This window comes from Vescimonas fastidiosa, from assembly GCF_018326305.1.
In the GTDB taxonomy this organism is placed as follows: domain Bacteria; phylum Bacillota; class Clostridia; order Oscillospirales; family Oscillospiraceae; genus Vescimonas; species Vescimonas fastidiosa.
The window spans coordinates 1,436,285-1,493,698 of record NZ_AP023415.1; the positions used below are offsets into that span (position 1 = coordinate 1,436,285).

Here is a 57,414-nt window from a genome sequence, read left to right on the forward strand (position 1 = left end):
GAAGGTGAAGGCCTTTGTGATGCTGAAGCCCGGCGTGGAGAAGAACCAGGCCACCAAGGACGCACTTATGAGCTACTGCCGTAAGCACATCGCCAAGTACGCCATGCCCTACGACATTGAGTTCCGGGATGAGCTGCCCAAGACTCTGGTGGGTAAGGTCGCTTACCGGGTACTGGAGGAGGAAGAGCTTCAGCACATCCAAGCCACGCAGGCTCCCGCCGCTGACGATGCCCACGCCGCCGACGAGACACAAGAAAAACAGGGCGAGTAAAGCATTGCAGCAGAGCAGGAGGAAAAATTTTTATGGACAAAGAAATTCGGCGGCATTACACACTTTTAGTTGACTTTTTGGGACACATTCTGGGCCCGGATTATGAGGTGGCCCTTCACGAGCTGACGGAGGACTCCAACCAGATCATCGCCATCTCCAACGGCGAGCTGACGGGGCGGCATCTGGGGTCCCCCCTGAGCAACAAAATGCTGGAGTTCCTCTCGGGTCGGCTGTATGAGACCCAGGACTATGTGCTATCCTTTGAAAGCACCTCCGTCACGGGAAAGAAGATGCACTCCAACAGTATGTTCATCAAGGACCGCACCGGAAGCGTGGTGGGTCTGCTGTGCATCAACTTTGACAGCAGCCGCTACGAGGCCCTGTCGAAGCAGGTGATGGACCTGTGCAGCGTGGTGCTTACCCCCAGCGTGCCCAGCGGCACCAGCCTCATCGTGGATCAGAACGACCCCTCGGAATCCGCCCGGGAGCAGGGCTTCCCCACCTCCATCGCCGGAGCCACTGCCAGCATCGTGTCCTCGGTGGTGGCCAACTATCCGGTGGATGTGGACCGGCTCAACCAGGACGAAAAAATGGAGATCATGGAGATTTTGGACCGCAAGGGCGTGTTTTTACTGAAGGGCTCCGTGAGCTTCGTGGCCAAGGAGCTGCACAGCTCGGAGGCCAGCATTTACCGCTATCTGGGAAAACTGAACAGCCGCAGCGGGAAGTGACGGGGTTACCCTTTACAACAAATAATTCGGCGCAGCGGGCGGGGTTAAACCTGGCCCGCTGTGCTTTTTTGAGCCAGTACGGATTGCCATAGCCGGTGACTTCGGTCACCGGCTTCGCAATGACAGATTTTTGCAAGAGGTGCGGTGCAAGGCTGGGCGGGTCGTCCGGGACGCCGACCCCTACAACGCCATTCACCGATAGAACTTCGTAGGGGGCGATGCCCACATCGCCCCGCATCCGTTATAAGAGGTGTGGCAGATGCCCGGCAGCGGGGTGCGGTGCAAGCAGGGCGTGGGCAATAGCGGTTTTTTCGTGGCAAATTTTGGGTTTTTGTTGCATTTATCACTGCGGATTCTGTATTTTCTTATATAATACGGGGTAGGATAGAGAAACTAAAGGAGGCATTTGCGATGACGATTGTACACGCAAAGGATGATACTTTTGACGCGGCGGTGCTGCAAAGCGAAAAGCCGGTTTTGGTTGACTTTTGGGCTACCTGGTGCGGTCCCTGCCGGGCTTTAGGCCCCACGCTGGAGGAGATGGCCGCCAAATACGACGACTTCCAGATCGTGAAGGTGAATGTGGACGAGTGCCGGGATCTGGCGCTGCGGTACGGCATCGAGGTGATCCCCACGCTGCTGGTATTTAAGGGCGGGCAGGTGGTAAATCGCGCCGCCGGGCTCATGGGCGAGCCGGAGATTTTGGCGCTGGTGCGCGGGTAAAGCTATGTAGAGGCGGGCCGTAGGGTCCGCCTCTTTTTTGCGCGGGGAGGGCTTTTCCGGTTGACATTTGGAACGGTTTTGAGTAGAATTGGGACGATCCATTTTAACCTACGGGGGAGGTTTTACTATGAACATTGGACTTTTGGGCTGCGGCGTTGTGGGCGGCGGCATTTTAGATTTTTGCGCAGGTCGGGAGGATCTGACTGTGACCAAGGTTTTGGTGCGGCGGCCTCGGCCTGACCTGGGGGCACTGGCGGTGACGGACATCGCCGACATTGTAAACGACGAGGCTATCGGCATCGTGGCAGAGGTCATGGGCGGGCTGCACCCGGCTTACGAGTACATCTGCGCTGCGATGAAGGCGGGCAAGCATGTGGTGACGGCCAACAAGGCGGTCATCAGCGCCTACTACCCGGAGCTGACGGGTCTGGCCCGGGAATGCGGCGTTTCCCTGCGCTGCACCGCTGCCGTAGGCGGAGGCATTCCGTGGCTGACCAACCTGGAACGGTGCAAGCGACTGGACAGCATCTGCGAGCTGGGCGGCATTATGAACGGTACCACCAACTTCATTATGGACGCCATGCACGCCTCCCCGGTGTCGTTCCCGGAAATTTTGAAGCAGGCCCAGGAGCTGGGCTATGCCGAGGCGGACCCCTCCGCCGACATCGACGGCGACGATGTGCGCCGGAAGCTGACCATCTCCGCCAACATCGCCTTTGACGCGCTGGTGCAGGAGGAGGACATCCCCATGTTCGGTATCCGCACCGTCACAGACGGGGACATCCGCGCCTTTAAGGCCCACGGATTTGTCTGCAAGCTTTTGGCCACGGCCAAGGCGGCGGAGGGCGGCGTGTGCGCCTTCATCGAGCCGACCCTGGTGGACAGCCATGACCTGGAGGCCGCCGTGCCTAAGAACTTCAACCTCATCACCTATTGCGGTGAAAAGGTGGGCCGGCACAGCTTCTTCGGTCAGGGGGCCGGGCGGTATCCCACGGCCTTCAACGCCGTGGAGGACTGCCTGGACATTGTGGCCGGAAAGCCGGGGTTCTACACCCAGGCCATGAAGCCCGCCCCTGTACTCTGCGGAGGGGAGGCACACCCGTACTATGTGCGCACCGCCTGCCCGGACGCGTTTTTGCAGTCGGTGACCGTGGAGCACTGGGGGGACGGCGTGGTGACCGCCTGTGTCAGCGTGGAGGAAATGCTCCGCTGGGGCCGGGCACAGCTGGACAAGGACCCCGGGTGCTTCCTGGCCGGGATACGGTAAAATTGAATTTTGGCGTTGAGGACCGCCGGGGCGTTTGCCCCGGCGGTTGAGACTGTCGAAAAACCCTCCGGGTTTTTCCGACAAAAGGCTTGCGGTCTGCTGCGCGCATAATTTGTCCGTCTGTGACGGACAAATTCCACACTGGCAGCCCGAGTTGTATTTTCTCTCACGCACATGTCGCGAGAGAAAATGATTTTATTTCTTTGCCGCCTGCGGGCGGCAAACTCTGCGAGGCTTTTTTGACACGCTGGACCGCCGGGGCGTTTGCCCCGGCGGGTTTTTATATGGGGGAACGATGGGTGGGGCGGGCGTCCGCGAGGGTCGCCCGCCCCACCAGGAGAACGGATTGCCACAACCGGTGACATCGGTCACTGGTTTCGCAATGACAGTTTTTTTGCAAGGGGTGCGGTGTAAGGCCGACGGCGGGGTGAAGGCAAAATTTTTCACAGTTTACATAAATTATTCACACATCTTTGCTTTATTTATGGTATACTCTGAATAATAGGACTGTTCGGCGTAGGATTCCGGACAGGAGGAGGATAGATTTTTTATGATGGTCGAGAAAATCAACCAGTTATCCCTGCACAACATACACCTGCCGGGCAGCACGCCCCAAAAGGAAACGGAATTGGCCCAGGGCATGGTTCGGGTGAATCATCTATACCGCAGCGCACTGAAAATAGCCGTGGCGCAAATGGAAATCCTGGACGAGGAATTTGCCACCCTCAACGACCGCTCCCCCATCCACCACATCGAGTACCGCATCAAGACCCTGGACTCCATTGTGGAGAAGCTCCAGCGCCGGGGCCATGAGGTCACCATTGACAACATCTACGCCTATGTGCAGGATGTGGCGGGCATACGCATTATCTGCAACTACTTAGACGACATTTACTATCTGCGCAGTCTGCTGACCCGAAACGAGTCCTTCCGGGTGATTCAGGAGGTGGACTACATCAAGACCCCGAAGCCCTCCGGCTACCGCAGCCTGCACCTGATCGTGGAGGTGCCCATCGTCATCTCCGAGGGAACCCTGCACCTGCCGGTGGAGATTCAGCTCCGGACCATCGCCATGGATATGTGGGCCAGCCTGGAGCACGAGCTGCGCTACAAGTCCAGCCGGGCCTTTTCCGATGCCGATGCCAAGCGGCTGCGGCTATGCTCCGAGGCGGTTTTTGAGGTGGACCGGGAGATGCAGAACATTTACAAGGGCAAGCAGGCGGAATACGAGGAGCAGGAGCCTGCGGGAGAAGATGCGAAAGAATAAGATAATCGAATAGAAAAAATCGTCCCCGGTGGGGACGATTTTTTTGTGAGGAGGGCGGAAGGGGTCTGCTGGTCCCCTTCCGCCATGGAAAAGACGGGTTCTCCGCCTCGGCTTGCTTTTTTAATCCCGGGCAAAAGAAAAATGCCCCGGCCGACACCTCTTACACACCATAGTCGGACAAAGCACCAAAAGGCCCCCTGGGGGCTTGCTTCAGACGAATAAGTCTCCCGGCTATGCTTCTTCGCTCCGCCTGCCTTCTCATGCCGCCCGGCACAATGGCGCTTATAGGCTTCGCTCCGCAATACGGTAAAGCTGTGACACTTCACAGCGATGTGCACTCGCTGCGGGACCCTATCCCCGCAGCTCTTCTGGTGTGCGTTCCTCTGGATTCTCTGAGGTCGTCATTTACTTGTGGAAAATATAGTATCATTTTTCAGGGCGTCTGTCAACCGCCCGGAGGGATTCTAGGATAAAAAAGCACGCATCCGGAGGGGAGCCGGATGCGTGCCCGCGTAGGAAAATGCTGCGGGCCCCTGCGGCGTATGCGCTGAAGTGCGCCCCGGGAGCCCCTGTCCTCAGGCCCGGCCCCGCCGCAGCTTCAGCTGCAGCCGGTCGGCAATCATGGCGATAAACTCGGAATTGGTGGGCTTGCCCTTGGCGGAATTCACGGTATAGCCGAAATACTTCTGCAGGGTCTCCAGGTCACCCCGGTCCCAGGCCACCTCGATGGCATGACGGATGGCTCGCTCCACCCGGGACGGCGTGGTGGAAAACCGGGCGGCTACCTCCGGGTACAGGACCTTGGTAACGGCATTGATCACATCCATATCCTGCACGGCAATAAGAATCGCCTCCCGCAGGTACTGATAGCCCTTGATATGGGCGGGGACGCCGATCTCATGGATGATGGCCGTGACCTGGCCCTCCAGAGCTGGAGAAAATTCCCCCACCTCCTGCTGAGAATACGCCGCCTGGCGCATCAGCTCCAGCAGCGACTCCTCGCTGCAGGGCTTGGGCAGAAAATACCACACCCCCAGCTGCACCGCCTGGTTCACCGTGCGCTGCATGCAAAAGGCCGAGACCACAATGACCTTGGGGGCCCGGTCGCCCAGACTCTGCAGCTGCCGCAGCAGACCGAAGCCGTCCAGCTCCGGCAAAACCAGATCCAACAGCAGCAGCTGCGGATGCTTCTGCTGCACCAGGCGCAGCGCCTCCACGCCGGACCCGGTGCTGCCTACCACTTGAAACTCGCCTGTGCCTTCTATGGCACGACTCAGTACCGCTCGGTACTCCTCGCTTGCGTCCGCTAAAATAACGCTTCCTCTGTTCTCCATACTCTCCCTCGTCCTTATACTTCAAGATTTCAGCGCAGAGAATTTTCGCTTCCTCAACAGCACTCCCCTGCCTTGCATATAATTTACCATATTTCAGTGTCGTTTTCAAGATTATTTTAGCGATTATTTACGATTTTATGTTCGCAATTTTTGACAAAATTCGACAACATTTTTTTACATTTTTCACGAGATTGCATCGGCCCGGGGGGCAAAAAGGCAAGGCAAAGAGGCTCCGGGGGAGTCATTTTCTCTGTTTTCATAAAAAAGTCTCATTATACATACTTTTTTTATTGATTTTTATAGTATTTTGACAACAAATTAACAACTTCGACACTTTTTAGGGATTTGACATTTTTTGTTTTTTGTGTCATTCTTTTGGTACGGAAAACACAAGGAAGAGAATGCAAGAAGGAGATGATTCGGTATGAGCAGATTGGATATCAAGTCGCCCAGCCGGGCTGAAACTGTGGTAGAAAATCTTTACCGTGATATGGAGCGGCGCATTGCCGCCAGCCCCCCGGGCCTGTGCCCTGTGGATATGGCGCTGAGCTTCCTGCGCCTGTGCCATGCCCAGAGCTGCGGCAAGTGCGTGCCCTGCCGCATTGGCTTGGGACAGCTTTCCCTGCTCCTGGAGCAGGTGCTTTCCGGCACCGCCACCATGAGCACCCTGGTTACCATTGAAAAAACGGCGCGCACCATCGTAAACACCGCCGACTGCGCCATCGGACGGGACGCTGCCCGGCTGGTGGTAGACGGCTTGGAGGGCTTCCGGGACGACTACGAGGAGCACATTCTGCACCAGCGGTGCCTGGCGGGGCTGAAATACCCGGTGCCCTGCGTGGCCCTGTGCCCGGCAGGGGTGGATATTCCCGGCTACATGGCCCTGGTGGGCGAGGGCCGCTGCGCCGACGCGGTGCGGCTGATCCGCAAGGACAACCCCTTCCCCACCGCCTGCGCCTACATCTGCGAGCATCCCTGCGAGGCTCGGTGCCGCCGGAACATGATCGACGACGCCATCAACATCCGGGGTCTCAAGCGCTACGCCGTAGACCACGCTGGGGAGGTGCCCCAGCCGGAGTGCGCCCCGGCCACCGGCAAGAAGGTCGCCATTGTGGGCGGCGGCCCCAGCGGCCTCAGCTGCGCCTACTACCTGACCCTTATGGGCCACAAGGTCACCGTGTATGAGGAGGCCAAGCAGCTGGGCGGTATGCTCCGCTACGGCATCCCCAACTACCGTTTCCCCCGACATCTGCTGAACGCAGAGATCGAGTCCATCCTGTCTCTGGGCATCGAGGTGCATACCGGCGTCACCGTGGGCAAGGACATCTGGATCGAGGACCTGCAAAAAGAATATGACTGCCTGTACATCGCCATCGGCGCCCACCAGGACAAAAAAACCGGCATTCCCGGCGAGGACAGCATAAATGTTATGTCCGCCGTGGAGATGCTCCGGGACATCGGTGACGACATCATGCCCGACTTCTCCGGCAAGAAGGTAGTGGTCATCGGCGGCGGCAATGTGGCCATGGATGTGACCCGCAGTTCCATTCGCCTGGGGGCGGAGAAGGTCACCTGCGTGTATCGACGCCGGGTTGAGGACATGACAGCCCTGCCCGACGAGGTCACCGGAGCTATGGCCGAGGGCGCCGAAATCATGACCCTGGCTGCGCCGGTGCGCATCGAGGCGGACGAGGAGGGCGTGGCCAAGGCCCTGTGGGTCCAGCCTCAGATCATCGGCGAGGTGGACAAGGCGGGCCGTCCCCGGCCCGGCAACGCCGACCTGCCGGAGGTGCGCCTGGAGGCGGACATCATCGTGGTGGCCATCGGCCAGGGCATTGAGATCAGCGGCTTTGACGCGGCAGGCGTGCCCATTAAGCGGGGCACCTTTGTGGCCGGGCTCTCCGGCCAGGTGGGCGACATGGACAATGTGTTCGCCGGAGGCGACTGCGTCACCGGCCCCGCCACGGCCATTCGGGCCATTGCCGCCGGAAAGGTGGCTGCCGCCAATATCGACGAGCATCTGGGCTACCGCCACGAGATCACCGTGGATGTGGAGATTCCCAGTCCCAAACTCAATAACCGCGCCCCCCACGGACGCATCAACACCACCGAGCGGGAGGCCGGCCAGCGCAGGTGCGACTTTGAGGATATTGAGTGCGGCCTGACCCAGGAGGGCGCCGTCACCGAGGCCTCCCGCTGCCTGCGGTGCGACCACTTCGGCTACGGTATTTTCAAAGGAGGGCGTGTGGAAAAATGGTAAATCTTACAATCGATAAAAAGCCGGTCTCCGTGCCGGAGGGCACCACCATTCTGGAGGCTGCCCGCTCTGTGAACATCGCCATCCCCACCCTGTGCTATCTCAAGGGGATCAACGAGATCGCCGCCTGCCGGCTGTGCATGGTGGAGATCGAGGGCTTCCCCCGGCTGATCCCCTCCTGCGACAATGTGGTGGCCGAGGGCATGGTCATCCACACCAATTCCCCCCGGGCCCGGGAAGCCCGGCGGGTGAACCTGCGGCTGCTCTTGAGCCAGCACGACATTCGCTGCACCAAGTGTACCCGCAGCGGTAACTGCAAGCTGCAGACCCTCACCAACGACTACAACCTCCTGGGTGAGCACTACATCAAGGATCTGAAGCAGACCCAGGACGATTTTTCCAACCCCGTGGTACGCATTGAAAACCGCTGCGTGCGGTGTATGCGCTGCGTGCAGGTGTGCGACAAGGTACAGAGCATGAACATCTGGGATCTCATGGGCACCGGCTCCCGCACCACCATCGGCGTGGCCAATGTCCGATCCTTGGGCGACTCCGACTGCACCTTCTGCGGCCAGTGCGTGACCCACTGCCCTGTGGGCGCCCTGCAGGAGCGGGACGACACGGGCAAGGTCTTTGACGCCCTGGCCGACCCCAAGAAGATCACCGTGGTGCAGATCGCCCCGGCTGTCCGGGCCGCCTGGGCGGAATACTACCACTTAGACCCCAAGTTCGCTACGGCACAGCGGATGGTCACGGCCCTGAAGCAGATCGGCTTTGACTATGTGTTTGACACGGACTTTGCCGCCGACCTGACCATTATGGAGGAGGGCAGCGAGTTCATCCACCGCTTCACCCACCGGGACCGCTATACCTGGCCCATGTTCACCTCCTGCTGCCCGGGATGGGTGCGGTTTGTAAAGAGCCAGTTCCCCCGGTTCGTGGGCAACCTCTCCACCGCCAAGAGCCCCCAGCAGATGTTTGGCGCAGTGGCCAAGAGCTATTTTGCCGAAAAGATCGGGGTAGATCCCCACGATATTTTCGTGGTGTCGGTGATGCCCTGCATCGCCAAAAAGAGTGAGTGCGCCCAGCCCACCATGACCGACGCCTGCGGCGATGCGGATGTGGATGTGGTGCTGACCACCCGGGAGATGGTGCGTATGTTCCGGGGCGAGCAGATCCTGCCCGCCACCCTGACGGAGACGCCTTTTGACAGTCCCCTGGGTACCGGCACCGGCGCAGCGGTGATTTTCGGCTCCACCGGCGGCGTGATGGACGCGGCGCTGCGCACAGCCTACCACATGATCACCGGCAGCAACCCCGACCCGGATGCCTTCAGCGCTGTTCGGGGTATGGACGGCTGGAAGGAGGCCCGGTTTACCATTCCCGGGGCCGGCACGGTGCGCATTGCGGTGGTCAGCGGTCTGGCCAACACCCGCCACCTCATGCGGGCCCTGGAAAAGGGCGAGGTGTCCTACGACTTCGTGGAGGTGATGGCCTGTCCTGGCGGCTGCGCAGGCGGCGGCGGACAGCCCATCCACGACAACATGGAGCTGGCGGAGAGCCGGGGCAATGTGCTGTGGGCCCTGGACAAGGCGGAGCCTGTGCGCTTCTCCCACGAGAATCCGGATGTGGCGGCCCTGTATCGGGATTACCTGGGCTCACCCATGAGCCCCCGGGCCCACCACCTGCTGCACACGGATCACAACGGGTGGAAGATGCCGTCAGAAAAGTAATAGAAAAACCTCTCTTTGTCATTCCGAGGGAGCGCAGCAAGCGTGGGAATCCGTTCTTTTATCTCTAAAGTCCAAGAGGAGAACCGGATTGCAAAGCCCGGGCGCGGGCTTCAAAATGACAGGCACAATAACTGCCAAAGCCCGGCAGACTTTCAAAAAAGTCTGCCGGGCTTTATACGCTCGTGGGCAGAATGAAAAAAACCAGGTCCTTGGACCTGGTTTTTTGGAGCTTGTGGCCGGACTCGAACCGGCGACCTGCTCATTACGAGTGAGCTGCTCTACCAACTGAGCCACACAAGCATCGCTTTTCAAGCAGGGATTATTATAGCATCTTTTTCTTCCCGCGTCAACTCTCATTTTTCCGGGGACGGCGGGAAATACAGTCTGTATTCCCGGGCTTCCTTTTGATGCATTTCCCGGGCCCGTATGGTTTTACTCTTTTTTTCTCGACGGTTTTCGTCAAAATCACGGGGCTGAAAGCCCCCGTTTACCTCTGTTTTTCGCCGGAAAAGGGGCTTCGTTCTTTTTTCGGTCGATTTACATAATACCTTTGCAATTCATATTCTACGATTTGTTATCCACATTATCCACATAGTTTTCCACATACATGATTCCTTATATTTCAGCATCTTTTTCGCTATCTTCCCCTTTTAAGCACCGGAGCAGCTTTCATTTTTGGCATAATTTGAATTTACATAATTCTTTTTTCTTCCAAGAACTGACAGGGCCTTATTTTTCTATCATTTTCCCCTTGACAGAAAAAAGGAGAAGCCGGATATCGGCTTCTCCCTTTGCTGATTTTTGTGGGCATTTATTTTCCCAAACCGGGGCAGACGGCGTCCCGGCTTCCCTTTTTCACAGGGAGGCGAAGATGGCGCAGCCCTTTTTTCTCACCCAAATATACAGCAGCACGGCGGCAGCCAGCGTCAGGGCAAGGAAGGCCGCCATGTATGCCGCAAAGCCCATGTGCCGGCCCACCAGAAAATACAGGGCCGCCATCGCCGCCGCATAGGCCCAGCCGCCCAGCAGGGCGATGGCCACCGCCCCGCCCTGCTTGATGGGGGTGATCTCGCTGGTCCAGTGGAGATTGGGCATTTTCAGGCCCAAAAACAGGTTCAGCAGGGCGGAGAACACCAGGAACACCGCCGCCAGGGCCAGCACCGCTGCCATTTGCGCCGCCGGAAAATCGCACACGGCCACCAGGCACACCCCCAGCACCGCCCCGGGCACCGCCGTAAGTAGCAGGTGCATGCGGAGCTTGGCCCGGAGGACCTGCCAGGCCGTCACCGGCAGAGACTGGGCCAGCCACAGGCTTTTGCCCTCCAGAGACACGGAGGGGGCGGCCATATCGTTCATGCTGATGAGGGCGCACACCGCCGCGCACAGCAGCACCGACACCGTCTCCGTGTCCACGGGAAGCACCAGGGACACAGCTCCCAGGAAGTCCCGGCCCTTCCATATAAGGGCCACAGCGGCTACGACCATGCCCAGGATGCCCATGCCGCAGTTGAGCATATAGTTGGCGCTGGCGGTAAACCGGCGCAGCTCCCGGCTCAGCAGGGCCCGGTCGGGGCTATGCAGGCCCACGGCTCTTTCCCGGTACACCACCTTGGCCACGGCCCCGGTGGAGGTGGCCAGGCGCAGAAAGCTTCGGGCTATAAGATACCACACCAGGGCAAATAGGCCCAGGGTCGCCGCCGCCACTATGGCTATGGCCCCGGCGTCGCCCACAGCCACCCGGCCCACCAGGTACAGGGGGTATGCCCCGCTGCGGATGGTGTCGCCATAGAGGGCGGCGTTGGCCAGCAGCTCCCGGAGCAGATCCCCGGCCTTGGCATAGAAGAAGTAGTACGCGCCGATGAACGCCAAAGACACCAGCATGGTGATGAAGCTCTTATTTTTCAGCTTCTGACTGATCTTCGCCACCACCCAGCCCAGGACACAGGAGAGGGTCAGCACGAAAACGGACAGCAGAAGCAGCTGGATAAGGCACCCCACCACCACAGGAGCCGTGATGCCCGCCACCACCCAGTACACGATGATAGCCGGGAGCAGCACCACCCCGGAATACATAAGGCCCATGAGGTAGACGCTCACCAGCCGGGCGGCCATGACGGTGCGCACGGGGATGGGCATGGAGAGAAGCAGATCGTTATCCTTGGCCATGTAGAGGGTGGAGTAGGTGTTGAACACGCTGCCGAAGATGCCCAAAAAGGCCGCCAGCAGGGTCATGATGGTAAAGTAGAACCAGGCAAGGCCCGCATCGGCCAGGGGGGCACACAGCTGCAGGGATAAGACGGTGAACAGGCCGCCCAGCATACCCACCATGATCACCGCAAAAAACACGAAAAAGCCCACGGTGGCGGCCTTAGACCGGGCCCGGTTCTTCTTGGCGTCGTAGGTATAGCTGCGGAAGATCTCCCCCAGCTGCTTTTTTACCAAAATCTTCAGCATGTTTCCTCCTCCAGCTCCAGGAAAACCTCCTCCAGGGAATCGTCTCCCTTTACCTCCTCCATGGTGCCGGAGCGGATGAGCCTGCCGCCCTTGATGATGGCCACCTTGTCGCAGAGCTTTTCCGCTACCTCCAGCACATGGGTGGAGAAGAAGATGGCGCCGCCGCTCTCACACAGCTCCCGCATCATGCCCTTGAGAATGTGGGCGGCCTTGGGGTCCAGGCCCACGAAGGGCTCATCCATGAGAATGAGCCGGGGCTGGTGGATCCAGGCGGCGATGATGGCCAGCTTCTGCTTCATGCCGTGGGAATAGGCGGCGATGGCCTGGCCCAGGTCGTCCGTCAGGGCGAAGAGGTCTGCATACTTATGAATGCGCTCTCGGCGGGTCTGGGCATCCACGCCGTAGATGTCGGCGATGAAATGCAGGTACTTAATGCCCGTCATGTACTCGTACAGGTCGGGATTATCGGGGATGTAGGCCATCTCCCTTTTGCAGGCCAAGGGCTCTTGGCGGATGGACTTGCCGTCCACGAAAATATCCCCCCGGTCAAACTCCAGGATGCCCACCGCCGCCTTCAGCGTGGTGGTCTTGCCCGCACCGTTGTGGCCGATGAAGCCGTAGATCTCCCCGGCCCGGATGTGCAGGCTCAGGTCATCCACGGCCTTTTTCTCGCCGTAGAGCTTGGTAAGATGCTCAATTTTCAGCATAGCTTTCTCCTCCGTCTCTTAAAATTCCATGGTAAGGCCCACCTGCAGCGGGTGCAGGCGCCGGCCCAGGGTACGGGCCAGGAGCTCATAGGCCTCCGGGCCGGTGCAGTGACCGGTGCAGATATAGGCTACACCGGTGGCCTCCAGCTTTTGGGCCAGGGTCTTGACCTCCGCCTCCGACTTATTATACAGGTGGAAGCCGCCGATCATGGCCCGGACGGTTTTGCCCGGGAAGGCCGCCGCCACCTCGTTTATGATGTTGTCCGCTCCGGCGTGGGAGCAGCTATTGAAAATAACCAGACCCTCCTCCGTCTCCAGCACCAGGCTCTGCTCGTGGGAAAAATCGTCCGGCTGCCACCGGCCTCCCACACGCCGGAACATATGCTCCCGCCGGCCCGCCTGCTGAAGGCCCGGGGTGGAGTGGGGCAGGAGGGTGACTCCGGGAAAAATCTCCGTTTTTTCCCGGACATAGCGGATGCGCCGGGAATAGTCCGACAGCACCGTGGGCGGGATGCCGATATAGCGGCGGAAGAGCCAGCGCCCTGCGTAGCAGTTGGCGGCGCAGGTAGGTCCCACATAGAAGGGGGCGTGGTCGTTGCGGCGGAAGAAGGCCTCCATGCCGTTTCCGTGGTCGTAATGGGCATGGGACAGCACCGCCGCATCCACGGCGGATAGGTCCAGGCCCAGCTTCTCTGCGTTCTCCGCGAACAGCTCCGAGGCCCCGGTGTCCAGAAGGAGCTTTCGCTCCCCATATTCAATGTAAATGCACAGGCCCCACTCCCCCGGCAGGGCATCGCTCTTTCGGTTGTCTACCACCACAGTCGCACGCATGGTACTCCTCCTTTACGCCGCTTCAGGAACAATTTCAGGTGCAATGCGCTTGTAAAATTGTTTTTTCGGTTTTATTATACACTATTCTACCCGGCTGCTGTCAATATGCACTTTCCTATCTTTTCCCCTTGCGGATATAAAACGGCGCCGCCTGTCTGGGCGGCGCCGCAACGCTCATTCCTGCTCATTCAGATCCATCGTGGCATAGGCATTCAGGGAAAGGCCCCCCCGGCGGCCGGCCAGATACTCGTAGTAGCCCTGGGCGCCGATCATGGCACCGTTATCGCCGCAAAGGGCCAAAGGCGGCACGAACAGCGTGCAGCCCGCCTCCTCGCAGGCGGCCTGCAGATCGGCCCGGATGACGGAGTTGGCGGCCACACCTCCGGCGGCCACGATGGTCCTGCGTCCGCTGCGGCGGGCGGCCTCCATGGTCCGGGGCACCAGCTCGTCGCTGACGGCCCGGGCAAAGTCTCGGGCCAAGGCCGCCCGGTCCAGGGTCTCGCCCTTTTGCTGGGCGTTGTGGGCCAGGTTCACCACGGCGGTTTTGAGGCCGGAAAAGCTCATGTCCAGGTCCGCCCCGTCCACATGAGCCCGGGGCAGGTGGTAAACGCCTCCCGGAGACTGCTGTGCCAGCTCGTCCATGGGCTTGCCGCCGGGATAGGGCAGGCCCAGGACCCGGGCCGCCTTGTCGAAGCACTCACCGGCGGCGTCGTCCCGGGTGGCCCCGAGAATTTCCATATCCGTGTAGTCCTTCACATCCACGATAAGGGTGTTGCCCCCGGAGATGGCCAGGGCCAAAAAGGGCGGCTTCAGCTCCGGAAAGGCCAGGTAATTGGCGGCGATATGGCCCCGGATATGGTGTACCGGGATCAGGGGCACGCCCAGGCTGTAAGCCACGCTCTTGGCAAAGCTCACCGCCACCAGCACCGCGCCGATAAGGCCCGGGGCGTAGGTCACGGCCACCGCGTCAATGTCCTTTTTCGTCAGGCCCGCGTCGGAGAGGGCCCGATCCGTCAGGCCGGAAATGGCCTCCACATGCTTGCGGGAGGCAATCTCCGGCACCACACCGCCATAGAGGGCGTGCATATCCGCCTGGGAGAGGATGGCATCGGAGAGCACTGTGCGCCCATCCCGTACCACCGCCACGGCGGTCTCGTCGCAGGAGGATTCAAAGGCCAGGATATTCATGCTTCCGCCTCCCCGTAGGTTTTTGTAAGGATCAGCGCGTCCTCCTTGGGCAAATCATAGTAGTTCTTCCGCCGGCCCGCCTGCCGGAAGCCGAAGCTCTCATAGAGGGCAATGGCCGCGGTGTTGGAGGGGCGCACCTCCAGGGTGAGGAAGGCCAGTCGATTGCCCCGGGCGAAGTTTTCAAAAACGGACAGAAGCTGCGCCGCCACACCCCGGCGGCGATACTCCGGGAACACCGCCACATTGGTGATATAGCCCTCGTCGGCCACCACCAAAAGCCCCGCATAGCCCACCACCTTGCCGGTGTCTCCGTCCTGGGCAACCAAAAAAGCGGCGCACTGATTTTCCAGCTCCTCCGCCAGCATTTTGCGGCTCCAGGGCCGGGAAAAACAGAGCCTCTCCAGCTTTTCCAGCTCCTCCAAATGGTCTGCATGCATGGGTACGATCTTTATGTTCATCTCTTTATCCTTTCGCTTCCAGCCAGGTTTTGCCGCTGTGTGCCTGGGCGGGCAGGGGCACGGACAGGTGCACCACGCCGCTCATTTCCTCCTCCAGCAGCCGCTCCACGGCCTCCTTTTCTCCCTCCGGGCACTCCACGATCAGCTCATCGTGGACCTGCATGATGAGCTTCGCCGCCAGGCCCTCCGCCTGCAGGCGCTGCTCCACCCGCACCATAGCCAGCTTCATAATATCCGCCGCCGTGCCCTGGATGGGCATATTCAGGGCCACCCGCTCCCCAAAGGAGCGCATGTTGAAATTGGAGCTTTTCAGCTCCGGCAGCGCCCGACGCCGATGCATGAGGGTCTCTACATAGCCCTTTTCCCGGGCCGTCTCCACCACCTGCTCCATATAGCGCTTCACGCCCCGGTAGGTGTCAAAATACCGCTCCATATACTCCTTGGCCTCGGCCACGGACACGCCGATGTCCTGGGCCAGGGAAAAGGCGGAGATGCCGTACACAATGCCGAAGTTCACCGCCTTGGCCGAGGAGCGCATCCGGCTCGTTACCTCCTCCGGGGCCACATGGAACACCTTGGCCGCCGTAAGGGTGTGGAAATCCTGGCCGGACAGGAACGCCTGCTGCATGGCCTCGTCCCCGGAAATGTGGGCCAGGAGCCGCAGCTCCACCTGGGAGTAGTCCGCATCCACCAGCACATGGCCCGGGGCAGCCACGAACATACCCCGAATGCGGCTGCCCACCTCGGTGCGGGTGGGGATATTCTGCAGATTCGGCTCCGTGGAGGAGAGGCGGCCTGTGGCCGTCACCGTCATTTGGAAGCTGGTACGGATGCGGCCATCGGGCTCGATGACCTTCAGCAGGCCGTCGGCATAGGTGCTTTTCAGCTTGGCATACTGGCGGTACTGCAGGACATCGGCCACAATGGGCGCCTGCCAGCGGAGCTTTTCCAGCACATCGGCGTTGGTGGACCAGCCGGTTTTGGTCTTTTTCCCATGGGGCAGCTGCATTTTTTCAAACAGCACCGTGCCCAGCTGCTTGGGGGAGTTGATGTTGAAGGTCTCCCCGGCCTGGTCATAGATGCGCTGCTCCAGGTCCGTTATCTTCCCGGCCATGTCCCGGCCAAAAGCCGCCAGGGCCTTGCCGTCCACCAAAAAGCCCCGGCGCTCCATCCGGGCCAGCACGGCGCACAGGGGCAGCTCCACGGTCTCGTAGAGCTCCGTCATGTCCATCTCCCGCAGTCTCTTTTCCAGCACCGGATGCAACGCCGCCACCGCTGCGGTGTAGCTGAGCAGGGCCGCCTGGGCGGCAGCCCGATCCCCCAGGGGCGCGAAGGCGTCCGGCTCCAAATGGGCGGGTCCGGGCAGCTCCTCATTAAAATAGGTAACGAACAGGCGCGGGAGGTCGTAGCTCCCGGCAGTGGCGTCCGCCAGGTACGCAGCCAGCGCCGTGTCGAACACGAAGCCCTCCGTAGGCAGCGCCTGTACCAGGGCCGCCCCCATCAAATCCTTTATATTGTGGCCCACCTTGCGGATGTCGGCAGAGAACAGAGCCTTGAGCAAAGCGTGCCAGTCGCCGCCGTAGCGGTCGGCGTACAGCTCCGCCGCCAGGCAGGTGTCCCCTTCCGTCTCACACTGCACTACCAGGGCCGACAGGTCTCCCAATCCGTACACCGTGACAGCTTTCGCCTGCCGCCATAGCTGCAGCAGCTCCTCAGCCCGGGTCTGCTTCGTTACGATCTCCGCCGTGGCGGTGCAGTCCGGCTTTTCCTCCCGCTGCACGGTCCGCTTCAGGCCGTACTTTTCAATGAGCTTGGAAAACTCCAGCTTCAAAAACAGGTCATAAAGCTCCGGCTTAAAGGGCCGGCGCAGGTTGTCCTCCGGGGTGAAATCCAGGGGCACATCGGTGACGATGGTGGCCAGCCAGTAGCTGTGGCGGGCGCTCTCCTCCCCCTCGGTCAGCTTGCGGATGGCGGCGGGCTTGGCGTTTATATCCGGCAGGCGGCGATAAATCTCGTCGATGGAGCCATACGCCTGTACCAGAGCCATAGCGGTTTTCTCGCCCACGCCGGGGACCCCCGGGATATTGTCCGAGGTGTCGCCCATCAGGGCCTTCAGGTCGATCATGTGGATGGGGTCGAAGCCGTAGGCCTCCCGAAAGGTCTCGGGGGTCATGTCCTTGGTGGTGGTCTGCCCCATGCGGGTAGACACCAGCTTCACCTTGGTGTGGTCGGTAATCAGCTGCAGGCTGTCCTTATCTCCGGTAACAGCCACGCAGTCCCAGCCTGCCCTCTCACACTTGCGGCTGATGGTGCCGATCAGATCATCCGCCTCCCAGCCCACCAGCTCATAGCGGGGAATATCCATGGCGTCCAGCACCTGCTTCAGCACCGGTATCTGCATGGCCAGCTCCTCGGGCATGGCCCGGCGGGTGGCCTTGTAATTCTCGTCCGCCGTATGGCGAAAGGTAGGCTCCCGGCGGTCAAAGGTCACACACAGGGCCTCCGGCTGTTCCTCGTCCAGCAGGCGCTGCATCGTGGTCACAAAGCCGTACACCGCATGGGTAAAAAGCCCGTCCCGGGTACTCAGAGGCCGGATGCCGTAAAAGGAACGGTTGATGATGCTGTTTCCGTCAATAACCATCAGCTTCATGGGAAAGCCCTCCGTGAAAAAATCCATGTACCGTAATCATGTGCCGTTTTCTCGACAGTCTCAATTATACGCCATTTTCCCGCTTAAAACAACTAAAACTCTTGACACCGGGCCGTTTTGTGTTACACTTTCTCTTGTTGGCTCGAAGGGAGGGCTTTTTTTGCTGGAATCAATTTGGACTGTGGGCGAGCAGGTTCTCATATTATTCATACTGTCCGGCGTCGGTTTCGTGCTGGGCAAGGCGAAAATGATCGGCGACAAGTTTAGCCGGGATGCCAGCCAGCTGGTGATGTATGTGGTGTCCCCGTGCATGATGGTGGTGGCCTTTCAGCGCAGCTTTGAAAAGGATGTGTTTCATAATTTTTGCATGGCTCTTTTGCTGTCGCTGCTGATCCATCTGCTGAGCATCACCGTAGCCCAGCTTTTCCTGCGGAAGAAAACCGAACGGGCCGCCGCCCTGCGCTTCAGCGTAGTTCTCTCCAACAGCGGCTTTATGGGCTACCCCTTGCAGACGGCTCTCCTGGGCACCATCGGTATTTTCTACGGCTCCGCCTATGTCACCGTGTTCACGGTCTGCTCCTGGACCTATGGCCTGATGCAGATGTCCGGGGGTCGGGTAAAGGCATCGGCCAAGACCCTTTTGCTCAATCCCGGCGTCATCAGCGTAGTGGTGGCTATGGTACTGTACTTCGGCAGCATCTCCCTGCCCGAGGTGATCCTGGCCCCTGTAAACTATCTGGCCCAGCTGAATACGCCCCTGCCTATGGTCATTGTAGGCTACCAGCTTTCCCAGGCCAAGCTCCTCTCGGCCCTCCGGGGGCGGGACATTTGGGTGGCCATCTTCCTGCGGCTCATTGCCATGCCGCTAATGTCCCTGGGCCTGTGTCTGTCGCTTCACGCCGATCATGCGGTTTCCGTGGCCGTGCTGTGCGCGGCGGCAGCTCCCTGCGCTGCCCTGCTGAGCATCTTTGCCACCCGCTATGAGGGGGACAAGTCCCTGGCCTCCAGCCTGGTGGCCCTGGAGACTCTGCTCAGTGCCCTGACCATGCCGGTGATGGTCGGCCTGGCGGTGGCGTTTTTGTGATAAAATTTGTTTCCAATTTAATTTCTGTCAAAAACAGCCCTGCGACTGATAATGTCGCAGGGCTGTTTAATTGCATTTCATTATTACGGTATATAACATGAGAGTTCAAAGGACCCGGATATTTTTCTTCTGGCGGCAAAGGAGTGCGGTGTGAAGCCGGAACTATTCGATGATTCCCTGGACGCCTGTCGGGGCGCCAAAGCTGCCGGTATGCACGCAATCGGCGTGTACGATCCGTATTTTGATGTATCAGAAGTCGAAATGCGTAAGCTCTGTGACAGGTATATACACAGCTTCACAGAATTGGTGGAGGCGTAAGTGCAGTCATATTTATATGGGAAGGACGGCAGACCTGCGGGCCCGCCGTCCTGCTCTTTATAGGAAAAAGAAAAGACACCCTGTTGGGTGCCTTCTCTGTGTTGGCGCTACCTATTTTTCCGGGCCGTCTCCAGCCAAGTATCGTGGGCAGAAGCGAGCTTAACTTCCGTGTTCGGGATGGGAACGGGTGGACCCTCGCCCTAATCAGCACCAACTATGAAGTTTATTGCACCTTCAAAACCGAACAATGTATTATCGAGAATCAGGAAGGCTTATTGCCTGCATAAATTGTAGGTCAAGCCCTCGGGCTATTAGTACCGGTCAGCTGCGTACATTACTGCACTTCCACCTCCGGCCTATCAACCAGATCGTCTTTCTGGGCCCTTACTCCATAAAGGATGAGAGATCTCATCTTAGGGGGAGTTTCACGCTTAGATGCTTTCAGCGTTTATCTCGTCCATACATAGCTACCCAGCTATGCCCTTGGCAGGACAACTGGTGCACCAGAGGTATGTCCATCCCGGTCCTCTCGTACTAAGGACAGCTCCCTTCAAATCTCTTACGCCCGCAACAGATAGGGACCGAACTGTCTCACGACGTTCTGAACCCAGCTCGCGTGCCGCTTTAATTGGCGAACAGCCAAACCCTTGGGACCGAATACAGCCCCCAGGATGCGACGAGCCGACATCGAGGTGCCAAACCTCCCCGTCGCTGTGGACGCTTGGGGGAGATCAGCCTGTTATCCCCCAGGGTAGCTTTTATCCGTTGAGCGATGGCATTTCCACTCACATACCACCGGATCACTAACTCCAACTTTCGTTACTGCTCGACCCGTCGGTCTCGCAGTTAGGCTCGTTTATGCGTTTACACTCAATGCACGATTTCCGTCCGTGCTGAACGAACCTTTGAGCGCCTCCGTTACTCTTTTGGAGGCGACCGCCCCAGTCAAACTGCCCGTCTAACAGTGTCCCCCGACCCGATTCAGGGCCGCAGGTTAGGAAACCAGCAATCCAAGAGTGGTATCCCACCGGTGACTCCACCGAAGCTGACGCCCCGGCTTCCTAGTCTCCCACCTATCCTGTACATGAATTACCGATTCCCAGTATTAAACTGCAGTAAAGCTCCATGGGGTCTTTCCGTCTAGTTGCGGGTAACTGGCATCTTCACCAGTACTACAATTTCGCCGGGCGGGCTGTCGAGACAGTGCCCAAATCATTACGCCATTCGTGCGGGTCAGAACTTACCTGACAAGGAATTTCGCTACCTTAGGACCGTTATAGTTACGGCCGCCGTTTACCGGGGCTTCAATTCAATGCTTCGGATTGCTCCTGACATCTCCTCTTAACCTTCCGGCACCGGGCAGGCGTCAGCCCATATACGTCATCTTTCGATTTAGCATAGACCTGTGTTTTTGGTAAACAGTTGCTTGGGCCTATTCACTGCGGCCTCTTTCGAGGCTCCCCTTCTTCCGAAGTTACGGGGTCAATTTGCCGAGTTCCTTAACAACCCTTCTCCCGTTGGCCTTAGGATTCTCTCCTCATCTACCTGTGTCGGTTTGCGGTACGGGCACCTTAGCATACACCGGAGCTTTTCTCGCCTCTGAGCATCGCAGACTTCCCTACTATATTTCAGTCCCTTACGCCCAGCTCAACCAACGGCTGGGTTCTGCTATCTCAAAGTGTCCTTCCGGTTTAAGGTTCGGTGGCTACGGAATTTCTACCGTATGTGCATCGACTACGCCTTGCGGCCTCGCCTTAGCTCCCGGCTTACCTTGGGCGGACGAACCTTCCCCAAGAAACCTTAGATTTTCGGCCATTATGATTCCCACATAATTCTCGCTACTCATTCCGGCATTCTCACTCGTGTACAGTCCACCGCTCCTTTCGATGCGACTTCACCCCATACACGACGCTCCCCTACCACTGTTCTAGGAACAATCCTAAGCTTCGGTTATACGCTTAGCCCCGTTACATTTTCCGCGCAGAGTCACTCGACCAGTGATCTATTACGAACTCTTTTAATGAATGGCTGCTTCTAAGCCAACATCCTGGTTGTTTTCGCAACTCCACATCGTTTTCCACTTAGCGTATATTAGGGACCTTAGCTGTAGGTCTGGGCTGTTTCCCTTTTGACAATGAAACTTATCTCACACTGTCTGACTGCTGATCATCAATTAGCCGGCATTCTGAGTTTGATAGAGTTCAGTAAGCTTATCGCCCCCTAGCTCATTCAGTGCTTTACCTCCGGTAATCTAAATCAACGCTAGCCCTAAAGCTATTTCGGGGAGAACCAGCTATCTCCGAGTTCGATTGGAATTTCTCCGCTAACCACAAGTCATCGCCGGTCATTGCAACGAACGTGCGTTCGGTCCTCCATGAGATTTTACTCTCACTTCAACCTGCTCATGGTTAGGTCACCCGGTTTCGGGTCTATGGCAACGAACTTTATACGCCCTATTCAGACTCGCTCTCGCTTCGGCTTCGGTACTGAATACCTTAACCTTGCTCGTTACTATAACTCGCCGGACCGTTCTACAAAAAGTACCTCATCACCCTTTAACGGGCTTTGAGTGCTTGTAAGCACAAGGTTTCAGGTTCTCTTTCACTCCCCTCCCGGGGTCCTTTTCACCTTTCCCTCACGGTACTGCTCCTCTATCGGTCATCAGGTAGTATTTAGGCTTGGATGGTGGTCCACCCGTTTTCCCACGGGGTTCCTCGTGTCCCGCGGTACTCTGGATACTCGCTGTCAGCTTCCTCTTTCAAATACGGGGCTCTCACCCTCTATGGCCGGCCTTCCCATGCCGTTCTTTTAGATTCCTCTGATCGTGATGCAAGTCCTAACCCCGGAGAATAAATCCTCCGGTTTGGCCTCCTCCGCGTTCGCTCGCCACTACTAGCGGAATCTCGGTTGATGTCTTTTCCTGCCCCTACTTAGATGTTTCAGTTCAGGGCGTTCCCTTCGTACGCCTATTTGATTCAACGCACGATACTGGAGTATTGCTCCAGTGGGTTTCCCCATTCGGAAATCTCCGGATCAACGGATATTTGCTCCTCCCCGAAGCTTATCGCAGCTTGTCGCGTCCTTCATCGGCTCCTGATGCCAAGGCATTCCCCTTGCGCTCTTTATAGCTTGACCTATTAGAGATATGGTTCTCTATAGTTGAATTATGCAGGCAATCACAGATTACGCAAAATTGTTATTGTTACCCTCATCTTTCCAGATGTTGTCCACAATTAAAATCAACTTACTTTCTTTCAAGTCTCCTTGAAAGACCTCTCTGTTGCCTTGCTTTCATCACTTTAATACATTGTTCAGTTTTCAAGGTGCAATCTCCAGCCTTTGTTAAGGCCAGAAATAAGTACTCAATTTCTTTGAATACTTATTTCCGAGCTTACTCAGATTGGTGGGCCCGAGTGGGCTCGAACCACCGACCTTACGATTATCAGTCGTACGCTCTAGCCAGCTGAGCTACGGGCCCATATTTCCTTTTTGGTGGAGATAGTCGGGATCGAACCGGCGACCTCCTGCTTGCAAGGCAGGCGCTCTCCCAGCTGAGCTATATCCCCGTCCTATCTTCAAGGGTGTGTGCCCTCTAAATTAAACAACGACAAAACGAAATCTTAAACGGTCTGACCAGGATGTTACAAGTCAAGCTCTTGGCCTGCTTGAGGTCTCCTTAGAAAGGAGGTGATCCAGCCGCTCGTTCTCGAACGGCTACCTTGTTACGACTTCACCCCAATTATCGAACCCACCTTCGACCGCGCCCTCCATAATTGGTTAGGCTACGGGCTTCGGGTGTTCCCGACTCTCATGGTGTGACGGGCGGTGTGTACAAGGCCCGGGAACGTATTCACCGCGGCATGCTGATCCGCGATTACTAGCGATTCCGACTTCATGTGGGCGGGTTGCAGCCCACAATCTGAACTGGGACGGCTTTTAGGGGTTCGCTCCATCTTGCGATTTTGCATCCCTCTGTTAACCGCCATTGTATTACGTGTGTAGCCCAGGACATAAGGGGCATGATGATTTGACGTCGTCCCCACCTTCCTCCGTTTTGTCAACGGCAGTCTCGCTAGAGTGCTCTTGCGTAGCAACTAACAATAGGGGTTGCGCTCGTTGCGGGACTTAACCCAACATCTCACGACACGAGCTGACGACAACCATGCACCACCTGTCTCTACTTTCCCCGAAGGGCACCTAACATATCTCTATCTCGTTAGTAGGATGTCAAGCCCTGGTAAGGTTCTTCGCGTTGCTTCGAATTAAACCACATAATCCACCGCTTGTGCGGGCCCCCGTCAATTCCTTTGAGTTTCAACCTTGCGATCGTACTCCCCAGGTGGAATACTTATTGTGTTAACTGCGGCACGCAGGGGGTCAGTCCCCGCACACCTAGTATTCATCGTTTACAGCGTGGACTACCAGGGTATCTAATCCTGTTTGCTCCCCACGCTTTCGCGCCTCACCGTCAGTTGTCGTCCAGCAATCCGCCTTCGCCACTGGTGTTCCTCCTAATATCTACGCATTTCACCGCTACACTAGGAATTCCGATTGCCTCTCCGATACTCAAGAAGAACAGTTTCAAATGCAGTTCACGAGTTAAGCCCGTGGATTTCACATCTGACTTGCCCTCCCGGCTACACGCCCTTTACACCCAGTAAATCCGGACAACGCTTGCCACCTACGTATTACCGCGGCTGCTGGCACGTAGTTAGCCGTGGCTTATTCGTCAGGTACCGTCTTCTACTCGTCCCTGACAAAAGAAGTTTACAACCCGAAAGCCTTCTTCCTTCACGCGGCGTTGCTGGGTCAGGCTTGCGCCCATTGCCCAATATTCCCCACTGCTGCCTCCCGTAGGAGTCTGGGCCGTATCTCAGTCCCAATGTGGCCGTTCAACCTCTCAGTCCGGCTACTGATCGTCGCCTTGGTGGGCCGTTACCTCACCAACTAGCTAATCAGACGCGAGGCCATCTTTCAGCGATAAATCTTTGACATTAAGGCCATGCGACCTCAATGTGTCATGCGGTATTAGCAGTCGTTTCCAACTGTTGTCCCCCTCTGAAAGGCAGGTTCCTCACGCGTTACTCACCCGTCCGCCACTGTCCTCTGCTTCAATTGGACGAATCCTCTTTCCACAGATTCTCGTTCGACTTGCATGTGTTAAGCACGCCGCCAGCGTTCGTCCTGAGCCAGGATCAAACTCTCTATAAATGGTATCTAAACAACTCTATCGAGCTGCTCAAATCTTTACAGAGCTATTTGTCATAGCTTCAAAAAACTTTTTATACTTAGTTCCGCGGGTAATTGACTCAACCCCGCTTTCCCAAGTTTTAGTCGCACTTTTCAGTGCTCCCGTCTGGTGCTTTTCGTTTCGTTCGTTGTTTAATTTACAAGGTACACGCCCCGTGCGGAACATTTGTTATTATACTGCGTTATGCCAGCTATGTCAAGCACTAATTTCAACTTTTTTCAAGTTTTTTCTGCGCTCTCCTGCCGGCCTAACCAGCCGCCGCCTCTCGACGACTTTGCTACTTTACCACACCTCCGCCCTCCTGTCAACCCTTATTTTTACTTTTTTTAATTTCTGTCTTCACTTACGCTAATGTCACCTCCCCGGTCTTTCCTTTTTTCGGAAAGTGTGCTATGATAGCGGCGTATTGAAACCGCATTTTTTCATTGACAGCCCGGATATGATACCTATTTAATGTGTGATTGCGAGGTTTTTATGGCTGCATTTCTTTCAAACATGAGCGCCGCCCTGCCTGCGGCGCTTTGGGCGGGCCGGGTGCTGCTGCTTTTGGCAGCGGTGTGGGTGCTGCTGCGCTGCGGCCTGTCCCTGTTCGGCCAGAGGGAGGAGCCGGAGGTCTGGGGCTTTATCAGCCTCTCCAACGGCGCCCGGTACGACCTGACCCACTGGGAAAACATGATCGGCCGGATGCGCAGCGCCGATGTGCGGGTGAACTTTCCGTCGGTGTCCCGGTGTCATGCCGCTCTGTGCCGAAATGACCAGGGCCAATGGACGGTGTACCCGGTGAACCACAGCAGCGGTGTCCTGCTCAACGGTGAGCGCAAGCTGGAGAGCGCACCGGTGAAAGCCGGGGACTGCATCGCCGTGGGCGGAGTGGAGCTGTACTTCTTTCCCTCCACGGAAACGGATGAGGCTAAGGTGGCCCGTCGCCGGGCCCGGGAGCAAGAGCGACGCCGCCTCTCCCCGGTGGGGACGCTGCTGACGCTGAACCTGTTCCAGGTGCTGCTGTTTTTGCAGGTATTCTTCACCGCCCAGCCGGAAAACCGCCTGTCCGTAGCCCTGACCTTTGGGGCCCTGGCCGCCTTGGCCTGGGGGCTGTATGGGCTCTACCGGGCAGCCCAGCGCACAGCCTACGAGCTGGAGACGCTGGTGTTCCTGCTCATTAGCATAGGTGCGGCGGTAACGGCGGCCTACGACCCCGATTCCCTATTGAAGCTGGTGTGTACGGTGGTCATAGGCATGGTGCTGTTTCTGCTCATGAGCGGCGTACTGCGAAGCCTGCATATGTCCATCCGGGCCCGGTGGCCGGTGGCCGTTGCCGCCGGGGTCCTGCTGGCCTTCAATGTGGTGCTGGGCGAGCGAATCTTCGGTGCGAAAAACTGGATCTCCATCGGCCCCCTCTCCTTCCAGCCCTCAGAGCTGGTGAAGATCGCCTTCGTTTTGGTAGGCGCAGCCACCCTGGACCGCCTGTTTGCCAAGCGAAACCTGATTTTCACCATTTTGTTTTCCGCCTACTGTGTGGGGTGTCTGGCGCTGATGAGCGACTTTGGCACGGCGCTGATCTTTTTCGTGGCCTTTTTGTGTATCGCCTTTCTGCGCACCGGAGATCTGCCGTCCATTGCCATGATGGTGGCGGCGGCGGCTTTCGGCTGCGGCATCATCCTGCGCTTTAAGCCCTACATCGCAGACCGCTTCGCCGCCTGGGGACATGTGTGGGACTACGCCCAGGACATGGGCTACCAGCAAACCCGCACTATGAGCGCCATGGCCTCGGGAGGACTGTTCGGCGTGGGGCCGGAGGCAGGCTGGCTCAAATATGTGGGGGCGGCCAACACGGATCTGGTATTCGGCGTAGTGGGCGAGGAATTCGGCTTCCTGCTGGCTCTTTGCTGTGTAGCCGCAATGGTTCTGCCCATTGTGTTCACCCTCCGCTGCGCCGCTGTGGCCCGCTCCTCCTTTTACACCATTCTCTCCTGTGCCACCGCCGCTATGCTGGTGTGCCAGATGGCGCTGAATGTGCTGGGAGCGGTAGATCTTCTGCCGCTGACCGGCGTTACCTTCCCCTTTGTATCCATAGGCGGGTCCAGCATGATCTCCTGCTGGGGGCTCATGGCTTATCTCAAGGCCGCCGACACCCGGCAAAACGCCAGCTTCGCCCTGCGTGCGCCGAAGCTGGCGCCGGAGAAAAAGGCCCCGGTGCCCAAGCCCAAGGCCCCATCCCGGGATGGCTTCTTCGCCGACCGGCCCGACATCCCCGTGGATGATATCTTCGGAAAGGAGGACCGCAAATGAAACAGGTCAAGCAGCGCACACTCCTTATTTATATATTGCTCCTGCTGTTTTTGGCGGGGCTGGTCCTTTACAGCGTCCGTTATGCGGTCCTGTCCGGCCGCTGGGCCTCCTTCCCGGGCAATGCCGGAGCCTTTGACGACGGCGTGCCCGTTTTGGGTCAAATCGTTGACCGCAACGGTGAAATTTTGTTCGACGCCGCCACCGGGTCTTACAGCGACGACGGCACCCTTCGCCGGGCCACCCTCCACGCCGTAGGCGACACCGCCAGGAACATCTCCACCTCCGCCCTGCAAAACTTTGAAAAGCAGCTCCTGAACTACAACCCGGTCACCGGCATCAACGGTGGCGGCGGGCGGGTATACCTGACCCTGGACAGCCGCCTGCAAACGGCAGCCTATGAGGCCCTGGACGGTGCCAAGGGCACCATCGGCGTATACAATTATCAGACCGGAGAGATCCTCTGCATGGTCTCCACACCCGCCTTCGACCCCGCCGATCCCCCGGAAATTGCGGACGGCGACAGCCGCTACGACGGTGTGTACCTGAATCGTTTTCTCTCCTCCACCTTCACCCCGGGGTCTGTTTTCAAGGTTGTCACCGCAGCCGCCGCCCTGGAAAAGCTGGAGGGCGTGACAGACCGCACCTTCCGCTGCACCGGCAGCGTGGACATCGACGGCGATACCATCACCTGTCCCTATGTCCACGGGACCATGGATTTTTACGAGGCCATGGCCAACTCCTGCAACTGCGTTTTCGCGCAGCTGGCCGTGGAGCTGGGCGGTGAGACCATGGAGCAGTACGCCCGGGCCGCCGGGCTTCTGGAGGGGCACACCGTCAGCGGCATTGCCACCGCCGCCGGAGCCTATGCCGTCTCCACTGCCAACAGCGAGGTGGGCTGGTCCGGCGTGGGCCAGTACGAGGACCTGGTGAATCCCTGCACCCTGATGACCATGATGGGCGCCATCGCCGGCCGGGGCAGCGCCCGGGAGCCGTATCTGCTGGAAAAAGTCACCTCCCTGGGCACCGATCTCACCCATGCCACCGGCTCCGCCGGAAAAATGCAGCTCTGGACCCGGGACACCTGCGACACCCTGGCCCAAATGCTGCGCAACAATGTGACGGAGACCTACGGCCAGAGCCGCTTTGACGATTTGCCCGTGTGCGCCAAGTCCGGCACCGCCGAGGTGGGCCAGGGCAAAGCGCCCCACAGCTGGTTTGCGGGCTTTGTGGACAGTGACACGCTGCCCCTGGCCTTCGTGGCGCTGGTGGAAAACGGCGGCGGCGGCAGCGCCGTAGCCGGAAGCGCCGCCGCCCAGGTCCTGCGCACCGCCGCGGAGATATTGTAAGCCCCCGGGCTTATATCGCATTTCTTGCGATGTGTCATTGCGAGGGCGCAAAGCGCCCGTGCCAATCCGTAATCCCAGCGTGGGCACCCCTTCCGGTGCTTCGCGCCATCCCCTCTTCCCGCTTTTCTCCATAAAAAAACGGCCCCACGGGGCCGTTTTTTTGAGACTGTCGAAAAAACCTCCGGGTTTTTCCGACAAAAAGCTTGCGGTCTGCTGCGCGCATAATTTGTCCGTCACAGACGGACAAATTCCACACTGGCAGCCCGAGCTGTATTTTCTCTCACGCACATGTCGCGAGAGAAAATGATTTTATTTCTTTGCCGCCTGCGGGCGGCAAACTCTGCGAGGCTTTTTTGACACACTGAAAAAACGGCCCCGCGGGGCCGTTTTTTTGCCATACTTTTATCCTTCTGCTTTTTCCACAGTGAAGCCATACACGGCGCCGTCCCGGGCGTCGGTCATATCTGCGCCGGTGGAGGCATATTGTCCGTCAATATAGAACGCCCAGTATGTGCCGTCCGTATCATAGTCCGCAGTGATGCCGATGACCTCCTTGATATACAGGCCGTATTCGCTCTTCTCGCCGCTGATGATGTTCAGGGCCTGCAGGGCTGCGCCCACGGTCTTTTCATCGGTTTTCACGGTGAAGTCCGTTTTGGTGCCCTGGCCATCCGTCACCTCTACGGTAAAGGCCGTTGCGCCCTTACCCAGGGTCTCGCCGTCCTTCACGCCCACGGTGTTCTTTCCCGCGGCAATGGGCATGGGCTTTGCGCAGGCGCACAGGGCCAGCGCCATAACCAAGGCCAGCAAAAAGGCTATTGTTTTTCTCGTTTTTTTCAAAAATTTCACCTCCTTTTTCTCCTTCAGTATAACATACCGGCCTCCACTTGACAACTGGAAAAAACCGTGTTATAGTGTTGCCACAATCCAAGGGGTGCTGGCAGGAGCCGGCTGAGATGGGCGTATTACCGCCCGGTCCCTCGAACCTGATCCGGGTAATGCCGGCGTAGGAATGCGCGCATACTGTTTATTCGTTCCGCATTGCGACGCCTGCATGGCTCGCCATGCGGGAATTTTTTTATTGGAGGATGCAACATGAAAAACACAAAAACCAAAATGCTTTGCGAAGCCGCCATTTTCATCGCCATGGCGGAAATTCTGAGCCTTATCAAGCTCTATGAGTTTCCCAACGGTGGCTCCGTGACCCTGGAGATGCTGCCCATCGTCCTCTTCGCCGCCCGCTACGGCTGCGGCTGGGGCGCCGGCGCCGGTTTGGTATATGGTGCCATCACCTACCTCATCGGCAACAAGTTCTCCATCGATTGGACCACCATCATCTGCGACTACTTCCTGGCCTTCGTAGCCCTGGGCTTCGGCGCGGGCCTGCTGTCCCGCCGGAAGTGGAGCGTGTATTACGGCACCCTCATCGGCGGTGTGCTGCGCTTTTTGGTCCACTATCTTATCGGCGTTTTCGTCTGGGGCGTCTATATGCCTGACGAGTTCTTCGGCATGACCATGACCAGCCCCTGGTTCTACTCCCTGCTCTATAACGGCAGCTATATGCTCCCCAGCATCATCCTGTGCGTGGTGGTATTCGCCCTGCTGTATAAGCCGCTGAAGAAATACTTCACCTCCGCCGATCTTCTGGCTGCCTGACCCCCTCCCATAGGTCCGGCAGAAAAAAGCGCCCCGAAGAAAAAAAGCTGTTGACAAACAGCGTAAAACCTGTATAATAGTTTTTGTTCTTCGGGACATAGCGGGATTGTGTAAAGGTAGCACAGCGGACTCTGACTCCGTATGTGAGGGTTCGAATCCTTCTCCCGCTGCCACGCTAAGTGGGTGCAACGGAAAACCGTTGCACCCACTTTTTTTAGGCTGTCGAAGAACCCTCCGGGTTTTTCCGAGAGGCTTTTTTGACACGCTGAAAAATCCGGTGCTTTTTGAGCACCGGATTTTTGAAAGATAAATCACGCTTTCCACAGACTGTGGAGGTTGCAGTAGGCGTAGACCGCTTCGACCTCGTCGCCCTCGCAGAGAGCGAAGCAGACCTCGGGCTTCTCGCCAGGGTGCAGCTCCTTACGCTGGTTGCCCTGCTTGGTGTGGAGAGAGACCCACTCGATGTAGTGCTCCGGCAGCATGGGATGCTCCACGGAGCCGACCTTGACATGGACGATGCCGTTTCCCACTGTCCAGACAGGGACATGCTTCTCCACGGCCGCGTCGGTCGTGCCGGGGATGATCTCGCTCATCGGCTCACCGCAGCAGATGACGGGAACGCCCGTGTCCTTGACCTTGGCAATGATGTTGCCGCAATGCTTGCAAATGTAAAACTTCTGCTCCATGATGATTCTCCTTTTCTTTCTTTAATAGTTTTCTGCGTGAATTTCAAAATAGCTCTGGGGATGGTTGCAGGCGGGGCAAACCTCCGGGGCTTTCTCACCCACGACGATGTGACCGCAGTTGCGGCACTCCCACACCTTGACCTCGCTCTTGGCAAAGACCTCCGCCATCTCCACATTGTGCAGCAGGGCACGGTAGCGCTCCTCATGGTGCTTTTCGATGGCGGCGACCAGACGGAAACGCTGTGCAAGCTCGTGAAAGCCCTCCTCGTCAGCAGTCTTGGCAAAGCCGTCGTACATATCCGTCCACTCGTAATTCTCGCCCTCAGCGGCGGCGAGAAGATTCTCGGCGGTGTCGCCGATGCCGTTCAGTTCTTTGAACCACAGCTTGGCGTGTTCTTTCTCGTTGTCAGCGGTTTTAAGGAACAGCGCCGCGATCTGCTCGTAGCCTTCCTTCTTGGCCTTGGATGCAAAATAGGTGTACTTGTTGCGTGCCTCGGACTCACCGGCAAAGGCAGCCATCAGATTTTTTTCGGTTTGAGTACCTGCATATTTCGTTTCTTTCATGGTCGATGCTCCTTTCAGCTTCTTCTGCTCATATTATAACACGGATTCGTGTTATAAACAATACTTTCATTTTAAGTGATTCAATCCGTCTGTATCCCGCAGCGTGATTGCACCGCGCTTCAGCTCCACAAGCCCGTCCTCCGAGAAGCCTTTGAGCATTCGTGCCACCGCCTCCCGCGCCGAGCTGATGTGCTGGGCGATCTGCTCATGGGTCATGCGTATCGTGTCGGAGCCGGTACGCTCCGCTTCGGCCAGGAGAAAATCTGCCAGCCGCCGATCCAAACCCTTGAACATGATCTGCTGCATCGCCCACATCACATCAGAAAACCGTTTCGTTGCCAACTCATAGAGGAAGCAGCGGACATGAAGATTTTGCTCCTTGAGCGCCGCAATGATATTTGCGGGGATAATCAGAACGTCCGTATCCATTCCCGCGGTCATTTGCGTATCAAAGGTGATCTGACTGATCACACAAGAGGCAGAAAGCACGCATAATTCGCCCGGATACAGGCGGAACAGCGTTACCTCCCGCCCCTCCTCGGAGAGAAGATAGGTGCGGATCTCGCCGGAAAGGACGAACAGCATTCCGAGACATTCATTGTCGCTGCTGTGAACGAATGCACCCTTTTCATAATGACGGACAAAGGCACTTCGGCGCAGCGTTTCTTGCTCCTGTTCGGTCAATGATGACCAGAACGGAAGTTGTGTCAGTGTGCGTTCCATATCAATGGCAGCTATGATTGCCGCAACCGTGGTCACCGCAGGTGTGCCCATCCTCGCCGTGCTCATGGTCATGGTGGTCACAGTGAACATTGGGATCGTAGCCCAGATTTCCGCTGAGCAATGCGCTCACCGCTGCGTCAGCGTCCCCGCTGACACCGCCGTAGAGCTTGATGCCCGCTTCGGCGAGTGCTGCCTGCGCACCGCCGCCGATGCCTCCGCAAATCAAAGTGTCCACGCCGTGCTGCATCAGGAAGCCTGCCAGTGCGCCGTGACCGCTGCCATTGGTGTCAACGACTTCCGCATGAGTGATTTTACCGTCCCCAGCTTCATAAAGCTTGAACTGTTCGGTATGGCCGAAATGCTGAAAGATTTGACCGTTTTCATAGGTAACTGCAATTTTCATAATGGAATCTCCTTTGCAATTTTTGCCTGATTTTTCTGTGGTGCCTCTCTGCATCCGGCAGCAGCGGCCGCAGTGGGCTGCCTCCTGTCCTCCGCAGATACGGTAGTTTCCCCCGGTGATGTGCAGCGGTTTCCCGTGGACAAGGCACGCCGCGATCTTGCGCCGTGCGCTTTCGTAAATCTCCTGCACGGTAGAGCGGGAAATATCCATCTGCGCGGCACACCGTTCGTGGGTTTGCTGCTCCAAGTCAACCAGCCGGATGACCTCGTACTCGTCCAGCGTCAGCCGGATCGGCTCACTATCCCCACATCCGTCGGGGCAGAATGTCTCGACTTGTGGTGCGCCACAAATCCGACGGCATCGTGGCGGTCTTGGCATGAACACGCCCCCTTTGTTTTCGGTATATACCGATTATAACGCTTTAGACAGGAAAAAGCAATATTCTTTTCAAAAGTCGCTGCAATTTCCGTCCACATGTGGAGCTGGTTGATATTCGGAGCCGAATGCTACATGTGCGCTATGGGGATTTTCCCGTTTGTAAGCAGCGTTTGAAGTGCCGGCTGTGTTTTCCTGCTCAGCCGTCAAAACGGCGCAGAACGCAAACAAAGGCTGATTTTCACCTTTTTTCTGCCTCTGTTTAGCAGCCACTCTGTAAGGCATCGTTTGCCGTTGTTGGGTTATCCGTTATCGGGAAAATCTACGCGCCATTTAAGCAATTACAAAAAGAAGAATTACTGGATCTATAAATTATCCATCTATTTTCTTGACTTGATACGAAGGGCCTCTCTTATGCATAGATTACTTGGTGATAGACAATTTCGGATACACGGTCTCGGCAGGAGTTCATCCGCCTGACCCACTCCATTTGGTCGCTGGCTTTCAGTTTTTCCGTAATGCCCTCTGCATCTGCCATTTGCTTTACCAGCCGAAGAAAAAGCGCCTCTGCCTGCCGGTCAATGTCCGCAAGATAGGCGTTCAATTCACCGCTGGTCAGCAGGTTGGCATAGCGCACACGGCGATGCTCCTTGAGATAGCGGAGATGCCTCTGCCCCCATACCCCGATTGGCTGATCTTCCTCCGGCTCATCCTCCCCGGCAATCAGATAATAGTCTCCAACCAGCTCATATTTCAGCCCCGTGCGTTCATCTGTGATAAATCTCTCCATTCGTATAACCTCCTGTTCCTTTCTGCAACCATTGTAGCAGGAGAATTAGCAGAAATCGAATGTGCAGATAGCAAAAAAGCACCGCCTTGGAATCACTTCCAAGACGGCGCTTTTCTGTTGCGGATCAGAGCGAACGCTTCACGGCGAAACCGCCGCTGAAGAAATAGGTGTTCGTCCGAACCTTGTTTGGTGGAGGCGAGGGGAGTCGAACCCCTGTCCGAAAGCGCTTTAACAGGACCTTCTCCGGGCGCAGTTATGTTTCAACATTCCCTCCTCGCGCAGGCACACAACAGACTGCGCAATTCAGTAGAGTCATGATGCGTGGGCGGGGCAACTCTTACCCGCCGCACGGACGCCACATAAACGACGCCTTCCCCGGCCTGTGGCCTCTCCGGTTCAGACGGTCACAGCTTAAGCTGCGACGGCAACAGTATTAGTGTTGTCAGTTCATTTTTAATTGCCCGTTTTAAGGTGGCCAGGCGCCACCGCCCGCTTATCCTGCCTCCACACCCCCGTCGAAACCGGTACGCCCCCGTATATTTGCTCTCGAAAAGCCAAAGGTTTTCCGAGAATGGGGTTGGGGTCTGCCGCCTGCCGGCGACAAACTCTGCGAGGCTTTTTGTCTTACAAAGCTATATTTTCTCCTGCGTGCCGGAAAATCTACCGGCACGCAGGCAGAATACGGTTTTTTACCGCCCGTAGGGATCCGGCAGCTTCTCCGGCTCCGGGTAGTCCACGCCCTTGGTGTCCACGGTGACAGAGGCCATCACCTGGGGCTTCTTGGGCTTATTGGTCATCATGTTCCGGGGGGCCGAGGCGATGGCGTCCACCACCTCCATGCCCTCAATGACCATGCCGAAGGCGGCATACTCCCCGTCCAGATGGGGGCTGTCCTTGTGCATGATGAAGAACTGGCTCCCGGCGGAGTCCGGGGCCTGGGCCCGGGCCATACTCAAAACGCCCCGGCTGTGGCGCAGGTCGTTGTTAAAGCCGTTGGCCTTGAACTCCCCCTTGATGCAGTAGCCGGGCCCGCCCATGCCGGTGCCGTCGGGGCACCCGCCTTGGATCATGAACCCGTAAATGCAGCGGTGGAAAATGAGTCCGTCATAAAACCCCTTTTTAATCAGGGAGATGAAGTTATACACGCTCTGGGGCGCCACCTGGGGGTACAGCTCCGCCACAATCTTGCCGCCGTCCTCCATGGTAATGGTCACAATAGGATTGTTTTCCATATTTTGTCTCCTTTATCTGTTTTTCTCGCGCATGGCCCGTTCCATCTCGCGCTTGGCGTCCCGCTTAGCCACACTCTCGCGTTTGTCGTAGGTCTTTTTACCCTTGCACAGCCCCAGCTCAATTTTCACCCGGCTGTCCTTAAAATAAACCGACAGGGGTATCAGCGCGTAGCCCTGCTGCTTTTGCAGGTCATGGAGCTTGCGGATCTCCCGCTTGTGCAGCAGCAGCCGCTTGGGTCGGTCCGGGTCCTTGTTGAAGATGTTGCCCTTGTCATAGGGGGAAATATGCACCCCGTAGGCGAATACCTCCCCATCCTTGGCCTGGCAGTAGGAGTCCTTCAGATTCAGCGTCCCGGCCCGGATGCTCTTGACCTCCGTACCGAACAGCTCCACCCCGGCCTCGTATCGATCCTCCACGAAATAGTCATGGAACGCCTTGCGATTTTGGGCCGCGATCTTAATGCCTTTTTTCTCCATGGAGGACCTCCTTTCTCCGGATGTAGTAGTATACCACATTTTTTCCCCCAATGCAAGAGCGCAAGGGGTCGTCTTTCGCCGGAAATGGTTGACACCCCCTGCAAACCGTGGTAAAATCTCCATATTAAATAGGAATATTCGGCCACGGCCTGCCCTATCGTCTGTGCGCCATGTGGCGCAGGCATTTAGGCCATCGGACGCTATCGCACAGGTTCCGCCTGTGTTTTTTTATTGCATACTCGGAGGAAGAAAACCATGATCCTTGCCCTGAAAAAGAACAGTACCCCCGCCCAGGAGGAGACCCTCCTGGCCTACCTGCACCAGATGGGCGTCACGGCGGCTAAAGAGACCTGCCGGGGCTGCACCGTGCTGCTGCTGGAGGGCGCCGTGGAAAGCTTGGACGCACAGCTTCTCTCCTCCCTGCCTGCGGTGGAGGCCGTCCTGCCTCTGGACGAGCCCCTGCCCCTGTCCTCCCGGGCCGCCCATGGGGCGGACACCGTGGTCAAGGTGGGTCCCGCCCTCGTCGGCGGCGGTCACTTCTGCCTTATGGCGGGGCCCTGCGCCGTGGAGTCTCAGGCCCAGCTTCTCACCATCGCCCGCAGCGTCCGCTCCGCCGGGGCCATGGTCCTGCGGGGGGGCGCCTTCAAGCCCCGCACCTCCCCCTACGACTTCTCCGGCCTGCAAAAAGAGGGCCTGGCGCTTCTTTCCTTGGCCCGCCGGGAGACGAATCTCCCCGTGGTCTCCGAAATTATGAGCCCCAACGATCTTCCCCTGTTTGAAAAGGTTGACCTGCTCCAGGTGGGGGCTCGCAATATGCAGAACTATGCCCTCCTCCGGGCCCTGGGCCGGGTGAAAAAGCCGGTGCTGCTCAAGCGCGGCAGCGGCGCCACGCTCCGGGAGCTGCTTCTCAGCGCCGAATATATCCTCTCCGGCGGCAACGAAAATGTCATCCTCTGTGAGCGGGGCATCCGCACCTTCAGCGATGGCACCCGCAGCACCCTGGACCTCTCCGCCGTCCCCCTCCTCCACGAGATGACCCATCTGCCTGTTGTGGTAGATCCCAGCCACGCCGTGGGCCGGGCCTCCCTGGTGCCGCCTATGGCCCTGGCTGCCGCTGCCTGCGGAGCCGACGGCCTGCTCATCGAGGTCCATAACGACCCCCTCCACGCCCTGTGCGACGGGGCCCAGGCCCTTCTGCCCGAGGACTTTGCCGCCCTGGCCCGCCAAATCGCCGCACTTCGGGAGGTGACGCACCGTTGACCGCCGTACCCATCCAGGCCCTGCACCCCTATGAGGTGTGCATCGCCCCGGGCCTGCTCTCCGACCTGGGCCCCCGGGCTGCGGCCCTCCTGCCTCCCCGCCGGGCCATGCTGGTGTCCGATGACCGGGTTTATCCCCTCTACGGCCCCGCCGCCGAAGCCTCCCTGACCCGCGCAGGCTTCCGGGTCTCCCGCTTTGTTTTCCCCCACGGAGAAAAATCCAAGTCCCTCCCCACCTATACCGCCCTGGTGCAAGCCCTGTTTGACAATGACTTTACCGGCGGCGATAGTGTCATCGCCCTGGGCGGCGGCGTGGTAGGCGATCTGGCGGGCTTTGCCGCCGCCACCTACCACCGGGGCCTGCCCTACATCCAGGTGCCCACCACCCTGCTCTCGGCGGTGGACTCCTCCGTGGGCGGCAAGACCGCCGTAAACCTTCCCGGCGGCAAAAATCAGGTAGGCGCGTTTCACCAGCCCGCTCTGGTCCTCTGTGACCCGTCCCTGCTGGAAACGCTGCCGCCCGCAGAATATCAAAACGGCTGCGCCGAAATTATCAAGTGCGCCCTGCTGCAAAGCGAGCCTCTTTTCCGCGCCATCACCGAAAATCCCGTTTCCCGCCAGTGGGAGTCCGTTATCGCCGCCTGCGTGGAGATAAAGGGCGATTTCATCCAAAGCGACGAATTTGACACCGGTCGGCGGCGGCTGCTGAACCTGGGCCACACCGTAGGCCACGCCATCGAGGCCGTCTCCGGCTATACCGTCCCCCACGGCTCGGCTGTGTCTATCGGCATGGTCACCGTCACCCGGGCCGCCTGCCGCCGGGGGCTCTGCGCCCCGGAGACCCTTTCCGCTTTGGAAAATCTCCTGGCCGCCTACGGCCTGCCCACCGCCACCGACTATACGGCCCAGGCCCTGGCCGCCGCCGCCCTGGCCGATAAAAAGCGCCGGGGCGATACCCTGCCCCTGGTGCTGCCGGAGGCCATTGGGCGCTGCCGTTTGGAGCCGGTTCCCGTAGGCGAGCTTCCCGACTGGTTCCGGGACGGAGGGCTGCTATGAATCGGGTTCTCTCTCCCGGCCCCCGCACGGGCCGTGTCACTGTCCCCGGCTCCAAGTCCCGGGCCCATCGGCTCTTTCTGGCCGCCGCCCTGGGCCGCACCCCGGTGCAGCTTACCTGCCGGGGCCTGTCAGACGACCTCCTTGCCACCCTCTCCTGCCTGGAAGCCCTGGGCGCGCAGGTGGAAAACTTGAAGGGCGACCGCTTCACCCTTGTCCCCCTCTCCGCCCCTCCGGCGGGAGAAATCCTCCTGCCCTGCGGCGAGAGCGGCACCACCCTGCGCTTCCTGCTGCCCCTGGTGGGGGTTTTGGGCGCAGAAGCTGTTTTTCAGCGCCGTGGCCGCCTGCCCCGGCGTCCTCTGGAGCCGCTGCTGGCGGAGCTGACGCGCCACGGCATGACCATCCGGGCCCAAGGCGATGACCTGTTTGTACGGGGACATCTGACCCCTGGGGACTACACCCTCCCGGGCCACATCTCCTCCCAGTTCATCTCCGGTCTGCTGCTGGCCCTGCCCCTGCTGCCGGGCCATAGCACCCTCACCCTAACCTCTCCGCCCCAGTCCGCCCCCTACATTGCCCTGACGGAGCAGGTCTTGCGCCAAGGGGGCGTCAAACTGCGCCGGGGCGAAAATGCATATGCAATTCCCGGCGGCCAAGGCTACGCTCTCCCCTCTCCCCAGGTCGTGGAGGGGGACTGGTCCGCTGCCGCCCCTTTTCTGTGTATCGGGGCCCTGCGTTCGGCGGGAGTCACCGTCACCGGACTGACCCTGCCCTCCCTTCAGGGGGACAGCGTCCTCCCGGCCCTGCTGGAAAAAATGGGCGCGGTGGTGGAGACCTCTCCCCAAAGCGTCACCGTCCGGGCCGGGACGCTCCGGGCCATCACCGTGGATGCCGGGCCCATCCCCGACCTCATCCCGCCCCTGTGCGCCCTGTGCGCCGTGGCCCGGGGTGAAAGCCGCATCCGAAACGCCCGACGCCTGCGGGATAAAGAATCTGACCGTCTCCAAGGTGTGGCGGAATTATTAAACGGCTTAGGGGGCAAGCTCACCGTAGATGGCGACGATTTGCGCATTTTCGGCGTGCCCCGTCTGCAGGGCGGCACTGCCGACCCCCGGAGCGACCACCGCCTGGCCATGACTGCCGCCGTGGCGGCCTCCGCCTGCACCGGCCCCGTCACCGTTTTGGATAGCGACTGCGTGCAAAAATCCTACCCCGCCTTTTGGGCCGATTACGGCCAAATGACCATTTCCCGCTGAAAGGAGCCCTGCCATGTCCACCCTCTCCGGAGATACCCTCCGCCTGACCCTCTTTGGCCGCTCCCACGGCCCCTCCGTGGGCATGACCCTCTCGGGCCTTCCGGCCAGGGAGCCGGTGTCCCTTCCGGCGCTGCAAGACTTTTTAGGCCGCCGCGCCCCGGGCCGCAGCCCTCTCTCCACAGCCCGCCGGGAGGCGGATATACCCCGCTTTCTCTCCGGCATAAAGGACGGTGTGACCACCGGGGAGGACATCGCGGCGATTATTGAAAATACCGATGTTAAATCGAATGATTATCCATCCCTGACTACCGTCCCCCGGCCGGGCCACGCCGACTATACCTCCTATGTGAAGTATGGCCGCATAGAGCCCGGCGGTGGGCCCTTTTCCGGGCGGCTCACGGCCCCTCTGTGCGTGGCCGGGGGTCTTTGCCTGCAAATCCTCCGCCGCCGGGGCATCACCGTCCTCTCCCGAATTCTCTCCATCGGGGAGGTGGACGATCAGGGGGATTTGACCGCCCCCACCTGCGAAAAAGCTTTCCCCGTGGTGGATGACGCCCAGGGCGAGGCCATGGCCCGGGCCATTCTGCAGGCCAAGGCCCAAGGCGACAGCCTGGGCGGCGTTATCCAGTGCCGGGTGCTGGGCCTGCCCGCGGGGCTGGGCGGCCCCCTGTTTGACGGCCTGGAGAGCCGCCTCAGCGCCGCCCTGTTCGCCATCCCCGCCGTGAAGGGTGTGGACTTTGGCAGCGGATTTGATGCCGCCCGGCTCCGGGGCAGCGAAAATAACGACCCCTTCGCCTTGGAAACGGGCCGGGTCGTCACCACCACCAACCACTGCGGCGGCATTTTAGGCGGCATCTCCACGGGTATGCCCCTGGAAATCCGGGTGGCCGTGAAGCCCACCCCCTCCATCGCCCTGCCCCAGCGGAGTGTAGACCTGAAGGCCATGACCCCCACGACCCTGCAGATCACGGGCCGCCACGACCCCTGCATCGTCCCCCGGGCGGTGCCCTGTGTGGAGGCCGCCGCCGCCTTGATCCTGTGCGACGCACTGCTCTCAAACGGAAAGGAGCCTCACCATGGAACTGACTGACCTGCGCCGGGAAATTGACCGGGTGGATTCGGAAATTCTGCGGCTGCTTGCAGAGCGCATGGCCCTGTGCGACCGGGTGGCCGCCTATAAATCCGACCACGGCCTGCCCATTTTAGATGAAGCCCGGGAGGAAGAAAAGCTGGCCCGGGCCGCCGCCTCCGTCCCGGCGGATTTGTCCGGGGACGCCCGGGAGCTTTTCGCCCTCCTCCTCTCCCTGAGCCGCCGCCGTCAGGCAGCGCTGCGGAAGCGGGAGGTGGACTGATGCGCTGCGGACTGCTGGGACGGACCCTTTCTCACAGCCATTCTCCCCTGCTGCACAGCCTCCTGGGCAGCTACGACTACGCTCTTTTTGAAATTCCCCCGGAGCAGGTAGAGGATTTTCTCCGCTCCGGCCCCTGGGACGGGCTCAATGTGACCATTCCCTATAAGCGCACGGCCTATGCCCTGTGCGATTCTCTTTCCCCCGCCGCCCGGGAAGCCGGCAATGTGAACACCCTCCTCCGCCGCCCCGACGGCAGCCTCTACGGCGACAACACCGATGCCTTCGGTTTTTCCTATCTCCTGGAAAAATCCGGTATTTCCGTGGCTGGCCGGGAGGTTTTGGTCCTGGGCACCGGAGGGGCGGCTCAGACCGTTTGCTCCGTTTTGCACCGGTTGGGCGCACACATCGCCGCCGGGTATCATACTGTCCCCCCCTGCACCAAAACTCTGCGCCGAACCGTCACCGATTTTTTCCCCATATCGGCACCGAATCGGCACCAAAATGCACCGATTGTCATCAACGCGACCCCGGTGGGAATGTACCCCCATAATGGCCGATCTCCCGTAAATTTGGCCGACTTTCCCCACTGTGAGGCGGTTTTTGACCTCATCTATAATCCCCTGCGCACCGCCCTCCTTCTTCAGGCGGAAACCCTTGAAATACAAGGCTTTAACGGCCTTCCCATGCTCTGCGCTCAGGCCGCAGCCGCCGCCTCCGTCTTTACCGGAGCGCCCGTTTCCTACGAGAAGATCCGCCGGGCCGAGGATACCCTCCGCCGGAAGCTCGAGAACATTATTCTGATCGGTATGCCCGGCAGCGGCAAGACCACCTTGGCCCGGCTTCTGGCAAGGGATCTGGGCCGGGAGTGCCTGGACTGTGACGAGGAATTCCTGCGCCGCACGGGGCTCACCGCCGAGGAATTCCTTATAAAGCAAGGGGAGACAGCTTTTCGGGAAATGGAAACGGAGATCCTCCGGGACCTGGGAAAGCGCTGGGGCACGGTCCTCTCCACCGGGGGCGGCTGTGTGACAAGGCCCGAAAACCGGGCTCTCCTGCGGCAAAACGGGCGGGTACTTTGGCTGCAGCGAGACCCGGATAAGCTGGCTCTTTCGGGCCGTCCCCTGCTCCGGAACACCACGCCCCGGGCTCTGTATGAGGCCCGAAAAAATCTCTACGCGGATTTCTGCGACGAAGCTGCTTCAAACAATGCCGACCCCGCCCGGGGTCTGGCGCAGATCAAGGAGATATTGGAAAAATCATGAAATTTCTCATACTAAACGGCCCCAACCTGAATCTGCTGGGTCTGCGTGAGCCGGAAATTTATGGCCGGGACACCTACGACGACCTGGTTGCCCTGACAGAGAAAACCTGCCGGGAAGCGGGCATTTCCCCGGTTTTTTACCAGTCCAACCACGAGGGGGACCTCATCGACGCGGTGCAAAACGCAAGGCTTACCTGCGACGGCATCATCCTCAATCCCGGCGGGTACACCCACACCAGCATCGCCCTGGCCGACGCCCTCCGGGCGGTAGGTCTGCCGGCGGTGGAGGTACACATTTCCGACCCCCTGCAGCGGGAGCCTTTTCGCCGCGTCTCCTACACGGGCATGGCCTGCCTGCACACCATCCGCGGCCAGGGTATCGACGGCTACCGCCAGGCGGTGCTGTGGCTGAAGGACTTCTTATCGGGAAAGTAACACTTTTGCGGTGGACGAACGATGAAAACCGTGCTATAATGCCTGTTGCTCCCACAGACAACGGGGGCAAGCCATCGGAAGGGAGGGCTGTCCGTGAATCACAAAATCGTTTTATTTACCCTGGGCCGCGTGGTGCTGATAGAGGCGGCGCTTTTGGTGCTGCCCATGGCGGTGTCGCTGCTGTATGGGGAGCGATGCGCCCTCAGCTTCGCCCTCACCATTGTGCTGGCTGTGGTCACCGGCTCCCTGCTGTGCCTGCTGTGCAGGGGCGGACGGGGGACCAGCTCCATTAAGGACGGATTTATGATCGTGGCTCTGGCCTGGATCGTGCTGTCTGCCATCGGGGCACTGCCGTTTGTATTCTCCAAGGAGATCCCCTCCTATATCGACGCCTTTTTCGAGACGGTCAGCGGCTTTACCACCACCGGGGCCACGATACTGGCGGATGTGGAGGCGCTGAGCCGGGGCATGCTGTTTTGGCGCGGCTTTACCCACTGGATCGGCGGCATGGGCATACTGGTGTTCGTGGTGATGCTGGTGAACACCCCGGACCGCTCCATCAACATTCTCAAGGCAGAGATGCCCGGGCCCACAGTGGATAAGCTGGTGCCCAAATCCAAGGACACCGCCCGCACCCTCTACATTATCTACACGGCCCTGACGGCGCTGGAGGTCATCTTCCTGCTTTTGGGCGGCATGAGCCTGTTTGACAGCGTGGTACACGCTCTGAGCACCGCCGGCACCGGCGGCTTCGGCGCATACAATGCCAGCGCCGCCAACTTCAGCCCCTATATCCAGTGGGTGCTGACGGTGTTCATGTTTCTCTTTGCCATTAACTTCAACCTCTTTTACCTGATCCTCCTGGGGCGGATGCGGGATGTTTTCCGCAACACGGAGTTCAGGGTGTACCTGGCCATCGTACTGGTGTCGGTGGCGGTGATCACGGCGGAAATCATGCCGCTGTATCGCACCTTCTCCGACTCCCTGCGCCAGGCGGCCTTCCAGGTGGCCTCTATTATCAGCACCACGGGCTTTATTACGGCGGACTTCACCGTGTGGACGCCCCTGAGCAAGGTGCTGCTGCTGGGGCTGATGTTCGTGGGCGGCTGTGCAGGCAGCACCGCAGGCGGCCTGAAGGTCTCCCGGGTAGCCATTCTGTTTAAGATGATGCGCCGGGAGCTGCGCCACACCCTGCGGCCACGGGTGGTGGATGTGATCAAGATGGACGGGCGGCGGCTGGACGAGCGGACCGCCCACAGCGTGGCGGTGTATTTCGCCCTGTATATCCTGAGCATTGCGGCGCTGATAGTGAGCCTGTCCTTCTCCCGGTTTGACCTGGAGACAAATCTGTTCGCCGCCATCTCCTGCTTTAACAATGTGGGCCCGGGCTTCGGCATGGCGGGCCCTGTAGGGAACTACTCGCCGTATCCGCCGCTGTTTAAGCTGTTTCTGTCGGCGGGAATGCTGCTGGGCAGGCTGGAAATTTACCCCATGCTGCTGCTGTTTATGCCGGCGGCCTGGCGAAAAAGATAAGGGCAGACACAATTTATTGAGAGTGCCGAAAAAGGCTTGCCTCCTGCGGGCGGCAAACTCTGCGAGACTTTTTGGCACGCTGGCAATTTGTTTACAATTTTTTAGGTTAGGTTTAAGGTTTGTCGGGCATACTTAAGACACGGTAAGGAAAGCCGAACGCCGACCGGCCCCTGCCGTATGCCGATCTTTTTCATTTTTTCCCTTTCTCTTTTTTCAAAGCAAACGGACGGAGCATTGGCTTCGTCCGTTTGCTTTATGACTGCCGAAAAAGCCCCCACTTTCCCTTACAGAAAGTGGGGGCTTGTATTTGGGATAAGGGGGGTGAAGGGGCGATCGATTCTCTCATTTCCCCCGGCGTTTTTTGGCAAAGGCGTCCTTTTTTCGCTGGGGCATTTTCCCCTTTTGCCCCGGGTTCTCCGGGCGCTTATGGCGGAAATTCCCGCCCCGTCCCTGCTCCCGGCGCTGGGGCGCCGGTGGCTCCTCTGGCTTCTTGCCGAAGTATTTCTCCCCCTTTTGGGGGCGAATCAGGCACTTTTCCTCGTACCCGATCAGATCTGTCCGCTCCGCCTTCTCCAGAGCCTCTATGACCAAGGGCCGCAGGTCCTTGCGTCCCCACTGCAGCAGCGCCCGCTGCAGGGCCTTCTCGTGGGGGCTCCGGGCCACATAGACCTCCGTCATATCCCGGGGGTCGATGCCCGTGTAGTACATACAGGTGGAGAGGGTCCCCGGCGTGGGGTAAAAGTCCTGCACCTGCTCCGGCAGATGTCCGGTTCTGTGCAAAAACTCCGCCAGGCGCACGCTGTCCCGGAGGGTGCAGCCCGGGTGGGACGACATGAGGTAGGGCACCAGGTACTGCTCCTTGTGATCTGCCTCGTTGAGCCGCTGGTACTTGCGCCAAAACCGCTCAAACACATCGAAATGGGGCTTGCCCATATAGTCCAGCACCGAGGCAACGCAGTGCTCCGGAGCCACCTTCAGCTGGCCGCTGATGTGGTAGTCCACCAATTCCTTAAAAAACTCCTGATTCTTGTCCTGAAGCATATAGTCGTAGCGGATGCCGCTGCGAACGAACACCTTCTTTACCCCCGGCAGGGCCCGCAGCCGCCGCAAAAGCTCCGTGTATTCCGAGTGGTCCGCATCCAGATTCTTGCACGGCTCCGGGGCCAGACAGCTTCGGTTTTTACAGCAGCCGTGCTTCTTCTGCCCCGGGCAGGAGGCATGGCGGAAGTTGGCCGTAGGCCCGCCCACATCGTGGATGTAGCCCTTGAACTGCGGGTCCTTCGTAAGAATCTCCGCCTCCCGCAAAACGGACTCAATGCTCCGGGAGGTGACCATCCGCCCCTGATGAAAGGTCAGCGCGCAGAAGTTGCAGCCGCCGAAGCAGCCCCGGTTGTGGGCAATGGAAAACCGCACCTCCTCAATGGCCGGGACGGGCTCCTTATACATGGGATGCACCTCTCGCACAAAGGGCAGGTCGTAGAGCCTGTCCAGCTCCTCCCGGGGCAGGGGGCGCTGGGGCGGATTCACAATGAGAAACCGCCCCTGACAGGGCTGCACCACGCCGCAGCCCCGAATGGGGTCATTTTCATCGTACTGGAGCTTGGTGGCCAGGGCGTATGCCTTTTTATCCTCCAGGACGCTCTCGTAGGAGGGTACCGTCACAGGCCGGTATATGCATTTTTCCGCATTCTGGCTTAAAAAAGCCGTCCCCCGGACATCGGTAATATCCTCCACAGGCACTTTCTTGGAAAGGCGCCGGGCAATTTCCTTGGTGGCCGTCTCTCCCATGCCGTACACCAGCAGATCCGCCGGCGCATCAAAGAGAATGGGGCGGCGCACCTTGTCGTCCCAGTAGTCATAGTGGGCAAAGCGCCGCAGCGACGCCTCCAGCCCGCCGATGATAATAGGGGTGCCGCTTCCGAAGGCCTCCCGGGCCCGGTTGGCATACACGATGGTAGCCCGGTCCGGCCGACAGCCCATCTTACCCCCGGGGGAATAGAGGTCCTTGTCCCGGCGCCGCTTAGCCACGGTGTAGTGGGCCACCATGCTGTCCAGGTTGCCCCCGCCGATGAACACGCCAAACCGAGGCTTTCCCATGTCGGTGAAGGGGGTGCAGTCGTGCCAGTCCGGCTGGGCCAGCACCGCCACCCGGTAGCCCTCTGCCTCCAGAAGCCGGGCGATAAGGGTGCTGCCGAAGCTGGGGTGGTCGATGTAGGCGTCGGCCATCACCACCAAAAAGTCGTAGTAGTACCACTCCCGAGCCCGCATCTCCTCCCGGCTCACCGGCAGAAATTCCGTTCCTCTCATACCTGCTCTCCGTATCCTATGTAAAGGTCCATGTAGCCCTGGGGCGTCTTTTCAAACCCGTAGTGACGGAAAAAGCTCTCCGTCTCCTCATTGGGACAGTGGAGGCGGATGTGCTCCACACCCTTCTCCCGGTAGTACTGCACGGCCTGGCCCAGGGGACCGATGCCCCGGTTCAGCCCCCGCCAGGCGGGCAGCAGTCCGTAGTATCCGATCCAGCCCACGCCGGGCTCCTTCTGCGGCAGAAGCTGCACGCCCCCTGCCAGCTCACCGCCGTGCAGGACGGCAATGCCCTGACCCTCCGGGCCGATGCCCAGGGCCTTTCGCTGGGCCTCCGTCATGGGCAGATAGTACATATCGCTCTCCAGCATCCGCTCATCCTTCCACCACTTCTGCTTGGCAAAGGTGGACAGGTGCGCGTCTATCAGGTGGTGATTGTCGTCCCGGTACAGCACGGTAAACCCGTCCTCGTCATACTCCAGCAGGGAGATGGCCGTATTGTCCCCGTGGGGGGTGCTGCCCAGCTCGCTGAGAGGATAGCCCTCCAGGGTGCCCAGCACCATCCGCAGGGCCGCTCCGTGGCTGAATACCGCCACGGTCTTGCCATCGTTCTCCTTGGCAATTTTCGTCAGCGCCGGGAGAAAACGATCCAGCACCTGCCGGGCCGTCTCGCCCCCGGGCACCTGCCAGCGGTCTAAGTGCCGGTTAAAGTCTACGATGCGGGCCTCGTCCTCCATCCGCAGAGACTGCCAGGTGTGGCCCTCCCAGACGCCCATGTTCACCTCCCGCAGATTCGGATCGGTGTGCAGGGGCAGGTGTCGGGGCAGATATGCCGCCGTAGCCGTGGTGCAGGTGCGGAACAGGTCGCTGCTGTACACCGCGTCGATGGGGATGTGTGCAAGCCGCTGCTGCAAAACTGCGATCTGCTTATATCCCCGGGCGGTGATGAGGCCGTTATAATGGCCGTGGGCGATGCGATAGAGGTTCCCCTCCGCCTCCGCATGCCGTACTAAATAAATGCGGGTCATGGTGCTCTCCTTACAGTACTTGAATGGTTTTCTTCATGGTGGCCACGGCCTCCTGTGCGGCGGCGGCCATGTCCGGGGCATATTGGATGCTCTCGTCTGCGATCATGGCCCCGTGGCCGTATTCGTCAAAGGCCGGGTAGGCGTTGTCCCCGTCGCAGCAGGCCAGCAGCAGGAAGGTGTCCTTCAGCCGGCGGCGCAGGTCCTTGATGTCCAGGCTATACCCGGTCTCCGCCATAGCTCCGGCGCCAAACCGGGCCGCCTGCTCTCCGGCGGCCAAAAATACCTGACGATCTCCGGCCATGAGGTTTTGCACCGACCCGGTCCCAGCGTCCCGGGTCCGCAGCACGGCGAACACCGCCTTATCCTCCGGAGGCGCCCAGCTCTCTGCGCTGCCGTAGGGCAGCACCGTCACGGCATCGGCGTTTACGCCGCCCCCCAGCCACGGCTCCATCCCGGCGCACCGGGCGTCTACAACGGTGTACATCCCCTGACTTTTCGCCATGTTCACCAGGTTGGAAAGCACATCCATCCCCATGAATCCTTGACGCAGGTAAGGCTCTGCCCGCAGGATCACCGCCGGCAGCAGCTCCGCCGTCTGGGAAATGGCCTGGCTCCCGTGATAGCGCAGGGCCTCGGCGTGGGCCATAGGGCAATCGCCGTACATATTTGTGAAATTATTCAAAAACTTACCGTCCAGCCGCTCCTCATCGGGGTTCAGTACCAGCGCCACCGGGGTTTTACGGCGGCGGATGCACGCTTGCAGGCGCTCTATCGACATAAAAATACTCCTTTTTTGAATAGTATTAAAAAATAAAAAGCCTCGCAGAGTTTGCCGCCCGCAGGCGGCAAAAAATTGAAATCATTTTTCACCGTGACATGTGCATGGGGAAAAATACCTCTCAGGCTGCAAGTGTGGAATTTTGCCGTCTTGCGACAAAATTATGCGCGCAGCAGACTGTAAGCCTTTTGTCGGAAAATTCCGGAGGAATTTTCGACAGTTTTTATTATACTCCCTACGGCGGAATTTGGCAACGCCCCCGCCGTATTTTCCCCATAAACCGGGAGATACTGATGGCGTAGGTCAAAGGAGTGAAAATAAAATGTGTAAAAAAGGATTTCTCTGCGGCATGGCCGTGGGTGTCGTGGTGGGCGTCACCGCCGAGCTGGTGGCCTGTCCCCGGCCCAAATGCCGCAAGACCGCTGTGGGCCAGGCTATGCAGCGCATGGGCAACGCCCTGGACAGCGCCATGGTCTCCGTGGCGAAAAAACTGGAGTGATCCCGGCGGAGGAGCCGCGGTGGGCATGGTGCTTTTCAAAAGGTGCCATGCCCACAATTTGTTTCGATTTTTACCATTTATGTATTGACAATGGGCAAATATTTGGTATAATAAATTTTGCTGTTCGCAGCAAAAAGAATATGCAGTGGTATCGAAGAGGTCATAACGAGCACGACTGGAAATCGTGTTGTCGTCAAAAGCGGCACGAGGGTTCGAATCCCTCCCACTGCGCCATGAGGAAAAGCCCCGGAAGCCCTGCGTTTCCGGGGTATTTTTTTGTTCGCTGAGGGCAAGCTCCGCAATTTTTTCCAAGCCGTAAGCAAAGCCGCCCCGGAAGGAGCGGCTTTGCTTATGTTGAAAAACGGCCGTTAGAGTTCCTTACGGGGCTCCGGAGAGCCGGCCCGATTGGAACGGAAGAGAGGGTTCAGCAGGGCGGCCGCTGCTGCAAAGATGACGGCGGGGAGAATCCAGCTCAGCCCCAGGTCGTACAGGGGCAGCGCCTCCAGGAAGGTGAGCTTGCCCACATACAGCTGCACCGTACACAGCACACTGGTGAGCAGAGCGCCCAGAGTGGCGGCCCGGCTGACGAAATCGGAGGTCTTGGGGACCACCAGGGAAATGAGAATCAGCACCAGAGCAGGAGGATACACCACATCCAGCACCGGAGCGGCGATGGAAACAATGCGGTCCAGGCCCAGGTTGGACACCACGGCGCTGAACACGCAGATGATGACCACAAACACCTTATACTTCACCTTGCCCCGGCACAGCTCGGAGAAATAAGCGGCGGCAGAGCTGGTGAGGGCGATGGCGGTGGTGACGCAGGCCAGGCCCACAACTGCGCCGAAGATAATCATGCCGCCCTTGCCCAAAAGCGCCCCAACAATGGCCATAATCAGCTCGGCACGGCCCACGGCACTGGTATACTGGCCGGAAACAGTGGCGCCCAAATAGGCAAGGCCCATATACACGGCCAGCAGCAGCACGCCTGCCAGCACGGCGCCGCCGCCTACCAGGCGCAGCTTGGACTTGCCGCCGGTATAGCCCTTATCGGTGACGCTCTGCAGCACGATGATGCCAAAGGGCAGGGCCGCCAGAGCGTCCATGGTCTGATAGCCGGACTTGATGCCGGTGACGGTGACATTGGCGATCTTGGGGGCGGTGAGGATATCGCCCAGGGGGCTGAAGATACCCTTGAGAATGATGACAAACAGGCCCACCAGCAGCAGAGGCGTGAGGATCTTGCCCACGATGTCCACCACAGCGGACTCCTTGATACACAGGGCCAAAATGACGGCAAAAAACAAAATGGAGAACAGTACCGGGGAAACGCCGGGCAGATTGGGGGCGATGGCCATTTCAAAGGTGCTGGCGGAGGTGCGGGGAATGGCCACCATGGGTCCGATGCACAGAATGATGGCACACATGAGAATCTCGGCAGGGACGCGGCCTACCCGGTGCAGCACCGCCTCGCTGCTGCCTACCCGCAGCAGGGCAAACATACCCAGCAGGGCCAGGCCGATGTCGGCGATATAGTAAGCGGAAAAGCCCGCCAGCCACTGCTGGCCGGACTCCATGCCCAAATAGGGCGGAAAAATCACATTGCCCGCGCCGAAAAACATGGAAAACAGCGCGAAGCCTACCACGATCACATCGCGGAAGAAATTGCTTTTCTTCTCTTCGTTCATACAATACTCCTCTATTATCCTCAAATCCTTATCCCTTTCCACCTTGGTCATGCAAGGCTTAAATTAAGGGTATCATTTTTTTCATGACAATGGAAATGAATGTTTTCTATTGAGTCATGACAAATATTGAACGTCGACAAATTGCTTGATGAGCTAAATGGAAAAATTGGCAGAATATTAACAGATGCAGGATTGAAAAGGTCATGAAATTGTGATATATTGAAAAATAATTTGTAGTTTTTTGTGAAAAATATACACTGAGTATTTTAGGCTTCGCTGATGGGAAAGAGAGGCAATTATGAACGACAAAAAACTGCGCGCGCTGCTGACAGCCGTGCAGTGCGGCAGTTTTGGCAAGGCTACGGCGCAGCTGGGCTACACCCAGTCGGCCATGACGCACATGGTGAATCGGCTGGAGGCCGAGCTGGGCTGCACGCTGCTGGTGCGCAGCAGTCACGGCGTGCGGCTATCGGAGGAGGGAGAGCAGCTTCTGCCCTATATGCAGGCGGTGATCGACGCGGGGGATGCCCTGCGGCGGGAGGCGGCGGCCCGGGGCAAGCTCCACGAGAACACCCTGCGCATTGGCTGCTTTGCCAGCATCGCCCGGGCAAGGCTGCCGGAGCTGCTGCGAAAATTCCGAAAAATCCACCCGGAGATCCGGGTGGATGTGCTGGTGCGGGGCTACGAGCTGGCCGCAGAGCTGGAGGAGGAAAACATCCAGCTGGCCCTGGTGGACGAGGCCTGCGGCAAGGGCTTTTACTGGACGCCCCTGACGGACGCGCCCCTGGTGGCGGTGGTACCGCCGGACTTTTCCTGGAAGGAAGATACCATACCCCTGGAGCGGCTGCTGCAGGAGCCCTTTCTCTCCTGCCCGGAGCAATACATTGAGCGGATGCTGCCCCAGGACGCGGCCCGGGTGGAGGTAACGGCCTCGGACGACGCGGCCATCCTGTCCATGGTGGCGGGGGGCCTGGGCGTATCGGTGCTGTCGGCCTTTTCCCTGGCGGGATATGAGGGACAGGTGCGGGTGATCCCCCTGGCGCAGCCCATATCCCGGCGGCTGGGCGCGGCGGTAAAATCCCCCCCGGCAGCCAACACGGCGGCCCGGTATTTCTTGTCATTTTTGAAGCGGCAGTCCGCGCTCGGGTGAGGTGAATAAGAAACCTCCCATCCATTTGGCGGATGGGAGGTTCAGCCTTTTGTCGGAAAACCCAGCGGGGTTTTCGACAGTCCCCACAAAAAGCACCCCCGTGGGGGTGCTTTTTGCGGTCTTAGCCCAGCTTTTCGCTGGAATCCTTATTCAGATGTATGGCGCCGTAGAGATTTTTGGCGCTGCAGCCGGCACGGCCACCGCCGGCACAGGCGCAGGCACAGGCACAGGCGCAGCTGCTGGCGCAGGCACAGTGGCTGCCGCCGCTGAAGCCGCCGCCGCCAAAGCCGCCACCGCGGCTGCCGCCGCCGAAGCCGCCCTTCCTGCCGCTGCTCTGGGGCGGGCGGGGCCGGGTTTTGGTACCCACGCTGCCGGGCCGGGGCCTGCCGCCGGGGCCCCGAGGGTACCACAGGCCATTGACGAACACATACCGGGTGCCGAAGCCGCCCACATAACGGCCTACGGAGGTGAGTATGGACACGATGAAGCATAGGACGGCGATCATAATGATGAAGCCGAAAATGGTGGCGATAGTGCTGCTGCGGGAGCTGTCATCATCATAATAGGAATTATCATAGCCGCCGGGAAGGTTGTCCTTGCTATACTGGCTGTCCAGGGCCGTGGGCCAGTTATCGTAGGTAACGGCCAGGGGCAGCTTTTCCCCGTAGCCCATGTCGGTGGCGGTGAGGACATGGTCGCCGCCGTAGGTATCGCCGTCGGAGGCGGTGCCGGTGACACCCGCCGGGTCATGCCAGATGAGGGTCATAGAGCCCACCCGGATGCTGTCGAACCAACCGGGGGTATACTCATAGCGGACGGTGCTGCCGTCCAGGGTATACATATACTCCTGCACCCAGGAATAGGAGAAGCTGAAAACCTCGCCCGCCCGGAAATCGTGGGTGAAGTCGATATAAACATAGCTGTTGTCATTCTGAATGTCGGCAATGTCGCCGCTGAGGGCGGTAAGCTCCCGAATGGAGCCGTTGGGAATGCCGATCTTCACGCCGCCCTGCTGGCTGTTGGTGGCGGGCAGGTCCTCCAGGGCCTGCCACTGAAAGCTGACCAGGATAGAGAGGCTGCCGTCATTGGTGTTGGGGGTGACATCCACCTGGTAGCTATGGATATAGTCATAGTCGCTGGCCCAGGCCGTCTGCACGGCGGCAGGGAGCAGAGCCGCCACCAGGAGCAGGCCCATCAGGAGGGATAAAAGCTTCTTTTTCATTGGGCTGCCTCCTTTCGGTTGCCGGTTTGGAGCTGGCAGATATGCTCCATTTTGGCACTTTCGGCACGGATGGCGGCGCACTGGGGATTTGTCCAAATGGATTCCCAGGGGTCTGTAAGCATATTGCCCAGGGACACGCCCTCCAGCCAGCTCTGGCAGGGAACCACGGTGCCGTCGGGGGTGATGGCCATGTTGCTCAGGCACGCCCCGCAGGAGGGGATAAGCTGCAGGCCCAGAGCCCGGAGCTTCTCCTCCGGGAGCCAGCCGGGGCTGGTGAAGTCCAGCTCCATGTTCAGGCCCCGGGCGGTGTCCACGGCGGTGCGGAGAATATCCTCCAGCTCGCTCTCGGAAAGGCGGGTGGCGAGACTGTCGCCGGTGGTGGCGGCGCCGGAGGGAATGAGGCCCGAGCAGGTGGCGTACCGCACGCCCAGGGAGGCGGCAAAGCGGAGGGTATCGGCAAGGTCACGATTCAGGCTGCACAGAGGGGTATTGATGGACACGATGAGCCCGGCAGCCACGGCATTTTTAATGCCCGCAACGGTGTCACCGAAGCCCTGGGCCCCTACCAGGGTGTTATGCACGGCGGCCTTGTCGCTGTAAAGGGTCACCTGGACGCTGTCGAGGCTGGCCTCGTACAGCGCCTTGCACAGCTCCGGGGTCAGGCGGCGGCCATTGGTGTTCAGCCGGGTGACGAACCACTGGGCGGCATCCACCAGCTCCACCAGGTCCTCCCGTAGCGTGGGCTCCCCACCGGTGAAGGTCACCTGGGGGATATTGGCGGCCTGAAGGCGCTTCAAAATTTCCTTCCACTGGGCGGTGTCCAGCTCCTTTACCTCGCCCATGGGCTGCCCGGCGGCATAGCAGTGCAGGCACTTTTGATTGCAGTGCCACAGGCCGTCCCGGGTCATGGCGCTGACCATCAGGTCCATGCGATGCGGGGCGGACATCTTATCCGCGTACTCACCCAGAGACAGGGGGGCTACCTCCACCTCCGGCTCCTGACCCCGGGCAATGGCCACCAGAGAGCGCAGGAGCGTGCCCATGTCCTCCCGGAGGAGGGACGCCTTCACAAAGGGATAGACCTTCTTCACCGCACGGACAGCCTGCTCCAGCATGGACTCCCAGTCATCGGCGCTGATCTCCAGGCCGGCATAGGGCTCCATGCAGTACATGAACTCGGACAGCAGCACCGCCCAGGAGAAGTTCAGCGGGACAAGCTGCGCGCCGTTGAGCAGCAGCAAAAACGGGTCCTCCGGGGACTGGGAGTGGGGCGGGATCATATGGATGCGCACCACGCCGGGGCCCGTGGGGTCCAGGGTAATATGACGCACGCAAGTTAAGTGCTTGCGGCGATAGTTGTTTTCCAAAAGGGATAAATGACTCATAGGAAACCTCCTCTCTTACTTACCATCGGTTGACAAGGGCAAACACGCCTGCCAACCGATGGTACTCCCAGTATAGCAATCCCGCGGCAAAATGGCAAGAAAAAAAGGAGCCGCCCCATCAAAGACAGAGCGGCCCAAGCGGGTGGGATATTGGAAAGCTTCCGAGACTTATGATAGCCCCCGGGGCAGAATTTGTAAATAGGAGGTTTTGTCGAGGGAAGTCGGCTTTGGTCGGATACAGACGAATCATTACAATTTTGTTAACTTTTCACAAAAATAAATATATGTCTTTTCAGATTCATAGTGATGTGGTATAATGCAAAAAAGGATGAAGGGAAACTCCTCCCCGACCCTTTTGGTACAGACACAAGCGAAAGGAGCCAAAACTATGAAGTTCACATTTACCTGCAAGAAAGTGCCCCTGAATGATTCCGTGAAAGACTACGCCGAGAAGAAGATCAGCAAGCTGGATCGGTACTTCCCGGAGGAAGCCGAGGCATTTGTGACCTTCGCCGTAGAGAAGAAAAACCGCTGCGTGGTGGAGCTGACCATTCGCAGCCAGAACGGCACACTGTTCCGTGCCCAGGAGGAGGATCGCGACGGCGATATGCGCAGCGCTATTGATGAGGCCGTGAATTTCATCGACCGCCGTATCCGCAAAAATAAGACACGCCTTGCCAAGAATCTGCGGGCCGAGGCCCTGGTGCCGGAGGTGCCGGCGGAGTTTGATGTGGCGGAGGAGCCTGCCTACGATCTGGTGCGCACCAAGCGCTTCACCGTGAAGCCCATGAGCACCGAGGAGGCCATCCTGCAGATGAACCTGCTGGACCACAGCTTCTATGTTTTCCGGGATGTGGAGACGGAGACGGTGAGCGTGGTATACCGCCGCAACAACGGTGGATATGGGCTTATCGAGACCAACTGACAGGATAAAAATTTCAAAACCGGGGCGAGAGCTCCGGTTTTTTTGTTGGAGGGACCACCTCTCCGGCACGGTACAAATCCGGGCGGTGGGGCGGGAGCGTTCCGCCGCTACAATATCCGTCTCCCCATTCCGTCTTGCAATCCCGTCTAAAATGCGGCATAATAGCCCATGGAAAGGATGTGCGCATTATGCTGCTTAAAAAAATATACTGTCGGGTGTTTCAGGCCTGCTTCGGCCTGGGGGCCCGGGTACTGCCCTGGCGCAGGCCGGAATGCATCACCGGAGTCGGCAGCCTGCAAAGACTGCCGGAGCTGCTGGCGGACGCCGGGTGCAAAAAGCCTATGATCGTGGCAAGCCGCCGCCAATGCGCCGCACCGGAATTTACTGCCATGGCGGAAAAGCTCCCGGCCTGGAGCGGCTTCCACGGCGTCACGGCCAACCCAAAAATTGAGACGGTGGAGCAGATCGTGGCCCAATTCCGGGCGGAGGGGTGCGACAGCATGGTGGCCATCGGTGGGGGCAGTCCCATGGACGCAGCCAAGGCCGCAGCGGCCCGGCTGGCCCGGCCCAACCGCTCTGTGGGGCAGCTGAAGGGGCTTTTGAAGGTCCGCAGAAAAATCGTCCCCTTTGCGGCGGTGCCCACCACAGCCGGGACCGGGTCGGAGACCACCATCGCCGCCGTGGTTACGGACGAGACCCACCACAAGTATGCGGTGAATGATCTGTGTCTGATTCCACGGTGGGCCATTTTGGACCCGACGCTGACGGTGTCTCTGCCGGCCGGCGTCACGGCGGAGACCGGCCTGGACGCCCTGACCCACGCGGTAGAGGCCTACATCGGCCGCTTTTATAACACCCGGGAGACCCGAAGCCTTGCCCGACAGGCGGTGAAGGCCATTTTTCAATATCTCCCAACCGCCTGTGCCGACGGAACCGATCTTCGGGCCCGGCAGGAGCTGCTGACGGCCTCCTACCGGGCGGGCTTTGCCTTCACCCGGGCCAGCGTGGGCAATGTACACGCCCTGGCTCACACCCTGGGCGGGCTGTACGATGTACCCCATGGCAGGGCCAACGCCGTGCTGCTGCCGGTGATGCTGGAGGCATACGGCCCGGCGGCCTGCAAGCGTCTGGCGGAGCTGGCGGATGTGCTGGGTCTGTGCCCGGCAGGGAGTCGGGCGGAGAAAGCCCGGGCATTTATTGACGCCATTTACCGCATGAACCGGGCGCTGGGCATCCCCGAACGCTTTCCCTGTATTCGGCCGGAGGACCTGCCCCAAATGGCCGCCTGGGCCGAAGCGGAGGCCAACCCCGTATACCCGGTGCCGGTGATTTTCGGCAAGGAGGACTTTATCCGCGTGGCCCGCCGGGTGATGCCGTGAGCCTTGGCAATTAAAAACGAAAAAGGGGAGGCAGCTTACGAAACGGTTCTGTTTCGTAAGCTGCCTCCCTTAGCTTTTTACGGTTTCGGTGCGCTTTATTCGGCGGCGGTTGGCACGGTATAAATATTGATGTGATTTCCCGCCGGGTCCGCCATGCGGAACATATGCCAGCCGTAGGGACGGAAGAAAGGCTCCTGGGTGACGGCCCCGGCTGCCTGCGCCCGGGGGTAGATGTCCTCCAGAGTCGGCACCTGCAGCTGGAAATGTACGGCGCCGGAGGTGGGGAACGGATTTTCCTGGGTCAGCAGCACCAGCTTTGTGCCGGCGAGATCGTACTTAACGCCCCGGTCCTCCGGCCCCTCGTCCCAGCCATAGAACGGTTGTGTCGCAAATACCTGCTCGTAAAAGGTACGGCAAGGCTCATACTGCTCCGACGACACATAGAGAAGCAGCTGAAAGTCCAGATATGACATTTTCGTATCCTCCTATTGCGGATTGCGGCGATAGGGCGCAAAGGCCTCGCAGGTATCCCGCAGCACACGGGTGCAGACCTGCTCACCCTCTTGCAGCAGCTTCGCCTCGTCTACGCCGGTCAAATGATCGTCCCGATAAACAACACGGCCATTGATCATGGTCAGCCAGACGGGGCCGGTGACGCCCAGCTTGGCAAGCATGGATGCGGGGTCATGGAGAGCACCGGCGTACTCCAGGCGCCGGGCATCGACCATGAAGAGGTCCGCCGCCTTCCCGGCGGCAAGCTGCCCCAGCTCCGGACGCCCGATCATCTCAGCGCCCCCCACAGTGGCCAGCTTCAGCATCTCATAGGGAGAGGGACAACCGCCCCGCTTTTTGCTGAGAAAGGTCTGCATCAGGTACGCCAGGCGCAGGGTATCCAGCATATTGGAGCCGTCGTTGGTGGCGCAGCCATCCACGCCGAGGCTTATGGGTATGCCGGCCTTGCGCATACCGGGAATGTCCAAAATCTCGCTGCCGCCCAGCATGGTGGGGGCCGGGCAGTGGGAAATGCCCATGTGGTTTTCCGCCAGCAGAGCGTATTCCTCCGGCAGCGTTTCCCGGCCATGGGCCAGCCAAATGTCACTGCCGACAAAGCCGATGCGGCGGCACCATTCCAGAGAGCGGACGCCGAAGCGGCGCACCATGCTGCTGTTTTCCCCCTCGCACAAATGGGTGTGCATATGGACGCCGGCGCTGCGGGCCAGGCGTATGGTCTCCAGGAAGGTGTCCTCGGTGCAGTTGATGGGCTGGCAGGGGGCCAACACGATTTGCCGCATGGAGAAAGGCTCCGGGTCGTGATAGAGCGCCAGCAGACGCTGGCAGTCGTCCAGGTACTCCGCTGTTGTCTCGCACATCTCATCGGGAATGGTGCTGCCCTTCCAGCGGGGCAGGGTGTTGGTGCCGCGGGCGGCTACAAAGCGAAAGCCCATCAGACGGGCGGCCTCCATCTGTCGGTCCACCCCCTGCTTGCCGGTGGCCGGTGTATAGCAGTACTGGTGGTCTACCGAGCAGGTGCAGCCGTGCTTAATAAGGTCTGCCATACAGGCGGCGCTGGCATAGAAAATCACATCCCCGTCGATACGGACGAAAACCTTATAGATGTCATCCAGCCACTGCATCAGCGTCAGCCCCGGGCGGTCAATCGTCATGAGGTTGCGCACAAAGGCCTGAAAAAAATGGTGGTGTGTATTAACAAGGCCGGGATAAACATACTTACCTGCGGCATCAATGATCTGGGCGTCACCGGCGGCAAGGTTGCTTCCCACCGCTTCAATGCGGCCGCCGCAGATGAGAATGTCGCTGTTGTAGAGCACCCGATCCGCCGGA

At 59.1% G+C, this 57,414-nt stretch carries 47 protein-coding genes, 5 tRNA genes, 3 rRNA genes, 1 other RNA gene and 1 riboswitch (2 of these 57 only partly in view); of the genes, 26 read left to right on the forward strand and 30 right to left on the reverse strand.

Going from position 1 to position 57,414, the window contains the following annotated elements; all coding sequences use genetic code 11:
* The 5 genes from KI236_RS06840 to KI236_RS06860 form a co-directional block, all read left to right on the forward strand.
* On the forward strand, positions 1-271 hold the end of the coding sequence (locus tag KI236_RS06840; protein ID WP_212820465.1) for a class I adenylate-forming enzyme family protein. 1,505 nt of this gene lie to the left of the window's left edge; the window shows 271 of its 1,776 coding nt (coding positions 1,506-1,776); its start codon lies off the left edge, out of view; the stop codon is at positions 269-271.
* Positions 272-303: 32 nt separating this feature from the next.
* Positions 304-1,002, forward strand: a complete 699-nt coding sequence (locus tag KI236_RS06845) for a helix-turn-helix transcriptional regulator (protein WP_212820467.1) — start codon at positions 304-306, stop codon at positions 1,000-1,002.
* 411 nt (positions 1,003-1,413) lie between these two features.
* Complete coding sequence (gene trxA, locus KI236_RS06850; protein WP_212820468.1) at positions 1,414-1,725, forward strand: thioredoxin; 312 nt, start codon at positions 1,414-1,416, stop codon at positions 1,723-1,725.
* 127 nt (positions 1,726-1,852) lie between these two features.
* Positions 1,853-2,992: a homoserine dehydrogenase gene (locus tag KI236_RS06855; protein WP_212820470.1), complete on the forward strand. Its 1,140-nt coding sequence runs from the start codon at positions 1,853-1,855 to the stop codon at positions 2,990-2,992.
* 550 nt (positions 2,993-3,542) lie between these two features.
* Positions 3,543-4,259 (forward strand): GTP pyrophosphokinase, encoded by a 717-nt coding sequence (locus KI236_RS06860; RefSeq protein WP_212820471.1) that lies wholly within the window; start codon positions 3,543-3,545, stop codon positions 4,257-4,259.
* Positions 4,260-4,834: 575 nt separating this feature from the next.
* On the opposite strand, the gene spo0A is transcribed toward KI236_RS06860, so the two are convergent.
* Positions 4,835-5,593: a sporulation transcription factor Spo0A gene (gene spo0A, locus KI236_RS06865; RefSeq protein WP_212820473.1), complete on the reverse strand. Its 759-nt coding sequence runs from the start codon at positions 5,591-5,593 to the stop codon at positions 4,835-4,837.
* A 424-nt stretch (positions 5,594-6,017) separates the two neighbouring features.
* Between spo0A and KI236_RS06870 the strand changes: the two genes are divergently transcribed.
* Both KI236_RS06870 and KI236_RS06875 read left to right on the forward strand, forming a co-directional pair.
* Positions 6,018-7,853 carry an NAD(P)-binding protein gene (locus tag KI236_RS06870; RefSeq protein WP_212820474.1) on the forward strand — a complete coding sequence of 612 codons (1,836 nt, stop codon included), beginning with the start codon at positions 6,018-6,020 and terminating at the stop codon, positions 7,851-7,853.
* Positions 7,847-9,583, forward strand: coding sequence for a [FeFe] hydrogenase, group A (locus tag KI236_RS06875; protein WP_212820476.1), 1,737 nt, complete (start codon positions 7,847-7,849; stop codon positions 9,581-9,583). The genes KI236_RS06870 and KI236_RS06875 overlap by 7 nt, the downstream gene beginning before the upstream one ends.
* 224 nt (positions 9,584-9,807) lie before the next feature.
* Here KI236_RS06875 and KI236_RS06880 read toward each other — a convergent pair.
* From KI236_RS06880 to polA, 7 genes are all read right to left on the reverse strand, one after another.
* Positions 9,808-9,883, reverse strand: a tRNA-Thr gene (locus tag KI236_RS06880).
* Between the two features lie 555 nt (positions 9,884-10,438).
* A complete protein-coding gene (locus KI236_RS06885; protein WP_212820478.1) occupies positions 10,439-12,037 on the reverse strand; it encodes a hypothetical protein in 1,599 nt (532 codons plus the stop codon).
* The gene (locus KI236_RS06890; protein WP_212820479.1) at positions 12,031-12,744 is read right to left on the reverse strand and encodes an ABC transporter ATP-binding protein; all 714 of its coding nucleotides are present in this window, start codon (positions 12,742-12,744) and stop codon (positions 12,031-12,033) included. The genes KI236_RS06885 and KI236_RS06890 overlap by 7 nt, the downstream gene beginning before the upstream one ends.
* An 18-nt stretch (positions 12,745-12,762) precedes the next feature.
* Complete coding sequence (locus KI236_RS06895) at positions 12,763-13,575, reverse strand: MBL fold metallo-hydrolase (RefSeq protein WP_212820481.1); 813 nt, start codon at positions 13,573-13,575, stop codon at positions 12,763-12,765.
* Positions 13,576-13,749: 174 nt separating this feature from the next.
* Entirely contained in the window at positions 13,750-14,763 is a 1,014-nt protein-coding gene (gene tsaD / locus KI236_RS06900; RefSeq protein WP_212820483.1) for a tRNA (adenosine(37)-N6)-threonylcarbamoyltransferase complex transferase subunit TsaD, read from the reverse strand.
* Positions 14,760-15,221, reverse strand: a complete 462-nt coding sequence (rimI, locus tag KI236_RS06905) for a ribosomal protein S18-alanine N-acetyltransferase (protein WP_212820484.1) — start codon at positions 15,219-15,221, stop codon at positions 14,760-14,762. The genes tsaD and rimI overlap by 4 nt, the downstream gene beginning before the upstream one ends.
* Before the next feature lie 4 nt (positions 15,222-15,225).
* Positions 15,226-17,871 (reverse strand): DNA polymerase I, encoded by a 2,646-nt coding sequence (polA, locus tag KI236_RS06910; RefSeq protein ID WP_212820485.1) that lies wholly within the window; start codon positions 17,869-17,871, stop codon positions 15,226-15,228.
* Between the two features lie 160 nt (positions 17,872-18,031).
* On the opposite strand from polA, the gene KI236_RS06915 reads away from it, so the two are divergent.
* Positions 18,032-18,955 carry an AEC family transporter gene (locus tag KI236_RS06915; RefSeq protein ID WP_212820487.1) on the forward strand — a complete coding sequence of 308 codons (924 nt, stop codon included), beginning with the start codon at positions 18,032-18,034 and terminating at the stop codon, positions 18,953-18,955.
* A gap of 120 nt (positions 18,956-19,075) precedes the next feature.
* Positions 19,076-19,273: an HAD family hydrolase gene (locus KI236_RS06920; RefSeq protein ID WP_212820696.1), complete on the forward strand. Its 198-nt coding sequence runs from the start codon at positions 19,076-19,078 to the stop codon at positions 19,271-19,273.
* Positions 19,274-19,372: 99 nt separating this feature from the next.
* Here KI236_RS06920 and rrf read toward each other — a convergent pair.
* The 5 genes from rrf to KI236_RS06945 form a co-directional block, all read right to left on the reverse strand.
* Positions 19,373-19,488, reverse strand: a 5S ribosomal RNA gene (gene rrf, locus KI236_RS06925).
* Positions 19,489-19,564: 76 nt separating this feature from the next.
* A 23S ribosomal RNA gene (locus KI236_RS06930) occupies positions 19,565-22,408 on the reverse strand.
* A gap of 266 nt (positions 22,409-22,674) precedes the next feature.
* Positions 22,675-22,751 (reverse strand) — tRNA-Ile (locus tag KI236_RS06935).
* A gap of 12 nt (positions 22,752-22,763) precedes the next feature.
* Positions 22,764-22,839 (reverse strand) — tRNA-Ala (locus KI236_RS06940).
* Positions 22,840-22,953: 114 nt separating this feature from the next.
* Positions 22,954-24,484, reverse strand: a 16S ribosomal RNA gene (locus KI236_RS06945).
* The 16S, 23S and 5S rRNA genes sit together here with 2 tRNA genes alongside, the layout of an rRNA operon.
* A gap of 514 nt (positions 24,485-24,998) precedes the next feature.
* Here KI236_RS06945 and KI236_RS06950 point away from each other — a divergent pair.
* On the forward strand, positions 24,999-26,813 hold the full coding sequence (locus tag KI236_RS06950; protein ID WP_212820488.1) for an FtsW/RodA/SpoVE family cell cycle protein: 1,815 nt from the start codon (positions 24,999-25,001) through the stop codon (positions 26,811-26,813).
* Positions 26,810-28,159: a penicillin-binding transpeptidase domain-containing protein gene (locus tag KI236_RS06955; protein WP_212820490.1), complete on the forward strand. Its 1,350-nt coding sequence runs from the start codon at positions 26,810-26,812 to the stop codon at positions 28,157-28,159. The genes KI236_RS06950 and KI236_RS06955 overlap by 4 nt, the downstream gene beginning before the upstream one ends.
* Before the next feature lie 402 nt (positions 28,160-28,561).
* Here the strand turns inward: KI236_RS06955 and KI236_RS06960 are convergent, their stop codons facing one another.
* Complete coding sequence (locus KI236_RS06960) at positions 28,562-28,999, reverse strand: DUF4430 domain-containing protein (RefSeq protein WP_228738104.1); 438 nt, start codon at positions 28,997-28,999, stop codon at positions 28,562-28,564.
* A gap of 80 nt (positions 29,000-29,079) precedes the next feature.
* Positions 29,080-29,189: riboswitch (TPP riboswitch) on the forward strand.
* A gap of 65 nt (positions 29,190-29,254) precedes the next feature.
* On the opposite strand from KI236_RS06960, the gene thiT reads away from it, so the two are divergent.
* Positions 29,255-29,815, forward strand: coding sequence for an energy-coupled thiamine transporter ThiT (thiT, locus tag KI236_RS06965; protein WP_212820492.1), 561 nt, complete (start codon positions 29,255-29,257; stop codon positions 29,813-29,815).
* Positions 29,816-29,914: 99 nt separating this feature from the next.
* A tRNA-Gln gene (locus tag KI236_RS06970) sits at positions 29,915-29,988 on the forward strand.
* Between the two features lie 138 nt (positions 29,989-30,126).
* Here the strand turns inward: KI236_RS06970 and KI236_RS06975 are convergent.
* The 8 genes from KI236_RS06975 to smpB form a co-directional block, all read right to left on the reverse strand.
* On the reverse strand, positions 30,127-30,501 hold the full coding sequence (locus KI236_RS06975; RefSeq protein ID WP_212820494.1) for a desulfoferrodoxin family protein: 375 nt from the start codon (positions 30,499-30,501) through the stop codon (positions 30,127-30,129).
* A gap of 21 nt (positions 30,502-30,522) precedes the next feature.
* Positions 30,523-31,065, reverse strand: a complete 543-nt coding sequence (gene rbr, locus KI236_RS06980) for a rubrerythrin (RefSeq protein WP_118601948.1) — start codon at positions 31,063-31,065, stop codon at positions 30,523-30,525.
* 66 nt (positions 31,066-31,131) lie between these two features.
* Entirely contained in the window at positions 31,132-31,839 is a 708-nt protein-coding gene (locus tag KI236_RS06985) for a Crp/Fnr family transcriptional regulator (protein ID WP_408059051.1), read from the reverse strand.
* Positions 31,790-32,569: a DUF134 domain-containing protein gene (locus tag KI236_RS06990; RefSeq protein ID WP_212820496.1), complete on the reverse strand. Its 780-nt coding sequence runs from the start codon at positions 32,567-32,569 to the stop codon at positions 31,790-31,792. The genes KI236_RS06985 and KI236_RS06990 overlap by 50 nt, the downstream gene beginning before the upstream one ends.
* A gap of 409 nt (positions 32,570-32,978) precedes the next feature.
* Positions 32,979-33,356: a TnpV protein gene (locus KI236_RS06995; RefSeq protein WP_212820498.1), complete on the reverse strand. Its 378-nt coding sequence runs from the start codon at positions 33,354-33,356 to the stop codon at positions 32,979-32,981.
* A gap of 187 nt (positions 33,357-33,543) precedes the next feature.
* Positions 33,544-33,890: a transfer-messenger RNA gene (ssrA, locus tag KI236_RS07000) on the reverse strand.
* Positions 33,891-34,045: 155 nt separating this feature from the next.
* Complete coding sequence (locus KI236_RS07005; protein WP_212820500.1) at positions 34,046-34,588, reverse strand: peptidylprolyl isomerase; 543 nt, start codon at positions 34,586-34,588, stop codon at positions 34,046-34,048.
* 12 nt (positions 34,589-34,600) lie between these two features.
* On the reverse strand, positions 34,601-35,065 hold the full coding sequence (gene smpB, locus KI236_RS07010) for an SsrA-binding protein SmpB (RefSeq protein ID WP_212820502.1): 465 nt from the start codon (positions 35,063-35,065) through the stop codon (positions 34,601-34,603).
* 255 nt (positions 35,066-35,320) lie between these two features.
* On the opposite strand from smpB, the gene aroF reads away from it, so the two are divergent.
* The 8 genes from aroF (at position 35,321) to KI236_RS07050 (ending at position 43,214) form a co-directional block, all read left to right on the forward strand.
* Entirely contained in the window at positions 35,321-36,325 is a 1,005-nt protein-coding gene (aroF, locus tag KI236_RS07015) for a 3-deoxy-7-phosphoheptulonate synthase (protein WP_212820504.1), read from the forward strand.
* Positions 36,322-37,380 (forward strand): 3-dehydroquinate synthase, encoded by a 1,059-nt coding sequence (aroB, locus tag KI236_RS07020; RefSeq protein ID WP_212820506.1) that lies wholly within the window; start codon positions 36,322-36,324, stop codon positions 37,378-37,380. Before aroF ends, aroB begins: the two co-directional genes overlap by 4 nt.
* On the forward strand, positions 37,377-38,633 hold the full coding sequence (gene aroA / locus KI236_RS07025) for a 3-phosphoshikimate 1-carboxyvinyltransferase (protein WP_212820508.1): 1,257 nt from the start codon (positions 37,377-37,379) through the stop codon (positions 38,631-38,633). The genes aroB and aroA overlap by 4 nt, the downstream gene beginning before the upstream one ends.
* A gap of 13 nt (positions 38,634-38,646) precedes the next feature.
* Positions 38,647-39,723, forward strand: coding sequence for a chorismate synthase (gene aroC, locus KI236_RS07030; RefSeq protein ID WP_212820510.1), 1,077 nt, complete (start codon positions 38,647-38,649; stop codon positions 39,721-39,723).
* The gene (locus KI236_RS07035) at positions 39,710-39,985 is read left to right on the forward strand and encodes a chorismate mutase (RefSeq protein ID WP_212820512.1); all 276 of its coding nucleotides are present in this window, start codon (positions 39,710-39,712) and stop codon (positions 39,983-39,985) included. Before aroC ends, KI236_RS07035 begins: the two co-directional genes overlap by 14 nt.
* A complete protein-coding gene (locus KI236_RS07040; RefSeq protein WP_212820513.1) occupies positions 39,985-41,247 on the forward strand; it encodes a shikimate kinase in 1,263 nt (420 codons plus the stop codon). Before KI236_RS07035 ends, KI236_RS07040 begins: the two co-directional genes overlap by 1 nt.
* Positions 41,244-41,681, forward strand: coding sequence for a type II 3-dehydroquinate dehydratase (locus KI236_RS07045; RefSeq protein ID WP_212820515.1), 438 nt, complete (start codon positions 41,244-41,246; stop codon positions 41,679-41,681). Before KI236_RS07040 ends, KI236_RS07045 begins: the two co-directional genes overlap by 4 nt.
* Before the next feature lie 93 nt (positions 41,682-41,774).
* Positions 41,775-43,214, forward strand: a complete 1,440-nt coding sequence (locus KI236_RS07050) for a TrkH family potassium uptake protein (protein ID WP_212820516.1) — start codon at positions 41,775-41,777, stop codon at positions 43,212-43,214.
* Positions 43,215-43,556: 342 nt separating this feature from the next.
* Here the strand turns inward: KI236_RS07050 and KI236_RS07055 are convergent, their stop codons facing one another.
* The 3 genes from KI236_RS07055 to KI236_RS07065 are packed head-to-tail and all read right to left on the reverse strand — an operon-like array spanning position 43,557 to position 47,324.
* Entirely contained in the window at positions 43,557-45,521 is a 1,965-nt protein-coding gene (locus KI236_RS07055; RefSeq protein WP_212820518.1) for a YgiQ family radical SAM protein, read from the reverse strand.
* The gene (locus KI236_RS07060) at positions 45,518-46,546 is read right to left on the reverse strand and encodes a bifunctional histidine phosphatase family protein/GNAT family N-acetyltransferase (protein ID WP_212820520.1); all 1,029 of its coding nucleotides are present in this window, start codon (positions 46,544-46,546) and stop codon (positions 45,518-45,520) included. Before KI236_RS07060 ends, KI236_RS07055 begins: the two co-directional genes overlap by 4 nt.
* 10 nt (positions 46,547-46,556) lie before the next feature.
* The gene (locus KI236_RS07065; RefSeq protein ID WP_212820521.1) at positions 46,557-47,324 is read right to left on the reverse strand and encodes a beta/alpha barrel domain-containing protein; all 768 of its coding nucleotides are present in this window, start codon (positions 47,322-47,324) and stop codon (positions 46,557-46,559) included.
* 322 nt (positions 47,325-47,646) lie between these two features.
* On the opposite strand from KI236_RS07065, the gene KI236_RS07070 reads away from it, so the two are divergent.
* Complete coding sequence (locus KI236_RS07070) at positions 47,647-47,823, forward strand: hypothetical protein (protein ID WP_212820523.1); 177 nt, start codon at positions 47,647-47,649, stop codon at positions 47,821-47,823.
* Between the two features lie 142 nt (positions 47,824-47,965).
* A tRNA-Ser gene (locus KI236_RS07075) sits at positions 47,966-48,057 on the forward strand.
* Positions 48,058-48,191: 134 nt separating this feature from the next.
* On the opposite strand, the gene brnQ is transcribed toward KI236_RS07075, so the two are convergent.
* Positions 48,192-49,511 (reverse strand): branched-chain amino acid transport system II carrier protein, encoded by a 1,320-nt coding sequence (gene brnQ / locus KI236_RS07080; RefSeq protein WP_212820525.1) that lies wholly within the window; start codon positions 49,509-49,511, stop codon positions 48,192-48,194.
* 298 nt (positions 49,512-49,809) lie between these two features.
* On the opposite strand from brnQ, the gene KI236_RS07085 reads away from it, so the two are divergent.
* Positions 49,810-50,661: a LysR family transcriptional regulator gene (locus KI236_RS07085; RefSeq protein WP_212820526.1), complete on the forward strand. Its 852-nt coding sequence runs from the start codon at positions 49,810-49,812 to the stop codon at positions 50,659-50,661.
* 121 nt (positions 50,662-50,782) lie between these two features.
* Here KI236_RS07085 and KI236_RS07090 read toward each other — a convergent pair whose 3' ends face one another.
* Both KI236_RS07090 and KI236_RS07095 read right to left on the reverse strand, forming a co-directional pair.
* Positions 50,783-51,883, reverse strand: a complete 1,101-nt coding sequence (locus KI236_RS07090) for a hypothetical protein (protein ID WP_212820528.1) — start codon at positions 51,881-51,883, stop codon at positions 50,783-50,785.
* Positions 51,880-53,268 (reverse strand): radical SAM protein, encoded by a 1,389-nt coding sequence (locus tag KI236_RS07095; RefSeq protein ID WP_212820530.1) that lies wholly within the window; start codon positions 53,266-53,268, stop codon positions 51,880-51,882. Before KI236_RS07095 ends, KI236_RS07090 begins: the two co-directional genes overlap by 4 nt.
* Positions 53,269-53,656: 388 nt before the next feature.
* Here KI236_RS07095 and hpf point away from each other — a divergent pair, with 388 nt between their 5' ends.
* Both hpf and KI236_RS07105 read left to right on the forward strand, forming a co-directional pair.
* Positions 53,657-54,193 (forward strand): ribosome hibernation-promoting factor, HPF/YfiA family, encoded by a 537-nt coding sequence (gene hpf / locus KI236_RS07100; RefSeq protein ID WP_212820532.1) that lies wholly within the window; start codon positions 53,657-53,659, stop codon positions 54,191-54,193.
* Between the two features lie 188 nt (positions 54,194-54,381).
* Entirely contained in the window at positions 54,382-55,572 is a 1,191-nt protein-coding gene (locus KI236_RS07105) for an iron-containing alcohol dehydrogenase (protein ID WP_212820534.1), read from the forward strand.
* A gap of 95 nt (positions 55,573-55,667) precedes the next feature.
* On the opposite strand, the gene KI236_RS07110 is transcribed toward KI236_RS07105, so the two are convergent.
* Together KI236_RS07110 and KI236_RS07115 are read right to left on the reverse strand one after the other, a co-directional pair.
* The gene (locus KI236_RS07110) at positions 55,668-56,045 is read right to left on the reverse strand and encodes a VOC family protein (RefSeq protein WP_212820536.1); all 378 of its coding nucleotides are present in this window, start codon (positions 56,043-56,045) and stop codon (positions 55,668-55,670) included.
* 12 nt (positions 56,046-56,057) lie between these two features.
* A protein-coding gene (locus KI236_RS07115) for an amidohydrolase family protein (protein WP_212820538.1) crosses the window boundary here: on the reverse strand, positions 56,058-57,414 show its 3' portion. It continues 50 nt past the right edge of the window; the window shows 1,357 of its 1,407 coding nt (coding positions 51-1,407); the start codon falls outside the window, past its right edge — the gene reads right to left on this strand; the stop codon is at positions 56,058-56,060.

Excerpts from the sequence above, each read along its gene's own strand:
- KI236_RS06845 (WP_212820467.1), top strand. The coding sequence starts at position 304 with ATGGACAAAGAAATTCGGCGGCATTACACACTTTTAGTTGACTTTTTG.
- trxA (WP_212820468.1), top strand. The coding sequence starts at position 1,414 with ATGACGATTGTACACGCAAAGGATGATACTTTTGACGCGGCGGTGCTG.
- KI236_RS06855 (WP_212820470.1), top strand. The coding sequence starts at position 1,853 with ATGAACATTGGACTTTTGGGCTGCGGCGTTGTGGGCGGCGGCATTTTA.
- KI236_RS06860 (WP_212820471.1), top strand. The coding sequence starts at position 3,543 with ATGATGGTCGAGAAAATCAACCAGTTATCCCTGCACAACATACACCTG.
- spo0A (WP_212820473.1), bottom strand. The coding sequence starts at position 5,593 with ATGGAGAACAGAGGAAGCGTTATTTTAGCGGACGCAAGCGAGGAGTAC.
- KI236_RS06870 (WP_212820474.1), top strand. The coding sequence starts at position 6,018 with ATGAGCAGATTGGATATCAAGTCGCCCAGCCGGGCTGAAACTGTGGTA.
- KI236_RS06875 (WP_212820476.1), top strand. The coding sequence starts at position 7,847 with ATGGTAAATCTTACAATCGATAAAAAGCCGGTCTCCGTGCCGGAGGGC.
- KI236_RS06885 (WP_212820478.1), bottom strand. The coding sequence starts at position 12,037 with ATGCTGAAGATTTTGGTAAAAAAGCAGCTGGGGGAGATCTTCCGCAGC.
- KI236_RS06890 (WP_212820479.1), bottom strand. The coding sequence starts at position 12,744 with ATGCTGAAAATTGAGCATCTTACCAAGCTCTACGGCGAGAAAAAGGCC.
- KI236_RS06895 (WP_212820481.1), bottom strand. The coding sequence starts at position 13,575 with ATGCGTGCGACTGTGGTGGTAGACAACCGAAAGAGCGATGCCCTGCCG.
- tsaD (WP_212820483.1), bottom strand. The coding sequence starts at position 14,763 with ATGAATATCCTGGCCTTTGAATCCTCCTGCGACGAGACCGCCGTGGCG.
- rimI (WP_212820484.1), bottom strand. The coding sequence starts at position 15,221 with ATGAACATAAAGATCGTACCCATGCATGCAGACCATTTGGAGGAGCTG.
- polA (WP_212820485.1), bottom strand. The coding sequence starts at position 17,871 with ATGAAGCTGATGGTTATTGACGGAAACAGCATCATCAACCGTTCCTTT.
- KI236_RS06950 (WP_212820488.1), top strand. The coding sequence starts at position 24,999 with ATGGCTGCATTTCTTTCAAACATGAGCGCCGCCCTGCCTGCGGCGCTT.
- KI236_RS06955 (WP_212820490.1), top strand. The coding sequence starts at position 26,810 with ATGAAACAGGTCAAGCAGCGCACACTCCTTATTTATATATTGCTCCTG.
- thiT (WP_212820492.1), top strand. The coding sequence starts at position 29,255 with ATGAAAAACACAAAAACCAAAATGCTTTGCGAAGCCGCCATTTTCATC.
- KI236_RS06975 (WP_212820494.1), bottom strand. The coding sequence starts at position 30,501 with ATGGAGCAGAAGTTTTACATTTGCAAGCATTGCGGCAACATCATTGCC.
- rbr (WP_118601948.1), bottom strand. The coding sequence starts at position 31,065 with ATGAAAGAAACGAAATATGCAGGTACTCAAACCGAAAAAAATCTGATG.
- KI236_RS06985 (WP_408059051.1), bottom strand. The coding sequence starts at position 31,839 with ATGGGCACACCTGCGGTGACCACGGTTGCGGCAATCATAGCTGCCATT.
- KI236_RS06990 (WP_212820496.1), bottom strand. The coding sequence starts at position 32,569 with ATGCCAAGACCGCCACGATGCCGTCGGATTTGTGGCGCACCACAAGTC.
- KI236_RS06995 (WP_212820498.1), bottom strand. The coding sequence starts at position 33,356 with ATGGAGAGATTTATCACAGATGAACGCACGGGGCTGAAATATGAGCTG.
- KI236_RS07005 (WP_212820500.1), bottom strand. The coding sequence starts at position 34,588 with ATGGAAAACAATCCTATTGTGACCATTACCATGGAGGACGGCGGCAAG.
- smpB (WP_212820502.1), bottom strand. The coding sequence starts at position 35,065 with ATGGAGAAAAAAGGCATTAAGATCGCGGCCCAAAATCGCAAGGCGTTC.
- aroF (WP_212820504.1), top strand. The coding sequence starts at position 35,321 with ATGATCCTTGCCCTGAAAAAGAACAGTACCCCCGCCCAGGAGGAGACC.
- aroA (WP_212820508.1), top strand. The coding sequence starts at position 37,377 with ATGAATCGGGTTCTCTCTCCCGGCCCCCGCACGGGCCGTGTCACTGTC.
- aroC (WP_212820510.1), top strand. The coding sequence starts at position 38,647 with ATGTCCACCCTCTCCGGAGATACCCTCCGCCTGACCCTCTTTGGCCGC.
- KI236_RS07035 (WP_212820512.1), top strand. The coding sequence starts at position 39,710 with ATGGAACTGACTGACCTGCGCCGGGAAATTGACCGGGTGGATTCGGAA.
- KI236_RS07040 (WP_212820513.1), top strand. The coding sequence starts at position 39,985 with ATGCGCTGCGGACTGCTGGGACGGACCCTTTCTCACAGCCATTCTCCC.
- KI236_RS07045 (WP_212820515.1), top strand. The coding sequence starts at position 41,244 with ATGAAATTTCTCATACTAAACGGCCCCAACCTGAATCTGCTGGGTCTG.
- KI236_RS07055 (WP_212820518.1), bottom strand. The coding sequence starts at position 45,521 with ATGAGAGGAACGGAATTTCTGCCGGTGAGCCGGGAGGAGATGCGGGCT.
- KI236_RS07060 (WP_212820520.1), bottom strand. The coding sequence starts at position 46,546 with ATGACCCGCATTTATTTAGTACGGCATGCGGAGGCGGAGGGGAACCTC.
- KI236_RS07065 (WP_212820521.1), bottom strand. The coding sequence starts at position 47,324 with ATGTCGATAGAGCGCCTGCAAGCGTGCATCCGCCGCCGTAAAACCCCG.
- KI236_RS07070 (WP_212820523.1), top strand. The coding sequence starts at position 47,647 with ATGTGTAAAAAAGGATTTCTCTGCGGCATGGCCGTGGGTGTCGTGGTG.
- brnQ (WP_212820525.1), bottom strand. The coding sequence starts at position 49,511 with ATGAACGAAGAGAAGAAAAGCAATTTCTTCCGCGATGTGATCGTGGTA.
- KI236_RS07085 (WP_212820526.1), top strand. The coding sequence starts at position 49,810 with ATGAACGACAAAAAACTGCGCGCGCTGCTGACAGCCGTGCAGTGCGGC.
- KI236_RS07090 (WP_212820528.1), bottom strand. The coding sequence starts at position 51,883 with ATGAAAAAGAAGCTTTTATCCCTCCTGATGGGCCTGCTCCTGGTGGCG.
- KI236_RS07095 (WP_212820530.1), bottom strand. The coding sequence starts at position 53,268 with ATGAGTCATTTATCCCTTTTGGAAAACAACTATCGCCGCAAGCACTTA.
- hpf (WP_212820532.1), top strand. The coding sequence starts at position 53,657 with ATGAAGTTCACATTTACCTGCAAGAAAGTGCCCCTGAATGATTCCGTG.
- KI236_RS07105 (WP_212820534.1), top strand. The coding sequence starts at position 54,382 with ATGCTGCTTAAAAAAATATACTGTCGGGTGTTTCAGGCCTGCTTCGGC.
- KI236_RS07110 (WP_212820536.1), bottom strand. The coding sequence starts at position 56,045 with ATGTCATATCTGGACTTTCAGCTGCTTCTCTATGTGTCGTCGGAGCAG.